Annotated in this window: 50 protein-coding genes and 1 pseudogene (1 of these 51 cut by a window edge); 22 read left to right on the top strand and 29 right to left on the bottom strand. The window is 71.6% G+C overall.

Going from position 1 to position 56,551, the window contains the following annotated elements; translation table 11 throughout:
- Positions 1-98 precede the first annotated feature (98 nt).
- Positions 99-464: a hypothetical protein gene (locus tag OIE67_RS08720; RefSeq protein ID WP_326638395.1), complete on the bottom strand. Its 366-nt coding sequence runs from the start codon at positions 462-464 to the stop codon at positions 99-101.
- 33 nt (positions 465-497) lie between these two features.
- Between OIE67_RS08720 and OIE67_RS08715 the strand changes: the two genes are divergently transcribed.
- The 4 genes from OIE67_RS08715 to OIE67_RS08700 all read left to right on the top strand — a co-directional run bounded on the left by OIE67_RS08715 (position 498) and on the right by OIE67_RS08700 (position 3,988).
- Complete coding sequence (locus OIE67_RS08715; RefSeq protein ID WP_326638394.1) at positions 498-1,043, top strand: cupin domain-containing protein; 546 nt, start codon at positions 498-500, stop codon at positions 1,041-1,043.
- A gap of 95 nt (positions 1,044-1,138) precedes the next feature.
- Positions 1,139-1,495 (top strand): dsRBD fold-containing protein, encoded by a 357-nt coding sequence (locus OIE67_RS08710; protein WP_326638392.1) that lies wholly within the window; start codon positions 1,139-1,141, stop codon positions 1,493-1,495.
- Between the two features lie 51 nt (positions 1,496-1,546).
- Positions 1,547-2,416 (top strand): UTP--glucose-1-phosphate uridylyltransferase, encoded by an 870-nt coding sequence (locus OIE67_RS08705; protein ID WP_326638390.1) that lies wholly within the window; start codon positions 1,547-1,549, stop codon positions 2,414-2,416.
- 33 nt (positions 2,417-2,449) lie between these two features.
- A complete protein-coding gene (locus OIE67_RS08700; protein WP_326638388.1) occupies positions 2,450-3,988 on the top strand; it encodes an aldehyde dehydrogenase family protein in 1,539 nt (512 codons plus the stop codon).
- A gap of 43 nt (positions 3,989-4,031) precedes the next feature.
- Here the strand turns inward: OIE67_RS08700 and glnII are convergent, their stop codons facing one another.
- Both glnII and OIE67_RS08690 read right to left on the bottom strand, forming a co-directional pair.
- Positions 4,032-5,051, bottom strand: coding sequence for a glutamine synthetase (gene glnII, locus OIE67_RS08695; protein ID WP_326638386.1), 1,020 nt, complete (start codon positions 5,049-5,051; stop codon positions 4,032-4,034).
- Positions 5,052-5,139: 88 nt separating this feature from the next.
- Complete coding sequence (locus OIE67_RS08690; RefSeq protein WP_326638384.1) at positions 5,140-5,631, bottom strand: hypothetical protein; 492 nt, start codon at positions 5,629-5,631, stop codon at positions 5,140-5,142.
- A 170-nt stretch (positions 5,632-5,801) separates the two neighbouring features.
- Here OIE67_RS08690 and OIE67_RS08685 point away from each other — a divergent pair, with 170 nt between their 5' ends.
- Complete coding sequence (locus OIE67_RS08685) at positions 5,802-6,998, top strand: TerC family protein (RefSeq protein ID WP_326638382.1); 1,197 nt, start codon at positions 5,802-5,804, stop codon at positions 6,996-6,998.
- A gap of 73 nt (positions 6,999-7,071) precedes the next feature.
- Here OIE67_RS08685 and OIE67_RS08680 read toward each other — a convergent pair whose 3' ends face one another.
- Both OIE67_RS08680 and OIE67_RS08675 read right to left on the bottom strand, forming a co-directional pair.
- Positions 7,072-10,194 (bottom strand): AAA family ATPase, encoded by a 3,123-nt coding sequence (locus OIE67_RS08680; RefSeq protein WP_326638380.1) that lies wholly within the window; start codon positions 10,192-10,194, stop codon positions 7,072-7,074.
- Between the two features lie 10 nt (positions 10,195-10,204).
- Positions 10,205-10,852: a hypothetical protein gene (locus OIE67_RS08675; protein ID WP_326638378.1), complete on the bottom strand. Its 648-nt coding sequence runs from the start codon at positions 10,850-10,852 to the stop codon at positions 10,205-10,207.
- Between the two features lie 275 nt (positions 10,853-11,127).
- Between OIE67_RS08675 and OIE67_RS08670 the strand changes: the two genes are divergently transcribed.
- On the top strand, positions 11,128-11,463 hold the full coding sequence (locus OIE67_RS08670) for a carboxymuconolactone decarboxylase family protein (protein WP_326638375.1): 336 nt from the start codon (positions 11,128-11,130) through the stop codon (positions 11,461-11,463).
- Here the strand turns inward: OIE67_RS08670 and OIE67_RS08665 are convergent.
- A complete protein-coding gene (locus OIE67_RS08665) occupies positions 11,423-12,613 on the bottom strand; it encodes a PQQ-dependent sugar dehydrogenase (RefSeq protein WP_326638373.1) in 1,191 nt (396 codons plus the stop codon). The genes OIE67_RS08670 and OIE67_RS08665 overlap by 41 nt on opposite strands.
- A gap of 46 nt (positions 12,614-12,659) precedes the next feature.
- Between OIE67_RS08665 and OIE67_RS08660 the strand changes: the two genes are divergently transcribed.
- Positions 12,660-13,409 carry an SDR family NAD(P)-dependent oxidoreductase gene (locus OIE67_RS08660; RefSeq protein ID WP_326638371.1) on the top strand — a complete coding sequence of 250 codons (750 nt, stop codon included), beginning with the start codon at positions 12,660-12,662 and terminating at the stop codon, positions 13,407-13,409.
- A gap of 122 nt (positions 13,410-13,531) precedes the next feature.
- On the opposite strand, the gene OIE67_RS08655 is transcribed toward OIE67_RS08660, so the two are convergent.
- A complete protein-coding gene (locus OIE67_RS08655) occupies positions 13,532-14,746 on the bottom strand; it encodes an ABC transporter ATP-binding protein (RefSeq protein WP_106234404.1) in 1,215 nt (404 codons plus the stop codon).
- A 179-nt stretch (positions 14,747-14,925) separates the two neighbouring features.
- On the opposite strand from OIE67_RS08655, the gene OIE67_RS08650 reads away from it, so the two are divergent.
- On the top strand, positions 14,926-15,996 hold the full coding sequence (locus OIE67_RS08650) for a LacI family DNA-binding transcriptional regulator (RefSeq protein WP_326638368.1): 1,071 nt from the start codon (positions 14,926-14,928) through the stop codon (positions 15,994-15,996).
- A 4-nt stretch (positions 15,997-16,000) separates the two neighbouring features.
- Here the strand turns inward: OIE67_RS08650 and OIE67_RS08645 are convergent, their stop codons facing one another.
- Entirely contained in the window at positions 16,001-17,128 is a 1,128-nt protein-coding gene (locus tag OIE67_RS08645) for a hypothetical protein (protein WP_326638366.1), read from the bottom strand.
- Positions 17,129-17,268: 140 nt separating this feature from the next.
- On the opposite strand from OIE67_RS08645, the gene OIE67_RS08640 reads away from it, so the two are divergent.
- Both OIE67_RS08640 and OIE67_RS08635 read left to right on the top strand, forming a co-directional pair.
- Entirely contained in the window at positions 17,269-20,025 is a 2,757-nt protein-coding gene (locus tag OIE67_RS08640; protein ID WP_326638364.1) for an AAA family ATPase, read from the top strand.
- Positions 20,026-20,027: 2 nt separating this feature from the next.
- Positions 20,028-20,903, top strand: a complete 876-nt coding sequence (locus OIE67_RS08635; protein WP_326638362.1) for an alpha/beta fold hydrolase — start codon at positions 20,028-20,030, stop codon at positions 20,901-20,903.
- Positions 20,904-20,931: 28 nt separating this feature from the next.
- Here OIE67_RS08635 and OIE67_RS08630 read toward each other — a convergent pair whose 3' ends face one another.
- Complete coding sequence (locus tag OIE67_RS08630) at positions 20,932-21,417, bottom strand: glutathione peroxidase (protein WP_326638360.1); 486 nt, start codon at positions 21,415-21,417, stop codon at positions 20,932-20,934.
- A gap of 188 nt (positions 21,418-21,605) precedes the next feature.
- Between OIE67_RS08630 and OIE67_RS55740 the strand changes: the two genes are divergently transcribed.
- Together OIE67_RS55740 and OIE67_RS08620 are read left to right on the top strand one after the other, a co-directional pair.
- Entirely contained in the window at positions 21,606-22,004 is a 399-nt protein-coding gene (locus OIE67_RS55740) for an aggregation-promoting factor C-terminal-like domain-containing protein (protein WP_326638359.1), read from the top strand.
- Positions 22,005-22,339: 335 nt separating this feature from the next.
- Complete coding sequence (locus OIE67_RS08620) at positions 22,340-22,795, top strand: aggregation-promoting factor C-terminal-like domain-containing protein (RefSeq protein WP_181306904.1); 456 nt, start codon at positions 22,340-22,342, stop codon at positions 22,793-22,795.
- 27 nt (positions 22,796-22,822) lie between these two features.
- Here the strand turns inward: OIE67_RS08620 and OIE67_RS08615 are convergent, their stop codons facing one another.
- Positions 22,823-23,470, bottom strand: coding sequence for a TetR/AcrR family transcriptional regulator C-terminal domain-containing protein (locus tag OIE67_RS08615; RefSeq protein ID WP_106234394.1), 648 nt, complete (start codon positions 23,468-23,470; stop codon positions 22,823-22,825).
- Positions 23,471-23,633: 163 nt separating this feature from the next.
- On the opposite strand from OIE67_RS08615, the pseudogene OIE67_RS55390 reads away from it, so the two are divergent.
- Positions 23,634-24,230: pseudogene (locus tag OIE67_RS55390) on the top strand (NACHT N-terminal helical domain 7-containing protein); the annotation flags it as partial.
- A 2,382-nt stretch (positions 24,231-26,612) separates the two neighbouring features.
- Here OIE67_RS55390 and OIE67_RS08610 read toward each other — a convergent pair.
- Both OIE67_RS08610 and OIE67_RS08605 read right to left on the bottom strand, forming a co-directional pair.
- The gene (locus OIE67_RS08610) at positions 26,613-27,896 is read right to left on the bottom strand and encodes a sensor histidine kinase (protein ID WP_326638355.1); all 1,284 of its coding nucleotides are present in this window, start codon (positions 27,894-27,896) and stop codon (positions 26,613-26,615) included.
- Positions 27,897-27,980: 84 nt separating this feature from the next.
- Complete coding sequence (locus OIE67_RS08605) at positions 27,981-28,454, bottom strand: nucleoside deaminase (RefSeq protein WP_326638352.1); 474 nt, start codon at positions 28,452-28,454, stop codon at positions 27,981-27,983.
- A 213-nt stretch (positions 28,455-28,667) separates the two neighbouring features.
- Here OIE67_RS08605 and OIE67_RS08600 point away from each other — a divergent pair, with 213 nt between their 5' ends.
- Together OIE67_RS08600 and OIE67_RS08595 are read left to right on the top strand one after the other, a co-directional pair.
- Positions 28,668-30,392: an ABC transporter ATP-binding protein gene (locus OIE67_RS08600; protein WP_326638351.1), complete on the top strand. Its 1,725-nt coding sequence runs from the start codon at positions 28,668-28,670 to the stop codon at positions 30,390-30,392.
- Positions 30,389-32,245, top strand: a complete 1,857-nt coding sequence (locus OIE67_RS08595; RefSeq protein WP_326638349.1) for an ABC transporter ATP-binding protein — start codon at positions 30,389-30,391, stop codon at positions 32,243-32,245. The genes OIE67_RS08600 and OIE67_RS08595 overlap by 4 nt, the downstream gene beginning before the upstream one ends.
- Positions 32,246-32,349: 104 nt before the next feature.
- Here the strand turns inward: OIE67_RS08595 and OIE67_RS08590 are convergent, their stop codons facing one another.
- The 5 genes from OIE67_RS08590 to OIE67_RS08570 form a co-directional block, all read right to left on the bottom strand.
- Complete coding sequence (locus OIE67_RS08590; RefSeq protein WP_326638346.1) at positions 32,350-32,652, bottom strand: hypothetical protein; 303 nt, start codon at positions 32,650-32,652, stop codon at positions 32,350-32,352.
- 55 nt (positions 32,653-32,707) lie between these two features.
- Entirely contained in the window at positions 32,708-33,043 is a 336-nt protein-coding gene (locus tag OIE67_RS08585) for a DUF202 domain-containing protein (RefSeq protein ID WP_326638345.1), read from the bottom strand.
- A 3-nt stretch (positions 33,044-33,046) separates the two neighbouring features.
- A complete protein-coding gene (locus tag OIE67_RS08580; protein ID WP_106234383.1) occupies positions 33,047-33,373 on the bottom strand; it encodes a YidH family protein in 327 nt (108 codons plus the stop codon).
- A 66-nt stretch (positions 33,374-33,439) separates the two neighbouring features.
- The gene (locus OIE67_RS08575; protein ID WP_326638343.1) at positions 33,440-33,826 is read right to left on the bottom strand and encodes a hypothetical protein; all 387 of its coding nucleotides are present in this window, start codon (positions 33,824-33,826) and stop codon (positions 33,440-33,442) included.
- Between the two features lie 58 nt (positions 33,827-33,884).
- Positions 33,885-34,838: an alpha/beta fold hydrolase gene (locus OIE67_RS08570; protein WP_326638341.1), complete on the bottom strand. Its 954-nt coding sequence runs from the start codon at positions 34,836-34,838 to the stop codon at positions 33,885-33,887.
- A gap of 236 nt (positions 34,839-35,074) precedes the next feature.
- On the opposite strand from OIE67_RS08570, the gene bla reads away from it, so the two are divergent.
- From bla to OIE67_RS08545, 5 genes are all read left to right on the top strand, one after another.
- Positions 35,075-36,016, top strand: coding sequence for a class A beta-lactamase (gene bla, locus OIE67_RS08565; RefSeq protein WP_326638339.1), 942 nt, complete (start codon positions 35,075-35,077; stop codon positions 36,014-36,016).
- Entirely contained in the window at positions 36,016-38,220 is a 2,205-nt protein-coding gene (locus tag OIE67_RS08560; RefSeq protein WP_326638337.1) for a transglycosylase domain-containing protein, read from the top strand. The genes bla and OIE67_RS08560 overlap by 1 nt, the downstream gene beginning before the upstream one ends.
- A gap of 163 nt (positions 38,221-38,383) precedes the next feature.
- The gene (cseB, locus tag OIE67_RS08555) at positions 38,384-39,055 is read left to right on the top strand and encodes a two-component system response regulator CseB (protein ID WP_326638335.1); all 672 of its coding nucleotides are present in this window, start codon (positions 38,384-38,386) and stop codon (positions 39,053-39,055) included.
- Positions 39,052-40,551 (top strand): sensor histidine kinase, encoded by a 1,500-nt coding sequence (locus OIE67_RS08550; protein WP_326638333.1) that lies wholly within the window; start codon positions 39,052-39,054, stop codon positions 40,549-40,551. Before cseB ends, OIE67_RS08550 begins: the two co-directional genes overlap by 4 nt.
- A gap of 70 nt (positions 40,552-40,621) precedes the next feature.
- A complete protein-coding gene (locus OIE67_RS08545; RefSeq protein WP_326638331.1) occupies positions 40,622-41,572 on the top strand; it encodes a D-alanyl-D-alanine carboxypeptidase family protein in 951 nt (316 codons plus the stop codon).
- A gap of 32 nt (positions 41,573-41,604) precedes the next feature.
- Here the strand turns inward: OIE67_RS08545 and OIE67_RS08540 are convergent, their stop codons facing one another.
- From OIE67_RS08540 to OIE67_RS08515, 6 genes are read right to left on the bottom strand one after another with little or no spacing between them, the layout of a single operon-like run.
- The gene (locus OIE67_RS08540; protein WP_106234375.1) at positions 41,605-42,894 is read right to left on the bottom strand and encodes an ABC transporter substrate-binding protein; all 1,290 of its coding nucleotides are present in this window, start codon (positions 42,892-42,894) and stop codon (positions 41,605-41,607) included.
- 16 nt (positions 42,895-42,910) lie between these two features.
- On the bottom strand, positions 42,911-44,077 hold the full coding sequence (locus tag OIE67_RS08535) for a branched-chain amino acid ABC transporter permease (RefSeq protein ID WP_326638327.1): 1,167 nt from the start codon (positions 44,075-44,077) through the stop codon (positions 42,911-42,913).
- Positions 44,074-44,961, bottom strand: a complete 888-nt coding sequence (locus OIE67_RS08530; protein ID WP_326638325.1) for a branched-chain amino acid ABC transporter permease — start codon at positions 44,959-44,961, stop codon at positions 44,074-44,076. The genes OIE67_RS08535 and OIE67_RS08530 overlap by 4 nt, the downstream gene beginning before the upstream one ends.
- Positions 44,958-46,808 carry an AMP-dependent synthetase/ligase gene (locus OIE67_RS08525; RefSeq protein WP_326638323.1) on the bottom strand — a complete coding sequence of 617 codons (1,851 nt, stop codon included), beginning with the start codon at positions 46,806-46,808 and terminating at the stop codon, positions 44,958-44,960. The genes OIE67_RS08530 and OIE67_RS08525 overlap by 4 nt, the downstream gene beginning before the upstream one ends.
- Entirely contained in the window at positions 46,805-47,569 is a 765-nt protein-coding gene (locus OIE67_RS08520) for an ABC transporter ATP-binding protein (RefSeq protein ID WP_326638321.1), read from the bottom strand. Before OIE67_RS08520 ends, OIE67_RS08525 begins: the two co-directional genes overlap by 4 nt.
- Positions 47,557-48,318, bottom strand: a complete 762-nt coding sequence (locus OIE67_RS08515) for an ABC transporter ATP-binding protein (protein ID WP_326638319.1) — start codon at positions 48,316-48,318, stop codon at positions 47,557-47,559. The genes OIE67_RS08520 and OIE67_RS08515 overlap by 13 nt, the downstream gene beginning before the upstream one ends.
- A 127-nt stretch (positions 48,319-48,445) precedes the next feature.
- On the opposite strand from OIE67_RS08515, the gene OIE67_RS08510 reads away from it, so the two are divergent.
- On the top strand, positions 48,446-48,703 hold the full coding sequence (locus OIE67_RS08510) for a UBP-type zinc finger domain-containing protein (RefSeq protein WP_326638317.1): 258 nt from the start codon (positions 48,446-48,448) through the stop codon (positions 48,701-48,703).
- 62 nt (positions 48,704-48,765) lie between these two features.
- Here OIE67_RS08510 and OIE67_RS08505 read toward each other — a convergent pair whose 3' ends face one another.
- Together OIE67_RS08505 and OIE67_RS08500 are read right to left on the bottom strand one after the other, a co-directional pair.
- On the bottom strand, positions 48,766-50,340 hold the full coding sequence (locus OIE67_RS08505) for a Na+/H+ antiporter (protein ID WP_326638315.1): 1,575 nt from the start codon (positions 50,338-50,340) through the stop codon (positions 48,766-48,768).
- A gap of 158 nt (positions 50,341-50,498) precedes the next feature.
- Complete coding sequence (locus OIE67_RS08500; RefSeq protein WP_326638313.1) at positions 50,499-51,782, bottom strand: hypothetical protein; 1,284 nt, start codon at positions 51,780-51,782, stop codon at positions 50,499-50,501.
- A gap of 251 nt (positions 51,783-52,033) precedes the next feature.
- On the opposite strand from OIE67_RS08500, the gene OIE67_RS08495 reads away from it, so the two are divergent.
- Positions 52,034-54,010 carry an ATP-dependent DNA helicase gene (locus OIE67_RS08495; protein WP_326638312.1) on the top strand — a complete coding sequence of 659 codons (1,977 nt, stop codon included), beginning with the start codon at positions 52,034-52,036 and terminating at the stop codon, positions 54,008-54,010.
- Between the two features lie 88 nt (positions 54,011-54,098).
- Here OIE67_RS08495 and OIE67_RS08490 read toward each other — a convergent pair whose 3' ends face one another.
- The 4 genes from OIE67_RS08490 to OIE67_RS08475 form a co-directional block, all read right to left on the bottom strand.
- Entirely contained in the window at positions 54,099-54,854 is a 756-nt protein-coding gene (locus OIE67_RS08490) for an SGNH/GDSL hydrolase family protein (protein ID WP_106234358.1), read from the bottom strand.
- Positions 54,851-55,285, bottom strand: a complete 435-nt coding sequence (gene aroQ / locus OIE67_RS08485) for a type II 3-dehydroquinate dehydratase (RefSeq protein ID WP_326638309.1) — start codon at positions 55,283-55,285, stop codon at positions 54,851-54,853. The genes OIE67_RS08490 and aroQ overlap by 4 nt, the downstream gene beginning before the upstream one ends.
- Positions 55,282-56,352 (bottom strand): 3-dehydroquinate synthase, encoded by a 1,071-nt coding sequence (gene aroB / locus OIE67_RS08480; RefSeq protein ID WP_326638307.1) that lies wholly within the window; start codon positions 56,350-56,352, stop codon positions 55,282-55,284. The genes aroQ and aroB overlap by 4 nt, the downstream gene beginning before the upstream one ends.
- A gap of 70 nt (positions 56,353-56,422) precedes the next feature.
- Positions 56,423-56,551, bottom strand: partial view of a shikimate kinase gene (locus OIE67_RS08475; RefSeq protein WP_106234353.1) — the 3' portion only. The gene runs 372 nt beyond the window's last position; 129 of the gene's 501 nt are visible here — the last part of the coding sequence; the start codon falls outside the window, past its right edge; it ends in the stop codon at positions 56,423-56,425.

The raw sequence follows: 56,551 nt of genomic DNA, 5'->3' as shown, positions 1-56,551 counted from the left end.
GGCTCGACCGTGGCTCGGTCCTGGCTCGGCCCGTGGTCAGCCCGAGGTCACGCCGGGGCCGTTATCCACCCGCGCTCGGCCCGTGGGTCAGCCCGTGGTCAGCCCGTGCTCACGTCCGCCGCCGACAGGTACGAGCCGCCGCTCTCCCGCGTTTCTTCCAGCCGGACGTAACGAGCCTCCACGGCCGCGAACCCCGCCGTCTTCAGCCGGGCGTCCAGCTCCGTGCACGTCTCCGTGACCGTGACCGGCACCTCGATGGGCTCGTCCCCGACCGTCACCGTGACGCGGTGCTCGCCGGGCGGCGTGTCCCTGGGCGCGATGATCCGGACGGCCGCGGTGACGCCCTGATGGGCGGGGACGTCCAGGCACGAGGTGGCGGGGGTGGCGGTGAGCGGCGCGTCCGCGGTCACCGTGAGCGGCCGGGTGAGCGGGTCGCCGGTGTTGTCGACGACCCGCGCGACCACGTCCGCTGTCCGGAACGTCCCTAGACTCGTCCCGTGGAGTTGCGGATCTATCCCGACGGCCCAGCCGTCCAGGTGGCCGACGAGGCCGAAGCCCTGACCAGCCCGCTCGACGGACAGCTCGTCCTCGACGGCGACCGGTTCCTGCGCAGGGACGTCACGGGCGCCCCCGTCGCGTTCGTGCCGCGCCCGCCCGTCGCCGCGGCCCTCGACCTGCTGCCCCATCCTGAGGGCGGCTGGTTCCGCGAGACGTGGCGCTCGCCGGTGACATTCGAGCCGGAGGGCTATCAGGGGGCGCGGGCCAGCGCCACCGCCATCTACTTCCTGCTGCATCCGGGCGAGGAGTCGGTGCCGCACGTGGTGAGGTCGGCCGAGATCTGGCTGTGGCACCGCGGCGGCCCGCTCAGCCTGACGATCGGGGACGTGGACGTGCTGCTGGGGCCCGACGTGGAGCACGGGCAGGTGCCGCAGGCGGTCGTGCCCGGCGGGGTGTGGCAGTCGGCGCGGCCGGCCGGCGCGGAGGCGGTGCTGGTGAGCTGCCTGGTCTCCCCCGGCTTCGACTTCGCCGACTTCACCGCCTGACGTCACGCCCGGCTCGGCGGGCATCGTACGGGAGGATCCCTTGGTTGAGTGCCTTCCGCGCGGGCAGCAGCCCGCTGGAAGAGGGAGGTGTGGTCATGAGGACCAAGGAATGGGCCGTGCGGATCGAGCTCGCCGAGGACGGCGACGACACCACGGCACGCGCGACGCTCACCGCGCCCGCCGGGCACGACACCACGGAGACCGGCCACGACACCGCAGTGGCCGGACGCGACGGGACAGACGCCGGACCCGCCACGACGGAGGCGGGGCGGGCCCTGACGGGGGTCGGGCGGGCGCGGCGCAATCCCGCGGACGCGCGCGTGGCCGGGATCGGCGACGAGCTGGCCGCCTCCCGCGCGCTGGCCGACCTGGCCGAGCAGCTCGCCGTCATCACGAACCGCGACATCGCCGAGTCGTCCGCCGAGTCCCCCGCCCCGAGCCGATCGTGGTGAACGACTCACCGCACGTGACCTGTAGCAGCCGCACCACACAAGGAGTGACGTATGGTCCGTAAAGCCGTGATCCCGGTGGCCGGTCTGGGCACCCGGCTGCTGCCCCTCACCAAGGCGCTGCCGAAGGAGATGCTGCCGATCGGCGACAAGCCCGTCATCGAGCACACCATCCGCGAGCTCGTCGACTCCGGCATCGACGAGATCACCATCGTCACCTCGGCCCGCAAGGACCTGGTGCAGCGGCACTTCGCCCCGGACGCCGACCTGGAGCGGCAGCTGCGCGAGGCGGGCAAGGACGACCTGGCCGCCGCGGTGGCCGAGCTGTCGTCGCTGGCGCACATCACGTACCTGTACCAGAACGGCCCGTACGGCAACGGCACCCCCGTGCTGAACGCCGCCCGCGTCATCGGCGACGAGCCGTTCATGGTGCTGTGGGCCGACGACGTGTTCGTGGCGGAGGTGCCGCGCGCCCGGCAGCTCAAGGCGGCCTACGAGGCGACGGGGGCGCCGGTGCTGGCGCTGATGCCGATGGAGGTCGAGGACGCCTCCCGCTACGGCGTGCCGATCGTCGAGGAGGATCTCGGCGGCGGCCGGCTGCGCGTCTCCGGCCTGGTGGAGAAGCCGCGCCCGGAGGAGGCTCCGTCCCGGTACGCGGCCATCGGCGGTTACGTCGTCACCCCCGGCGTCGTCGCCGAGCTGGAGGCGGCCACGCGCCGCTGGCACGAGGACCCGCAGGGCGAGATCTACCTCACCGACGCGCTGCACCGCCACGCCGCCGCGCACCCGGTGTACGGGCAGGTCATCGACGGCACCTGGTACGACACCGGCTCACCGCTCAACTATCTGCGGGCGCAGTTCGCCGCCGCGCTGGCCGATCCGGCGCACGGGCCGGAGCTGCGCAAACTGGCCCTGGAGAGCTAGCGTCTACCGGAGAACTTACGGAGGAGGGCCCCGGTGAGCCGAAACATCGTTTCCATCGTGGGCGGCAAGGACGCCGCCGCAGCGACCACGTACGACTCGACCAACCCCGCCCGCACGAGCGAGGTCGTGGCTCGGGTCGGGCTGGCCGACGCGGACACGTTCGCCGCCGCCTGCCGCACCGCCAAGGAGGCGCAGCGCGAGTGGGCCAGGGTGCCCGCGCCGGTGCGCGGCAGGGTGATCGCCTCGATCGGGCGGCTGGTGGAGGAGAACGCCGAGGCGCTGGCGCGGCTGGTGACCGAGGAGATCGGCAAGCCGTACGCGGAGGCTCTGGGCGAGGTCAGGGAGATCGTCGACACGTGTGACTTCTTCCTGGGCGAGGGCCGCAGGTTGTACGGGCAGACGGTGCCGTCCGAGATGCCGGACAAGAACCTGTTCACCTTCCGCAACCCGATCGGCGTGGCGGCGGTCGTCACGGCGGGCAACTTCCCGGTGGCGGTCCCGTCGTGGTACCTGGTGCCGGCCCTGCTGTGCGGCAACGCCGTCGTCTGGAAGCCCGCCGAGTACGCCGCCGCCTCCGCGCACGCGATGTTCCGGCTGTTCACGGCGGCGGGCCTGCCCGACGGAGTGCTGAACATCGTCTTCGCCGACGGCGCCGACACCTTCCGCGGCCTGGAGCTGGCCCTGGAGGAGGGCAGCGTGCAGAAGGTGGGCTTCACCGGCTCCAGCGAGGTGGGCAGGAAGGTCGGCGAGCTGACCGGGCGGCACCTGCAGTCCGCCTGCCTGGAACTGGGCGGCAAGAACCCCATGGTGATCATGCCGGACGCCGACCTCGACCTGGCCGTGGAGGGCGCGCTGTTCTCCGGCTTCGGCACCGCGGGCCAGCGGTGCACGAGTCTCGGCACGGTCATCGTGCACGAGAGCGTGCACGACGCGTTCGTCGAACGGTTCGCGCGGGCCGTAGGCGAGGCCGAGATCGGCGACCCGGCCGGCGACGTGCTGGCGGGGCCGCTGCTCGACCAGAAGTTCGCCGACCGCTACGAGGAGTACCTGACCTGGATCCAGCCCCACCACCAGGTCGTCACGGGTCCCACGGGCCGCGTCACCGGCGGCAACCCGCGCGGCGGCTTCGACGGCGCCGGCGGCCTCTACTACCACCCGGTCGTGGTGGACGGCGTACGGCCGGGCGACCGGCTGTTCATGGAGGAGACGTTCGGCCCGATCGTGGGCGTCACCACGTTCGCCACCCTGGACGAGGCGGTCGAGCTGGCCAACCTGCCCGGCTACGGGCTGTCGAGCTCCATCTACACCACCGACCCGAAGCACGCCTTCCGCTTCCGCGAGGGCATCTCGGCCGGCATGGTCAGCGTCAACAACTCCACCTCGGGGGCCGAGGCGCACCTGCCGTTCGGCGGCAACGGCAAGTCGGGCAACGGCAGCCGCCAGTCCGGCATGTGGGTGCTCGACCAGTTCACCCGCTGGCAGGCGATGAACTGGGACCACTCAGGGCGCCTGCAGAAGGCCCAGATGGACGTGGCCGAGATCGTCCCCGATCTGGGCTTCCGCCTGGCATGAGAAACGGGGGCCCCGATCGGGGCCCCCGTCACTCGTCGGTCGGTCAGACCTGGCCGGCCTTCTCCAGGGCCGAGCAGCAGGTGTTCACCAGCAGGCGGGTGACCACGTACGGGTCGATGTTGGCGTTGGGGCGGCGGTCCTCGATGTAGCCCTTCTTGTCCACCTCGACCTGCCACGGGATGCGCACCGAGGCGCCGCGGTTGGAGACGCCGTAGGTGTACTTGTTCCACGGGGCGGTCTCGTGGTGGCCGGTGAGGCGGGACTCGATGTCGGCGCCGTACTGGCTGACGTGCTCCATCGGCTTGTCGCCCTCGCCGAGCGACTCGCAGGCGGTGATGATGGCCTCGTAGCCCTCACGCATGGCCTTGGTGGAGAAGTTGGTGTGCGCGCCGGCGCCGTTCCAGTCGCCGCGGGCGGGCTTGGCGTCGAGGGTGGCCTCCACGCCGTGCTCCTCGGCGGTCCGGTAGAGCAGGTAACGGGCGATCCACAGGTGGTCGGCGACCTCGATCGGACCGGCCGGGCCGACCTGGAACTCCCACTGGCCCGGCATGACCTCGGCGTTGATGCCGGAGATCTTCAGGCCGGCGGCGAGGCAGCGGTCGAGGTGGAGCTCGACGATCTCGCGGCCGAACACGGCCTCGGCGCCCACGCCGCAGTAGTAGTGGCCCTGCGGGGCGGGGAAGCCGCCCTCGGGGAAGCCGAGCGGGCGGCTGCCCTTGAAGAACGTGTACTCCTGCTCGATGCCGAACCAGGACTCCTGCGCCGCGAACTGCTCGGCGACCGGGCGCAGCAGCGCACGCGTGTTGCTGGCGTGCGGCTCGCCGTCGATCTCCTCGACCTCGCACAGGACGAGCTTGTGCTCGCCGCCGCGGATCGGGTCGGGGCAGGTGAACACCGGGCGGAGCACGCGGTCCGACGAGTGACCCTCGGCCTGGTTGGTGCTGGAGCCGTCGAAGCCCCAGACCGGAGGCTCGGCTCCGTCGGCCAGGATCTTCGTCTTCGAGCGCAGCAGAGCCGTGGGCTCGGTGCCGTCGATCCAGATGTACTCAGCCTTGTAGCTCACGGCGGTCCTTTCGGGGTTTCTCTCAGCCACGCCGAGTCTTACGGATGGCCGTTTCCCGCTTTTTGCCCGAATGTGAACGGCGTGTTAATCAGGGACCGCTCCGCACCGTGCCGTCACCCGCGACGGTGAGCACCGCCTGCGGGCCCGCCTTGCCGCAGTCGGGGCCGTTGGGGTACAGGCCGCGCGGCGTGGCCTCGATCGTACGCTCCAGCACCGGCTCGGATCCGCCGCCCCGCAGCGTCAGGCGCACCCGCACCGGCCGTTCCGGCAGCCCCTGGACGTCGCCGAACCCGTTCTTGTCCCCTGTGGGCACGGCCTGCACGGCGCAGGTGTCGCCCGAGCAGGTCTCCCGGCCGGGCCGCGAGGACGGGTGCAGCGGGGCCCGCGCCTGCCGGCAGGAGCCGTCCCAGCACACGTCCAGCTCCACTGACTCGGTCCTGGCGGCGAGCGGTTCCCGTACGTGCACCGACACTCCGGCGGCGGCGCCGATCAGCGTGCAGGGGACGTCGTCCGAGCAGCCCGCGGTGAGCAGGAGGGCGCAGGCGAGCAGGACGGAGGCGGGGGAGGCGAGTCGCGGCACACCCCTAAGACGCGGGCTGGTCGCGTCCGGTTCGACGGGCTTTCGCGTGATACGAGCGGGACGAGGGCCGGCGGGGCGGGCATGAGGGCGGGTGATCGGGGTAACACCTGCCACGACAACCCCGCAAAGGCCGCCTTTCCCCACGGCGGCCCGCACCTCTGGAGCCTTGAGTGGACGTTTCCGCCGGCGTGTGGTGGCTCACGATCGTGGGGATCGCCGGGCTGCTGCTGTTCGACTTCGTCTTCCACGTCCGCAAGGCTCACGTCCCCACCCTGCGCGAGGCCTCGATCTGGTCGTCCCTGTACGTGGGCGTCGCGCTGCTGTTCGGCGCCGGCGTCTGGCTCTTCGGCGGCGCCGATCCCGGTGCCGAGTACTTCGCCGGCTACGTGACGGAGAAGGCGCTGTCGGTCGACAACCTCTTCGTCTTCCTCGTCATCATGGGCAGCTTCAAGGTGCCCCGCGCCGACCAGCAGAAGGCGCTGCTGTTCGGCATCGTCTTCTCGCTCGTCGCGCGCACCGGTTTCATCCTGCTGGGCGCGGCGCTGATCAACACGTTCGCCTGGGTGTTCTACCTGTTCGGCCTGATCCTGCTGCTCACGGCGGGCAACCTGCTCAAGCCGGAGGGCGGTGACGGCCGCTCCCCCGACAACCTCATGGTCCGGGTCGCGCGCCGGCTGCTGCACACGAGCGACACCTACGACGGCGACCGGCTCTTCACCGTCCAGGACGGCAAGCGGGTCATGACGCCGATGTTGCTGGTCATGATCGCCATCGGCGGGACCGACGTGCTGTTCGCCCTCGACTCGATCCCGGCCATCTTCGGCCTCACCCAGAACGTCTACCTCGTCTTCACCGCGACCGCGTTCTCCCTGCTGGGGCTGCGCCAGCTGTACTTCCTCATCGACGGACTGCTCGACCGGCTCATCTACCTGGCCTACGGGCTGGCCGCGATCCTGGCCTTCATCGGGGTCAAGCTGGTCCTGCACGCGCTGCACGAGAACAACGTGCCGTTCATCAACGAGGGCGAGCCGGTGCCGGTCGTGGAGATCAGCACGGGGCTGTCCCTGTCGGTGATCGTCGGGGTGCTGCTGGTCACGGTGGTGGCCTCGCTGGCCAGCCCGAAGGGCCGGGCCCAGAACACGGTGTCGGGGGTACGCCGGTACGCGGAGGCGTACCTGGACGTCGAGCACGACCCGGTGGTGCGCGAGGAGTTCTTCGACCGGCTGCTCGTGAAGGAGGAGCAGCTGCGGCAGCTGCCGGAGCGATACCGCCGGGAGATCCGCGACGAGGACCGCCTGCCGGCCCTGCTGCGCCGCGCCCACGAGGAACACGACCGGGCCGGACCATCCGCCGGGCGGCCGGTGTGACCGCAGGCCGGGCTTGTCCGGACAGCAGGCCGGGCGGCCGGTGGTGCCGACCGCCCGGGACGCGCGGGCGCGGTCAGCCGCCGCGCCGGTCGGTGCCGTTGCCGTTGCCGTCGTAGCCGAGCAACCGCATGGCCGTGTCCGGGTCCATCGCCGCGGCCAGCAGCTGCGCTCTGGCGTGGGCCTGGTCGCGTTCCTGCTCGGCCTTCACCTGCGCCGCGCGGACGCCCTTGATCGCCACGAACGCCAGCCCGGCGCCCACGATGACCGCGACGACCACGACGAACAGCAGGAGCAGCAGCCCTGGCGAGGCCACCGAGGGAGCGGCGGCCGAGCCGGCGGCGTTCCCGCCGCCGAGCACGCCCGTCACGGCGAGCGCGGCGATGACGGAGATGACCACGAGGGCGAGCAGGCTGGCGACGACGAGCCAGATGCGGCCGGCCCGGCGGCGCCGCTGCGGCGACGGCGTGCTCGCCGCGGGCGTGCCCACGACGACCGGCACCGGCGCCGAGGCCGCTGAGACCCCCGAGGCAGGGCCGTTGGCGGGACCGGCGCCCGGCTGGGTGCCGGCCCAGGGCACGAACTCGGGCCGGTCGGCCGGCTCGCGCTGCGGATCCTGACCGACCTGAACGGGCGGCCCCGTGGGAGGCGGCGCCTGGATCCCCGGCGGGCGCCCAGCAGGAGACCCAGCAGGAGACCCGGCAGGAGGTGCTGCCGTGGCCGGTCCGGGTGGGGGCAGCACCTGGATCCCGGTGGGCGGGGCCGCGAAGGGCGGCGCGGGCACGCCCGTCCCCGGCGCGGCGGAGCCGACCGTCACGACCGGAGCCTCCTCCACGTGCCCGGGCAGCGCGCGGTCGATGTGACTGTGCTCCTTGTGCGCCCTGGCCGCGTCGTGGTGGTACTCCTCCAGTTCCTGGTAGAGCTCGTCGGAGGCGTAGATGGTGCCGTCGACGAGCGGCCCCGGCTCCCTGCGGATGACGGCGACCACGTCGTCGCCGTTGAGGGTCTTGTGCGTCTCCAGCGCGTGCGCCAGGCACAGCACGTCCCTGCGGTGCTCCTCCAGCAGTCGCTCGGTCCGCTCCAGCAGCCGCACCAGGTTGAACTCGATGCGCTCGCCGAGCACGTCGGGCGCGAGGTCGGGCTGGCGCCTGGCCGGCTCCCGCTCGGTGATGCCGATGCCGGCGCCGGGCCCGCGCTTGCGCATGGCCTTGCCACCCATGATCTCCAGCTCCTGGAGCGCGGGCAGCGAGGTGACGCCGGAGCCCATCCCCCAGTACGACTCCATCATCGCGGTCAGGTAGGTGGCCGAGTAGAGGTCGCCGGAGACGCCGGAGGAGTTGTCCTCGCCGAAGAACATGCGCTCGCCGGCCAGCGAGGCCAGGGAGACCATGATGTCGGCCTCGTGCTCCGACTTCCACCGGGTGAACTGGTCCTCGGGCTTGATCGAGGCGACCATGCCCAGGTAGTCGGCGCCCTTCTCGATGGTGGCGATGTCGATCTCGAGGTGGAAGCGGGTCACGTACGCGACGACGGCGTGGCAGGCCTCGTGCACGGCCACGGCGTGCCGTTCGCGCTCGATGTACTCGACGTCCTCGGGCGGCCCGAGCTGCTTGAGCCGCTTGGCGCGCAGCACGTCCGACCAGGTGATGACCTCGCGGCCGTCCCTGATGGCCGTGATGAGCGACTCGTTGACCAGGTCCTTGATGGTGGCGCCGGTCGCGTACGGGGTGATCGTGGCGAGCTTGTCGATCTGCTCGGGCGTGAGCTCGTGCCACACCTTGTCGAAATAGCCCTGGTACGTGCGCACCCGCCCCGCCTTGGACGGATAGCCGACCTTGTAGATGCGGTCGATGCGGCCGGGCCGCAGCAGCGCCTCGTCCAGCGCGTCGGGCCGGTTGGTGGCCATCATGACGAGGATGCGGTATTTGGGCGGGGGCTTGGGCCGCATGCCGAGCAGCCGGCGGACGAGCCGGTTGAAGAAGCCGCGCGGCTTCTTCAACCCGGACAGCTCGGTGAGCAGCGCCTGCAGCGTGCCGGTGTCGCCGCCGCCGCCGTTCATGCCGCCGCCCATGAAGAAGCGGTTGCGCCGGCCCGGCTCCTCCTCCCCCCGGCCACCGCCACTGAAGGCGAGCAGCTGGCGGGTGGCCTCGGACATGTAGTTCGCGCCGTGGCAGCCGGCGACGCCCGACAGGCCGGAGAAGCCGCCGCCCTGTCCCGGCGGGCCCTGCTGGGCCAGGCGGCCGCGCTTGCCGAGGGAGTCGGCCTCGTCGAAGAAGACGATGACTCCGCCGTACCGGAGGGCCAGTTTGCGCAGTTTCCTGAACAGCGACTTGACCTTGAGGATGCCGATGCCCATGAACATGTTCGTGAACGCGCCCGGATCCACGAACACGTACGGCTTGCCGGTCTCTCCGGCCACGGCCTCGGCCATGAGGGTCTTGCCGGTGCCCGGCGGCCCCCACAGCAGCAGGCCGCTGGGGACGTATCCGCCGCGCCGCTCGATCTCGTCCGGCCGCTCCAGGAAGACGATGTTCTCCCTGACGCGCTCGACCACGTGATCCTGCCCCCACACGTCGTGGAAGCGGGTCTTGATGTCGTCGGGGAAGTACGTCTCGACGCCGCCCCTGGACAGGAACCAGAACAGGCCGACGAACTGGATGATGACGAAGAAGAACAGGAAGACGATCTGCAGGAAGAACGGCAGCGCCTGCCAGATCAGCGCCGGGGCCTGGAGCAGCGCGGCGAACGGGCTGATGTCCAACACCGCCCCCAGCACCAGGGCGATCAGGGTGATGAAGAAGGCGATCTTGAGCGCCCTGGCGAGGCGGAAGCGGGTCCAGTCGTCGAAGCGGCGGTGGGTCCAGCGTTCGAAGCCGCCGAAGACCTTCTGGCTCCAGAAGCGGTGGTAGGCAGACCAGTGCTCGCTGACGAAGAAGTGCAGCTGCCTGATCGCCTCGGCGCCGAGCAGCCAGAAGATCCACTGGTATTCGACGGCGATCTTCTGCGCGGCCTCGGGGAAGGTCATGATGCCTTCGAAGTCGGCCATCACCTTCCACGTGAGGATCAGATAGGCCAGCACCAGGACGATGAGGAATTTGCTCCGGTCCCAGAACTGCATTTTCTTCCTGGTCACGGATTCGGGGTCGGAAGGCCCGCTGCCGGGGGCGCGCAGCCCTTCGTGGTGAATGGTCGTGGTCAATGGTGCTCCCTCATCCGGGCAGCCGGAGCAGCTTGAACGAATTCGCGATCTTGTCGAACTCGGCGCCGCGCTTCTGGAAGCAGACCGACTGGCAGCCGATGAGCATGACGGAGACCGTGGCGCCCTTCTCGTCGAGGATCGCCGTGTGGTCGAAGGTCTGGACGTCGGCGCCGATCTGGTAGTTGAAGCGCACGTGGACGCCTCTCGCGCCGCCGTCCAGGCTGAGCACCTCGTCGCTGATGGGTTCGAAGCGGTTGAACATCGGCGGCTGGTTCGCGGTCACGGCCTGCTGCTGGTAGAGCAGGCGCACCTGCTCGGTCACCGGCAGGATGAAGTCGCGCAGTCTGTTGAGGGAGATCGTGTCGCGCTGCTCTTCGGTGAGCTGGTGCACGGCGGCGTAGACGAACGGGTCCGCCGAGCCGAGCAGGTGGTTGACCGAAGGCTTGGCCGACTGGTCGAAGGCCGTCGACCAGACCCGCTGCGCCCGCAGCGCCGCGGCCTGCGAGCTCGGGTGGTCACCGGACAGGTACAGTTCGATGGGATAGGCGTCGAGCTGCGTGAACGAGGCGGGCACCTTGAAGTACGTCGTTCCGGCCTTGTCACGGACGTAGGTGAACTCCGGCTGCCCGCACGCGGACAGCGTCAGGACCGCGACCATGAGCGCGATCAAACCCCGTGCTTTTTTCACCAGGGCTTACCTCCGCTTTACGGACCAACGGAGTTGTTGTGCCCGCTTTCAGCAGTGATGAGCCCAGATGACGCTGGAAAATCTTGACCAAATCTTGCCCGTCTATTGGCTTTACTTGTTACAGATCAAAACGCCCTCCGTGCTGGGGCTGCGGCGCTCCGCTACGTTCATGCAACCCCCCATTGGTTCCCCTCGGGAAGTAGCGAAAGATATGAGGATCCCTTCCGACACCTCCGGAGCGAACAATGACTGAACCCACCACGGAGACCGTGGACTCCTTCGGCATGAACGCCGAGCGCCAGTTCGCCGACGTGTGGTCGCGTTCGGTCCTGTCGGACAGGGAACGCCGCCTGCTCCTGCTCGGGCTGCTCGTCGGCGAGGGAATGCCCGAGATGACCGGCGCGCATCTCGACGTGGCCCTGCGCGCGGGAGAGCTGAGCGAGGTCGAACTGCGCGAGGTGGTGGTCGTCCTGACGCACTACGCGGGCTGGATCAGGGGGGCGAAGCTGAACGACCAGGTGGAGGAGCTGATCGAGCGGGTCAGGCGGGAACGATCCGGTAGATCGGGCCCCGCAGACTGAGTGCGTACAGCTCCCCGTCGGGGCCCTGGCCGAACGACGACAGCTGCTCGACCTCGCCGACCTCGGCGGCCTCTCCCAGCTCGTCCATCGGCGCGGCCTTGATCCAGCCGGCGCAGAAGTCGCCGTACAGGAACTGTCCCTGCAGCCAGGGGTTCTTCTCGCCCCGGTAGACGTAGCCCGCGATGACGGAGCAGTTGCCGCCTTCGCCCAGTGGGTAGACGATCACCGGCTCGACCAGGTCACGGGGGTTGGCCCGGCCGCGGAAGGGCCGGTCGCCCTCGCGCAGGTTCCAGCCGTAGTTCTCGCCGCCCTCGGAGCCGGCCGGCTGGTAGTTGACCTCCTCCAGCTCGTTCTGGCCGACGTCGCCGATCCACAGGTCGCCGGTGTCGCGGTCGAAGGTGAAGCGCCAGGGGTTGCGCAGGCCGTAGGCCCAGATCTCGGGCCGCGCGCCCTCCTTGCCGACGAACGGGTTGTCGCGCGGGATCGTGTACGGCTTGCCGCGCGGGTCGATGCGCAGGATCTTGCCGAGCAGCGTGCCGAGGTTCTGGCCGTTGCCCTGCGGGTCGCCCGCGCTGCCCCCGTCGCCGAAGGCGATGTAGAGCAGGCCGTCGGGGCCGAAGGCGAGCTGGCCGCCGTTGTGGTTGGCGAACGGCTGCTTCTGGGTGAGCACGTCGCGCCTGGCCGTGGCCCTGGTGCCGTCGTAGGCCCACTCGGTGATGTGGGTGGTGCCCCGCGCGTCGGTCCAGTCGAGGTAGACCCAGCGGCCGGTGGGGTGGAAGGCCACGCCGAGCAGCCCCTGCTCGTTGCCCGTGCTCACCTCGCGGGACAGGTCGATGACGGTCTCACCGGCGGTGGTGCGCAGCCGGCCGGTCTGCTCGGCGACGTAGAGCCGGTCGTCGCCGGTGCGCACAGCGAAGGCCACCGGCTGCTCCAGGGTGGCGATCTTGTCGAAGCGCAGCTTGCCCCGCGCGGGCGGCGGCGTGGTCTCGGGAGGCGTCGTCTCGGGCGTCGGCGTCGGGACGGCCGAGGTCACCGGGGCGGAGCTCGCCTGCCCCGAATCCGTGGACGGCCCGGAAGCCGGCACAGACGACGGGCCGGAGGTACACGCGGTGAGGGCCACGAGCAGGAGCACGGCCACGACGAGGCGCACGTGTTCATCCTGCCATGCCGGAGAGCGGGGACGTTAAGGTTCAGGCATGCCTACCGCATTGATCACCGGCGCGACCGCCGGCATCGGCGCCGCCTTCGCGCGGCGCCTGGCCGCCGACGCCTATTCGCTCGTCCTCGTGGCCAGGGACGAGCTCCGCCTGACCCAGGCCGCCGACCAGCTCAAGCTCAGGTACGGCGTGAACGTCGAGGTGCTGCCCGCCGACCTGGGCACCGACGAGGGTTTGGCCAAGGTCGAGTCGCGGCTGCGCGGCGGGGTCGACCTGCTGGTCAACAACGCCGGGTTCGGCAACGCGGGCCACTTCCCGCACGTGCCGGTCGAGGACGAGGTGCGCATGCTCAAGGTGCACTGCGAGGCCGTCCTGAGATTGACGCTGGCGGCGCTGCCCGGCATGACGGAGCGTGACCGGGGCGCGATCGTGAACGTGGCGTCCGTGGCGGCGTTCTTCACCCGCGGCACCTACAGCGCGTCGAAGGCGTGGGTGGTGAACTTCAGCGAGTCGGCCGCCAACGAGGTGGCCAACCCGCGCATCCGCATCATGGCGTTGTGCCCCGGTTTCGTGCGCACCGAGTTCCACCGGCGCGCCTCCATGGACGACTCGTCCATTCCGGGCTTCCTGTGGCTGAAGGCCGACGACGTGGTCCGCGAGGCGATGCGCGACCTGGCCTTGGGGCGGCGGGTGTCGGTCCCCGACCTGCGTTACAAGGCCATCGTGGCGGTCGGCCGGCTGGTGCCGCGCCGCCTGCAGGCCATGGTGTCGCAGCGGATCGGCCGCTGACCCCGTACCCGATCGTTCGTGCGGGTAAGAAAAGGGCCCCCGCCGCGGGAGGGGGTCGCGGTGGGGGCCCGGGCGACCGCGGGCGAGCCCGCGGCCGGGAACCAGGTGTCAGCGGCGAGGACTCAGCGGTTGGCCTCGTGACCGATGGACAGACCCGAGGTCGGGTCGAAGAAGTGCAGGTTGTGCGTGTCGACGACCAGGTCGATGTTCTGGCCGGGGCGCACGTGGCTGCGGGCGTTGACGCGGGCGGTCCACAGGGACTTGTCGCCCGTCAGCGGCAGCGCGGCCTCCTCGTCGTCACCGGTGTCGGCGGCGGCGACGGTGTCCTTGTGCTCGACCGGCGGGGCGTCGATGAGGAACAGCACGTTGATCTCGGAGCCCAGCTCCTCGGTGACCTCCGCCTTGACCGGCAGCGTGGCCCAGCCGTTGGCGTGGTTGCCGGCGGAGGCGGCGTCCTCGAAGTCCGACGGGCGGATGCCGAGGATGATCTTCTTGCCGATGTACTGGTCGAGGCCCGGCTTGTCGGAGAAGGTCGACTCGGGGATCGTCAGCTTGATGTCGGCGAACGTCACGGCGGGGCCGCCGTCGCCGCGGACCAGCTCGGCGGTGACGAAGTTCATCGAGGGCGAGCCCATGAAGCCGGCGACGAACAGGTTGACCGGCTTGTCGAACAGGTTCTGCGGGGTGTCGACCTGCTGGAGCAGGCCGTCGCGCAGGACGCAGACGCGGTCGCCGAGGGTCATGGCCTCGACCTGGTCGTGGGTGACGTAGACGGTGGTGACGCCGAGGCGCTCGTGCATCTGGTTGAGCGAGGCGCGCATGGAGACGCGGAGCTTGGCGTCCAGGTTGGACAGCGGCTCGTCCATGAGGAAGGCCTGCGGCTCACGGACGATGGCGCGGCCCATGGCGACTCGCTGGCGCTGACCACCGGAGAGCGCGGCCGGCTTGCGCTTGAGGTAGGTCTCGAGGCCGAGCATCTTGGCGGCGTCGTTGACCCGCTTCTGGATCTCCGGCTTGGGCATCTTGCGCAGCTTGAGACCGAAGGCGAGGTTCTCCTCGACCGTCATGTGGGGGTAGAGCGCGTAGTTCTGGAAGACCATCGCGATGTCGCGGTCCTTCGGCGGCAGGTGGTTGACCACCTTCTCGCCGATGGCGATCTCGCCGCCGCTGATGTCCTCCAGGCCGGCGATCATCCGCAGCGCGGTCGACTTACCGCAACCGGAGGGACCGACCAGCACCATGAACTCGCCATCCTTGATCTCAAGGTTGAGCCCGTTCACGGCCTTTACGCCACCGGCGTAGATCTTGTCGACGTTCGTCAGAACGATGGATGCCATGACATTCCTTCGCGCTCCAGGGCGGTAGCCCGGATGTTGTTACCGTGTCCCCACCAACGTGGATACGTTTTCAAGCATCTCACCCGAAACGGACATCGGTGTCAAGGGTTACAGCGTGACCAGCCTTTGTCGGCCCTGGCGGCTTCCCGTTTCCGTGGAAGCATGATGGAATCGTTTCCATGGACAAGCGCGCGACGATCAAAGATGTGGCCGAGGCGGCCGGTGTGGGCGTCGCGACCGTGTCCCGCGTGCTGTCGGGCGGCTCGGCCAGCCCGCGCACGCGAGAGCGCGTCCTGGCCGTCGCCGCCCAGCTCGACTACCGCCCCAGCGCACTCGGCCGCAACCTGCGCCAGCGCCGTACCGGAGGCATGGGCCTGCTCGTCCCCGACCTCACCGACACCTTCCACGCCCAGCTCGCCGAGGGCGTGCTGGCCTGCGCCCGCGCGGCCGGCGAGCCGGTCGTGCTCGGCTCCACGGCCGGCGACCCCGAGCAGGAGTCCGAGCTGATCGGGATGCTGCTGGAGCAGAGCGTCGACCGGCTCATCGCCGTGCCGTCGGGTGACGAGGACACCTGGGCGCCCGCGATCCGCGCGGGCATGACGGTGGTCTTCGCCGACCGCCTGCCCGCCCGCCCCTCCTCCGACGAGGACGACGACCCCGCCACCACGGCCGTCAACGACCTCATGCTGCTCGACGGCGTGTCCTCCGGCTCCCGGCCGCGCCCGCTCGACGCGCCGTCCGTGGTGGCCGACGACCGGGCGGGCATCCGTACGGCGGTCCGCTACCTGCGCGGCCTCGGCCACCGGCGCATCGCCTTCCTCGGCGGCCCAGGGCACGACCGGCGGGCGGCGGCGTTCGGGGCCGCCGTGGGCGCGCCCGTGGACGAGGAACTGGTCGTCTTCGCCACCGGCAGCCGCGACTCCGCCTACGCCGCCGCCTCCGGCCTGTTCCAGAGCCGCCCCGACCTGTCGGCGGTCGTCGCCGGGGGCAACGTCCTCGGGGAGGCGGCGGTGCTGGCCGCCAGGGAGCTCGACCTCCGGGTGCCGCGCGACATCTCACTCGTCATGTACGACGACGTGCCCTGGGCCGAGCTGTGCTCCCCGCCCCTGACGGTGATCGCCCAGCCGGGCCGCGACATGGGCTACCGGGCCGCCGAGCTGGTACTGCGCTCAGGGGGGCGCAGGCCGCGCGGGGTGATGCTGCCCACGGAGCTCATCATCAGGGGCAGCTGCGGCCCGCACCGCCAGTGAGCCCTCATCGCGCGCCGGAGTAGCGGCGCGGCAGGATCATCACGGGGTTGTCGTCGAGGATCACCTCCGGCGGGCCGAACCGCGCCGCCACCTCCCTGATCTCCGGCTCGTCCAGCATCAGCAGCCGCCCCTCCTCGACGAACACCTCACCGTCCACCACCACGGTCGGCCGGTCCACCTGGCAGTCGCAGTGGGCGAAACCGGGCCCCGTGGTGACCGGCACCCCGTCGGTCAGGCCGTCGAGGCCGCAGTAGAAGGCCCCCGCGTGCTTCTCCCGCTCGAACTGCGTGCCGCCGGCCAGCCGGACCTTCGGGTTCAGCCCGAACAGGCCGTGCCGCATGTAGAAGCCGCCCGGCGCGTACCTGCGCAGCTGCTCGGCGGCGGCACCGCCTTCGATCTTGCGGACCAGGTTGCCCTCCAGCGTGACGCGCAGCGGCTCCTCGGGCACGCCGGTGACGGTGGAGTCCTCGACGACCAGCACGCCCTCGGTCTCGGTCGGCCAGAAGTTGGCGCCGCCGTACGGGAAGGGCCGCCAGTCGCCCGGCCGCAGCGCGCCGGGGTCGGGGTCGAAGGTCAGCCCGGAGAACGTCACGTCCGTCCCGCGCGGCGACGTCACCCGGATCGAGGAGGCGCGGGACAACTGGCGCAGGGCCCGCCGCAACAGCGCGTAGAAGACCTCGGCGGGCAGCCGGCCGCCGGTCATCAGCGCGCCGGCCGTGGCGGTCATGTGCAGGGACAGGAAGCGGGCGGAGCGGGACTTGATCTGGTCGAAGAACAGCGGCGCCGTGTGCACCTCGCCCCACCAGGTGCCGCTGATCACGACGTCGGCCTCGCGGAAGGCGGCCGTCTCGATGCCCAGCCACGCCTCCCTGTCCCATCCGCCCGGGGTGAACGGCGGCACCGACAGGATGCGCACGTCGGCGTCGCGCAGGGCCGCCGCGGCGGCGATGGCCTGCACGACGACGGGGTCGACGGTGTGCTCCATCATCAGCAGCACGCGCTCGCCCGGCTCCAGCCGGACGTATTCGCACAAGTTGCGCACGCCGGGCATCAGCTCCACGATCGCGTACGGCGACACGGGGGGTTCCGCGACGTAGCTGAAGGGCGATCCGGCGTAAGGATTGGTCGTCATAGCGCGCTCCCTGCGGGACGTGAGTCTCGATGCGGTGCCATCCGCAACCTCGTTTCGATACCCAGCCGATAAGGTGGCGTACCGCGTTCGTACCACTACTGTGCGGAGTAGATGTCTAGACAGGGATACAGTCGGCCATTGTGCTTTTCGGCAGATCGGCGGAGATCGCCGCCATCGACGACCTGCTCGGCCGGGCTCGCGGGGGTGCGGGCGGGGCTCTGGTGCTGCGCGGCGACGCGGGCGTAGGCAAAACGGCCCTGCTCGACCTGGCGGCCACGCGGACCGGCTCGATGCGCGTGCTCCGGGCAACCGGCGCCGAACCCGAATCCGACCTCGCCTTCGCCACCCTGCACCAACTCCTGCGCCCGGTGACGATCCCGGCGGGCGGGCTGCTGGACGCGCTGCCGGAGCCGCAGCGGGAGGCGGTGCGCGGGGCGCTCGGACTGGCCGGGGCCGCTTCTGGTGACCGGTTCCTGCTGGCGGCCGGAGTGCTGTCGCTGCTGGCGGAGGCGTCCGTACCGGACGGGCTGGTCTGCGTGGTGGACGACTTCCAGTGGGTGGACCGAGCCTCCGCCGACGCACTGCTCTTCGCCGCCAGACGCCTGAGCACGGAACGCATCGCGATGCTGCTGTCCGTACGAGGCGCCCTGCCGGTCAAGGGCCTGCCATCCCTGACTCTCGGCGGCCTCCCACCCGACGCAGCCACCGCCCTCATGAACGCCGACATCACATCCGCGACAACGCGCTCGGGCGCCAGTGCGGGTGCCGGCGTTGGGGTCGAAGCTGGGGTCGTGCGGGAACTGGTGAGGCTGACCGGTGGGAACCCGCTGGCCTTGCGTGAGATCGTGCGGCTGCTGAGCCCCGCCCAGCTGGCCGGCCGCGAACCACTGCCGGATCCGCTGCCCGGCGGTGCCCAGCTCTTCGGCGAGCAGGTGGCCGCACTGTCCCCCCAGGCTCGTCAGGTCGCCCTGCTGGCGGCCGTCGAAGGCGATCTGGATCTGGTACTCCGCGCCGCCGCCACGCTGACCCCCTCGCCGGGCGTGACGGCGTCCCCTCGGACAGACGCGGGCCGGGCTGCCTTGCATGAGCTGGAGGCGGCTGGGCTGGTGTCGGTGTCCGGTGCGGGCGTGCGGTTTCGGCATCCGTTGATCCGGTCGGCTGTGCACGAGGCGGCGGCACCCGCTGACCGGCGTGCGGTGCACGCGGTGCTGGGCGGGCTGTGCGAGGGTGATCGGCGTGCCTGGCATCTGGCGGCGGCTGCGCTCGGACAGGACGAGGAGGTGGCCGCGGCGCTGGCTGCGACTGCTGCTCGGGCTCGCGAGCGGGGCGGCTACGGTGATGCGGCCACGGCACTGGTGCGGGCTGCCGAGCTGACCCCCGACCCGGTGAGCAGGGCGGCCAGGCTGAAGGACGCCGCCGTGGCGGCCTGGCTCGGTGGTCGTCCTGGGCAGGCCGAGTCGCTGCTGGCCGAGGCTCGGGAACGGGCCGGCTCCGATCCCGTGACGGCGGCCGAGATCGACCAGTTGCGCGGCAGGTTCGAGCTGAACTCCGGCAGCGCCGCCGAGGCCGTGCGAATTCTGTCCGCGGGTGAAAGCCTGAGCATGCTGGCCGACGCGATGGAGGCCGCCTCGTACGTCGGCGACACCGAGGCCATGATCCGGTTCGGCGGCCGGGCGGCGGCCCATCCGGAGGGTTTCCTGCGTGACGTCCTCGTGGGCATCGGCCTGATGTTGTCCGGCGAGGGGGCTGACGGCGGTGGGCACGGGCTGCTTGTCCGGGCGTTGGGGCGGGTCGGGGAGTTGACGGAGGCGGCTGAGTTTCTGTGGGCTACGGCGGCGGCCAGTCAGTTGGGTGAGGCGGACCTGTCGGCCGAGCTGGCCGGGCGGGCCGGGCGGGTGGCCAGGGTGTCGGGGATGGCCGGGCAACTGCCGGTGGTGCTGGAGTTCGTGGCCACCGGCGAGCGGATCTCCGGGCGGCTGGCGGAGAGTCAGGCCATTTCGGAGGAGGGGCTGGAGCTGGCCCGCGAGGCCGGTTACGGCAACACGGTGGCCGCGCACCTGGCCAACCTGGCGGTGCTGGCGGCGCTGCGCGGTGAGGAGGAGACCTGCGGGCGGCTGGCGCGGGAGGCGCTGGCCATCGCCGTGCCGCACCGGGTGGGGCTGCGCGTCGGGGTGGCCGCGTACGCGCTGGCCATGCTGGAGCTGGGGCTGGGCCGGTTCGCCGCGGCGCACGACCGGTTCACCGCGATGGCGCAGGCGGGTCCGGGCGCCGGGCACCCGGCGGTGGTGTGGCGGTCGGCGCCGGACCGGATCGAGGCCGCCGTGGGCGCGGGCGACACGCGGGCCGCGCGGGCGGCGCTGGAGGTGTACGGGCGACGGTCGGCGCACGCCCGCACCGACGAGTCGCGCGCGCTGCTGGCCCGCTGTCACGCCCTGGTCGAGGACGACGCCGGCGGGTTCGAGGAGGCGCTGCGGCTGCACGCCAACCCGTTCGAGGCGGCCAGGACCGGGTTGCTGCTGGGCGAGCGGCTGCGCCGGGCGTACCGTCCAGGCGAGGCGCGGCCCCGGCTGAGGGCGGCGATGGAGACGTTCGAGGCGGCGGGGGCGCGACCGTGGGCGCGGCGCGCGCAGGGTGAGCTGCGCGCGGCGGGCGAGAGCGCCGAACCCGCGCCGGGGCCGCTGCTCGACGCGCTGACGCCGCAGGAGCTGCGCATCGCCGGGCTGGTCGCCGACGGCCTGTCCAGCAAGGAGATCGCCGCGCGGCTGTTCCTCAGCCCGCGCACGGTCGAGTACCACCTGTACAAGATCTATCCGAAGCTGGGCATCACCACCCGTACGGAACTGGCGCGGCTGGTAGTTCTACGGAAGGCGGGCACGGCCCGGCAGGACATGCTTTGAGCATGCATGTCGATATCTGGAGTGAAGAGTTCGGCGCCGCCACCGACGCGCCGATCCTGCTGATCATGGGGTCGATGTCGCAGGGGATCCTGTGGCCGGACGAGTTCGTCGGCAGGCTGACCGCGGGCGGGCGCCGGGTGATCCGGTACGACCACCGCGACACCGGCCGGTCCGGCACCGTCGACTTCACCGCGCACCCGTACACGTGGGAGGACATCAAGGACGACGTGCTGCGAGTGATGGACGCGCACGGGCTGGAGAGCGCGCACCTGGTCTGTCACTCGGCGGGCGGGCTGCTCGGCCAGCTGATCGCGGTGGAGCGGCCGCAACGGGTGCGGACGCTCACCGTCATCGGCTCCTCACCGCTCGGCGGCGGCGAGGGCATGGTGATCATGCGCGCGCTGATGGGGCAGCCGCAGCCGGAGGGCAGCCTGCCCGAGCCCGCGCCGGAGTTCACCGCCTTCTTCCGCGAACTGATCGCCGCGCCGCCGCCTCAGGACCGCAGGGAGCGGATCGAGGTCATGATCGCCGAGCAGCGGGTGCTGCACGGCACGGCGCTGCCGTTCGACGAGGACGCCGCCCGCCGGCTCCAGGAACGGATCTACGACCGGGCCCGCGACCTGGACGCCGTGGCCAACCATCGCCTGGCGGCGGCGGCCAGGCCGGACTTCGAGCCGGTGGGCGTGCTGGGCCGGATCAAGGCGCCCACGCTGGTCGTCGAGGGCACCCACGAGCCGGCCAAGCCGGGCCACGGCGCGCTCATCGCGAAGGAGATCCCGGGGGCGCGGCTGCTGATGATCGACGGCATGGGGCACACGCTGCCCCCGGAGGTGCACGAGGAACTGGCCACGGCCGTCCTCGCGCACACCGCCGGGTAGCGGCGCCGGCCGGCGCGTCCGACGCGCGTCAGAGGAGCTTTTCGATGGCTCCGGTGACCGCGGGGTCCTCGGGGGTGGTGCGGGGGCGGAAGCGGGCCACGACCCGGCCGTCGCCGTCCACCAGGAACTTCTCGAAGTTCCACTGGATGTCGCCGGCCTCGCCCTGCTCGTCGGCGGCCTGGGTCAGCTCGGCGTAGAGCGCGTGCCGGCCGGGCCCGTTGACCTCGGCCTTCTCCAGGAGCGGGAAGTCCACGCCGTACGTGGTGGCGCAGAACTGCTCGATCTCCTCGGCCGAGCCCGGCTCCTGGCCGGCGAACTGGTTGCACGGCATGCCGATGACGGTGAAGCCGCGGGGGCCGTACTGCCGCTGGAGCTGCACCAGCCCGCCGTACTGGGGCGTGAGGCCGCATTTCGAGGCCACGTTGACGATCAGGGCGGGCTTGCCGCCCGTCAGTTCCGCCAACGTCGTTGGGGCGTCCGCGAGGGTGCGGAGCGGGATGTCGCTGAGGCTCATGATGTGACCCTACAGAACGAGTCAGGACGATAAATGTGACGCAGTCCTCAATCTCGCCACCAACCCCCAGTAAAAGGTATATATCGAGATCTTTACTGACGATCCGCCTTTTCATCGTCAATTCGCTGTAAAGGGAACCAGTCGGGCACTGTGCTGCGGTCCATGAACCCCCTCGAAAGGGAACCCGCATGCCCATGCTCCGCCGTACCGGCGTCCTGGTCCTGACCGCCACCCTGGTGGCGGCGGGCGGCGCCTCGGCCGCACAGGCGCAGAGCTCCCAGACCAGCGGCAAGAACAAGTCCATCGCCCGGCCCCTGGTGGCCGCGCGCGGCTGGAACCTGGCCCAGTTCGGATGCCTGGTGAGCCTCTGGCACAGAGAGAGCGGATGGAACCACCGCGCCGGCAACCGCTCGTCGGGCGCCTACGGCATCCCGCAGGCGCTCCCCGGGCACAAGATGGCCTCGGCCGGCAGCGACTGGCGGACCAACCCCCGCACCCAGATCAAGTGGGGCCTGTCCTACATCAAGCAGCGTTACTCCTCGCCGTGTCGCGCCTGGGGGCACTTCCAATCCCACGGTTGGTACTGACCCAAACCCCAGGTTTGATCGCGTTTTCCGGCAAGGCCCGCCCAGGCAGGCGGCGAACCGGGCAATCCCGCTCCAGCGAGAGGACCTTTTATCCGCAACGATCACACAAACACCTGTCCTTCGCGTGTCCCCATCCGTGAACCGCGGTGACAGCGCGTAATAGGAATCGTGCTAGAGGACACGTCGCGGTGCCCTCCGGGCCGCCCAGCGAGATCGGGCGGTAACGGAAATCCCGGAGGGCCACGCGGACCCTCCGCGCCCGAGCCACGGGCGCGGACCGGCAGGGCGCCGGCTGACGGCGCCCGTCCGCACGCGACCCGACAGTGAGGATTCCCGTGGACAAGCGAGCCCTGAGCGGCACACTCATCTCCGTCACCGCGATCACCGCGTTCGGCACCGCCCTACCGGCCCTGGCCGAGTCCCGGCCACCGGTCAGGACCGGTGTCTGGACCACGTCGGCGCAACCGAAGATGGCGGCCGTGCGGCCGTCGACCCGGAACAAGAAGATCGCCCTCGACCACGTCGTCCAGCGCTCCTGGAACGCCCGGGAGTTCCACTGCCTGGACAACCTGTGGACCCGCGAGAGCGGATGGAACCACAAGGCGCTCAACCGCTCGTCGGGCGCGTACGGCATCCCGCAGGCCCTTCCCGCCGGCAAGATGAGCGGTGCCGGCCGCGACTGGAAGTCGAACCCGGAGACGCAGATCCGGTGGGGCCTGGCCTACATCAAGGGGAGGTACGGCAGGCCTTGCGGCGCCTGGGGGCACTGGAGATCACACAACTGGTACTAGCCCGTTCCGGAGGGCATCCGGAGCAGCTCACCGGGTGCCCTCCCGACGGCCCGCGTGCGCCTCGATCGCCTTGATCAGCAGTTCGAGCCCGAACTCGAACTCGGCCTCGTGGTCGCACTCGGCCAGCAGCTCCGCCAGCGAGCTCACCTCGGGGAACAGCGCGGGATCGACGCCGTCCGCCGTGATCGTCCTGGTCTGCTCGGGCGCGAACGCGGGCGTCACCCCGACCTCGCGCAGCAGCGAGCCGACGATGTAGGCGATGAACATGCGCAGCATCCGCACCGCGTCCGCCCCGTCGAACCCGGCGCCGCGCAGCGTGGCCAGCGCCCGCTCGACGGGCAGCAGCCCGGCGGCCGAGTGGAGCTGGCGGCTGACGACCAGCATGGTCGAGCGCGGATGGTGGTGGGCGATCTGCCGGAAGGCCCGCGCCTGCGCGCGCACCCGGTCGGTCCAGTGGGCGTCGGGGTCGTCGGTGAACTCGATCCGGCTCAGCACCGCCTCGGCCACCCCGTTGAGCAGGGCGTCCTTGTTGGGCACGTGGTTGTAGAGCGACATCACCCCCACACCGAGCTCGGCCGCGATGCGCCGCATGGAGACCGCGTCGGCGCCCTCGCGCTCGATGAGGTCGATGGCCGCGGCGACGATGCGTCCCCGGGAGAGGCGCTCGATGCTCATAGCTCATTCTACGGACCGCGACGATCTACGGACCCCGATGATCCGATCGCGGTGATCCACCGGCCGCAGCGATCCACCGACCGTGGCTATCCACCGACCGCGGCGATCCACCGACCGCGGCGATCGCGCCCGGCGCGGGCGAAGATCCGGCAGACTGGGCCTGATGCGGCGGATAGTGACCTATCGCGACGCCGTGGCGCTGCTCGGCGGCCCGAGCGCGATCACGGACGTCCTCGACAAGGCCTCGTCCATGGCCCTGTTCGGGCTGGGCGCGATCGACCTGTTCGACGCGCGGGCCGAGGCCGTACGGCTCGGCGACGCGTTCCTCCGCCGGCTGCGCGACCAGGTCAAGGGCCTGAGCCGGTACGACACCACCCAGCGGCTGGCCGCGGCGCACTCGGTCATCGTGGTCACCGCCTACCTCGACGCGCTCGCCGAGGTGGACGTGCTGCGCGAGCTCACGCCGGACGACCAGCGCAGGATCACCGGCGCGGAGGAGGTCGGGCGGTCGCTGATCTCGTGCCGGGCGCCGCTGCCCTCCCCCGCCGTCCCGTTCGAGAAGGTGCTGAGGAGCGTCGAGGAGACCTACGCGGACTACACCGTCTCGCTGACCGGTTTCCTGTCCGGGCTGGCATGCTGGGACCGCTGGGACGAGACCACCAGGGCCGGGCTCGCCGGCGACCTGCCGCCGCGCGCGAGACGCCGTTACGAGGAGCTGTTCCACCGGCTCGCGGCCGACTTCCCCGAGGTGGCGTGCTGGGCCGACCGCGTCGACCACCAGGCCACCCGGGTGGAGGTCAGAGACCTGGCGCGCGGCCTCGACGGCATCAGGGAGCAGCTCGCCGCGATCCCGGTGACGCGCACCCCGTCCGACCGGCTGGCGGCGCTGATCAGGTCGAACCGGGCCGTGCTCGCCCGCCCGTCCGTGTCCTCCGCCCAGACGCCGCCGGGGATGCGGATCCCCTCGCTGGAGCAGGGGTACGTCGATCCCGGCTACCGGCTGCTCCCCCCGCCGACGGCGAGACGTCCGGTCACCGCGGAGGAGGAGTGGGCGCCGCTGCCCCGCCGGCACGACCTGGCCTCTTTCCTGGCCGGCCATCTCACGCTGCCCGAGGCCACGCACGCGCCCCTCCTCGTGCTCGGCCAGCCGGGCGCGGGCAAGTCGGTGCTGACCCGGGTGCTGGCCGCCCGGCTGCCCGACAGCGAGTTCCTGCCGCTCCGCGTCGAGCTGCGCGACCTCCCCGCCGACAGCGACGTGCTGGCGCAGATCGAGCACGGCATCAGGTCCGCGCTGGACGAGACGATGTCGTGGCCGGAGTTCGTGCACGCGGGCGGCGGGGCGCTGCCCGTCGTCCTGCTGGACGGCTTCGACGAGCTGCTCCAGGCGACCGGCGTGAACCAGAGCGACTACCTGGAGCGGGTGGCCCGCTTCCAGCAGGCCCAGGCCGAGCGGGGCCGGGCGCTGGCGGTCGTCGTCACCTCCAGGACGGCGGTGGCCGACCGGGCGCGGATCCCGCCGGAGACGTCCGTCATCCGGCTGGAGCCGTTCGACGACGACCAGATCCGCCGGTGGGTCACCACCTGGAACGACGGCAACGACGGCTACTTCCGCGAGCGCGGCCTCCAGCCCCTGCCCGTGGAGCGGGTGCTGGCCGTGCGCAACCTCGCCGAGCAGCCCCTGCTGCTGCTCATGCTCGCCCTGTACGACGCCGACGCGAACGCGCTGCGCCTCATGCGCGAGGACCTGCACGAGGCCGAGTTGTACGAACGCCTGCTGCAGGGCTTCGCCGCCCGCGAGATCGGCAAGGCGCAGGCGGACCTCACGGACGAGGAGCTGGCACGGGCCGTGGAGGACGCGCTGCTGCGCCTGTCGATCACCGCGTTCGCGATGTTCAACCGGGGCCGGCAGTGGGTCGCCGAGCCCGACCTGGACGCCGACCTGCGGGCGCTGCTGCCGGAGGAGACCTCCCCCGCCCAGAGCCAGGGCCTGCGCCGTTCGCTGACCCCGGCCGAGAGCGTCATCGGCGGCTTCTTCTTCGTGCACACCACCCAGGCGCTCCGCGACGACCAGCGGCTCAAGACCTACGAGTTCCTGCACGCCACGTTCGGCGAGTACCTGGTCGCCCGGCTGGTCGTCAGGGAGCTGGCCGACCTGGCGGAGGAGCTCGCGTTCGCCACGTCCCGCCGCCGCCCCGCCCGTCCGGACGACGCCTTCATGCACGCGCTGCTGTCGTTCGCGGCCCTCACCGTCCGCGCCCCCACCGTGGACTTCCTCGGGTACGGCCTGGCGGCCGTCCCGCCCGACCGGCGCGCGCTGCTGACCCGGCACCTGTGCGAGCTGTTCGCCGGTTCGCTGATGGAGCGGCCCGGCTCCCCGTACGACGCCTACCAGCCGGTACGGGCGGAGGCCACCGTCCGGTACGCCGCCTACAGCGCCAACCTGCTGCTGCTCGCCGTGCTGTCGGCGGACGAGCCGATCGCGAGCACGGACCTGCTCGGCACCGACCAGCCCGAGCCGGCGAACGAGCTGTGGCGCCGGATCTCCCGGCTGTGGCACGCGCAGCTCAGCAGGGCGGAGTGGGACTCGCTCACCCGCACCGTCAGGATCCGCCACTCCGTGAGCGGCAGGAGCAGGATGATGACGGCCGGGTTCGAGCGGGACCCGGTCATCGATCTCCGTGAACTGGCCTTCTTCACCTGGCCGGGCGAGGGTGAAGGGACTCAGAGTCCGTACCGGATGCGGTCGAGGCGCGTGCCCTGGATGCGCGAGATCGCCTTCCGCGACGACACCACGCTCGCCCACCTCTTCGTCGACCTGCTCCCCTACCTGACGGAGATCGACGAAACCCTCGACGCCCACCCCCACAGCCCCGTCGCCGATCTGCTCGCCGTCCTGCTGAGCCGCACCCCCGACATCCGCGCCTACGCGCGGGCGCTGGACCGGCCGCCGACGTGGGAGTACGTGGATCGGGTGCTGAAGCAGTTGGAGGTGGACGCCCGCCATCTGCCCGACGCCGACGTGCTGCACATCGTCACCGTCGCCTGCCTCTGGTGGCGGGGCCCCGACCGGCTGGAGAACGTCCTGCGTGTCCTGCGCGACCGACCGGACACCAGCCCTGACGTGCTGGCGGCGGTGGAGCGGCTAGTCCGCGGGAAGGCACAGGACGAGCCGGGTTTCCGGTCCTTCCCCGATCCTGAGGTCTCCCCCGTGGGCCCTGGCGATGTCGCGGGCGATGGGCAGGCCGAGCCCGCTCCCCCCGGTGTCGCGTGACCTGGTCGTGTCCAGCCGGGTGAAGCGCTCGAACACGGTCTCCCGCAAGGGCTCGGGAATGCCCGGCCCGTCGTCCGACACCTCCAGCAGCGCCTCCTCGCCCCGCCGGCACACCGAGACCCGCACCCGCGTGTCGCCGTACCGGTCGGCGTTGGACAGCAGATTGGTGAACAGCCGGGCCAGCCGCAGCCGGTTCCCCCTGACGAACACGCACGGTTCGAGGCTCAGGGTGACCGGCAGCCGGCCGAGACGGCGCCCGGCCTCCTCCTCGACCAGCCGTCCCAGGTCGACGCGCTCCTGCCGGATGTCGGCGCCGGCGTCGAGGCGCGCCATCAGCAGCAGGTCCTGCACGATGTCGGACAATCGCCGGACGTCGTTCAGCGCGGCCCGCCAGTCCTCCCCGGTACGCTCCTCCAGTCCGGCCTCCAGCCGTACCATCAGCGCCGTGATCGGGGTGCGCAGCTCGTGCGAGGCGTCGGAGACGAACCGCCGGTGCCTGGCCACGGCGTCCTCCAGCCGGGCCAGCGTGTCGTTGACGGTCGTGGCCAGCTCGGCCACCTCGTCCTGGGTACCGGGCACCTCGATGCGCCGGCTGAGGTCCTCGGCGCTGATCCGCTCCAGCCCGCGCCTGATGCGCTCGACGGGGGCCAGCACGTGGCCGACGCCGTACCAGGCGCCCCAGCCCATCAGTGCCAGGAGCACGCCGGAGGCGCCGAAGAGGATGGCGGCGACGTAGGACGCTTCGAGCTGGAACGGCTCACGGATCGCGGCGTAGGCCACGACCGACCCGTAGGCGGTGGAGCGGTTGCTGGTGCCCACGACCACCAGGCAGCCCTCGGGCAGGCACACCCGGGAGCTGACCCGCGAGTCGCCGCCCGCGGGCCGCTCCAGGGTGAGCGGCGGCCGGCCTTGGAGCCCCGCGCTGGCCGCCACGACCTCGCCGTCCAGGTTGACGACCTGCAGCAGGCCCACACCGGCCTGCGGCGGGATCGGGCCGGGGAACTTACGGTCGTCGATGAGCGTGGTGATGCGCCGGCTGGCCTCGTCGGCCTGATCGACGATCCTGTCCCTGACCCGCGACGGGTACAGGAGTGAGATCACCGACGCCCCGCTCAGCAGCAGGATGCCGAACACGACCACCGTCGCGATCGTCATCCTGCACCTGATGGACCGACAGTGCGCCATGCGTCACACTGTGCCACTTACATGACAAAACGCAGGTCAAACGCACACCCACCGTCATTCGTGGTAGCGGCGGTGCAGCTCGTGGACCTCCTCCGCCAGCTCGGGCACCGGCCCCTCGACGACGACCCCGGGGGCGACCTCGTTGACCGGCAGCGGGCGGACGGGCGCGGCGGGCACGCCCAGCTCGCTCAGCCAGCCGTCGAGCTGGACCGAGGAGGAGGCGTAGACGATGCGGCCCAGCCCGACCCAGGCGTGCGCGGCGGCGCACATCGGGCAGTGCTCGCCCGAGGTGTAGACGGTGGCCGCGGCCCGCTGCTCGGGTGTCAGGTGCTCGGCCGCCCAGCGGGCGAGCGCGAACTCCGGATGCCGGGTGCGGTCTCCCGACGCCACCCGGTTGTGGTCCTCGGCCAGGGCGGCGCCGTCGCCCGAAACCAGCACCGAGCCGAACGGTTCGTCGCCCAGCTCCAGGGCCCGGGTGGCCAGCTCGACGCAGCGGCGCAGATGCGGCAGCTCGGATTGCTCGATCATGATTCACCATCTCAGACGTGAGTGCGACCGCCGCGCGAGCGGGTAACGGTCCGCCGGAAGTGCACGATCTTTCACGTTTGCGCACGTCACATACGGAAACCCCACCGTGAGGCCACAGAAAATCGGTTGATCCCACGTATTAGCCTAGAAGGGATGCCTCCCGATACGCACAAACCTCGCCGTCCCCTGCTCTCCTCCAACTCACTGTGGCGGATGAAGTCCTACCTCCGCCCCTACGTCACCAGACTGATCATCATCTGGCTGACGGCGATCGCCGGAATCGCCACCGTCATCGCGTTCCCTCTCATCATCGAGAGAGTCATCGACGGGCCCGTGCACCACGGTGACGCCGGCGGGCTGCTACCCCTCGGGCTGCTGGCGATCGGCGTCGGCGCCCTGGAGGCGCTGCTGATCCTGTTCCGGCGCTACATGCAGGTCCGGCCGGTGCTCGGCCTGGAGACCGCACTCCGCGACGACCTCTACGAGCACCTGCAGCGCCTGCCCATGGGGTTCCACGGAGACTGGCAGTCCGGGCAGCTGTTATCACGGGCGACCACCGACCTGTCGACGATCCGCCGCTTCCTCGGCTTCGGCATGCTCTTCCTGGTCATGAACGTGCTCCAGGTCGGCGCGGTCACCGTGCTGCTGCTGAACAAGTACTGGCCGCTCGGGCTGCTGGTGCTGGCCTCGGTCGTGCCGATCGTGTGGACGTCGCTGCGCTTCGAGAAGCGCTACATCAGGATCTCCCGCCAGGTCCAGGACGAGCAGGGCGACCTCGCCACGCTCGTCGAGGAGTCCGCGATCGGCATCCGCACGATCAAGGCGTTCGGCCGCCGCCACCACGTCTACGACCGGTACGACGACGCCGCCCGCAAGGTGTACGGCTCGTCGATGGACAAGGTACGCCTGTCGGCCAAATTCTTCTCCTTCCTGGAGATCATCCCCAACATCACGCTGGCCCTGGTGGTGCTGCTCGGCGCGCTGGCGGTCGGCGAGGGCGCGCTGACGCTGGGCGCGCTGGTCGCCTTCACCACGCTGATGCTGCAGCTCGTCTGGCCCGTGGCCAGCCTGGGCTACCTGCTGGCGATGGCCCAGGAGGCGATGACCTCGGCCGACCGGCTCATGGAGGTGATGGACACCGTCCCGGCCATCGAGGGCGGCACCGGCACCATCGAGGAGCCGCGCGGCCACCTGCGCTTCGAGGGCGTCGGCTTCCGCTTCGCCGACTCCGAGGAGCCGGTGCTGCGTGACGTCTGGCTGGAGGTGCGGCCGGGCGAGACCGTGGCCATCGTGGGCGCGACCGGGGCGGGCAAGACCACCCTGACCGCGCTGGTGCCGCGCCTGATCGACCCCACCTCCGGCCGGGTCACGATCGACGGTCACGACGTACGCGACCTCGACCTGAAGACGCTGCGCTCGGTGGTGGCGACGGCGTTCGAGGAGCCCACGCTGTTCTCGATGAGCGTGCGCGAGAACCTCATGCTCGGCCGGCTCGACGCGACCGAGGATGAGCTGGCGCAGGCCATCCAGACCGCGCAGGCCATGTTCGTCTACGACCTGCCGTGGGGGCTCGACACCCGGATCGGCGAGCAGGGGCTGTCGCTGTCCGGCGGCCAGCGGCAGCGGCTCGCCCTGGCCAGGGCGGTGCTGAGCAAGCCGCGCGTCCTCGTGCTCGACGACACGCTGTCGGCGCTCGACGCCGAGACCGAGGCCCTGGTGGAGGAGGCGCTGCGGCACGTGCTGCGCGAGGCGACCGGCATCGTGGTCGCCCACCGGGCCTCCACCGTGCTGCTGGCCGACAAGGTCGCGCTGCTGCGCGACGGCACCATCACCCACGTCGGGCAGCACCGCGAACTGCTGGCCCAGGTGCCCGAATACCGGGAGCTGCTGGCCCAGGACGCCGACTTCGACGACGCCTCGGAAGGAGCGCTGCGATGACCACCCCCGCCACCATGACGACGGCTCCCGAGAAGAGCGGCGACTGGCGCGGCGTCGCCTCGGAGGATCAGGACGAGCTGCCGGACAAGGTGTCCGTGCTGCTGCGCTCGCGCTCGCGGCGGCTGCTCGGTGACCTGCTGCGGCCGTACCGGAAGAAGATCGCGCTGCTCGTCCTGATCATCGTGACCTCCAACGCGGCCGGGCTGTCCATCCCGTTCCTGGTCTCGGTGGGGATCGACGAGGGCATCCCGCCGATCGTGTCCGGGTCGGGCGCCACGGTCCTGGTCACGGTGGTCGGGGTGATCCTGGCCGCCGCGATCATCCAGGCGTTCACCCGGCAGGCGTTCCTGGGGCTGATGGGCTCGATCGGCCAGAACATCCTGCTGGAACTGCGCAGAAGGGTGTTCGACCACTTCCAGCGGCTGTCGCTGAGCTTCCACGAGGGCTACACCTCCGGCCGGGTCATCTCCCGGCTGACCTCCGACATCGAGGCCATCGCCGAGCTGGTGCAGTCGGGGTTCGACGCGCTGGTCAAGGCGGTGCTGACGCTGGTCGGCACGGCGGTGCTGCTGCTCATCCTGGACGTGCACCTGGGCCTGGTGGCGCTGGTCCCGCTGCCGCTGCTGCTGCTGTTCACCAAGTGGTTCCAGCGGCAGTCGGCCATCGTCTACCGGCGCACCCGCGAGGCGGTCGCCCTGGTGATCGTGCACTTCGTGGAGTCGATGATCGGCATCCGCGCGGTGCAGGCGTTCCGCAGGGAGCCGCGCAACCAGGAGATCTTCAAGCAGCTCAACGACGACTACCGGGCCGCGAACGCGCGCAGCATGTACCTCGGCGCGACGTTCATGACCGGCGTCAGGCTGATCGGCAACATGACGATCGGCGCCGTGCTGCTCTACGGCGGCTACCTGGCCCTGCACGGCGAGGTCAACATCGGCGTGCTGGCCGCGTTCCTGCTGTACCTGCGCCAGTTCTACGAGCCGATGCAGGAGATCAGCCAGTTCTACAACACGCTGCAGTCGGCCGGCGCGGCGCTGGAGAAGCTGTCGGGCGTGCTGGAGGAGGAGCCCTCGGTGCCCGAGCCGCGCGAGCCGGCGTCGCTGCCGCAGGGCAGGGCGCGCGGCAAGGTGCGCTTCGACGGGGTCGAGTTCGCCTACGTCAAGGAGATGCCGATCCTGCCCCGCCTCGATCTGACGATCCCGGCGGGTCAGAGCGTGGCGCTGGTCGGCGCGACGGGCGCGGGCAAGACCACGCTGGCCAAGCTGATCTCCCGCTTCTACGACCCGACCGAGGGCGCCGTGCTGCTCGACGGCGCCGATCTGCGCACGCTCGACGAGCCGACGCTGCGTCAGGCCGTGGTCATGGTGACGCAGGAGAACTTCCTGTTCAGCGGTACGGTCGCGGACAACATCAGGTTCGGCCGCCCCGACGCCGGCGACCACCAGATCCGTGAGGCGGCCAAGGCCATCGGCGCCCACGAGTTCATCGCGGGCCTGCCCGACGGCTACGACACCGAGGTGGGCAAGCGCGGCGGCCGCATGTCGGCCGGGCAGCGGCAGCTCGTCGCGTTCGCCAGGGCGTTCCTGGCCGATCCGGCGGTGCTCATCCTCGACGAGGCGACCTCCAGCCTCGACGTGCCGAGCGAGCGGCTGGTGCAGCGGGCGCTGCGGACGATCCTGGCCGACCGGACGGCGCTGATCATCGCGCACCGGCTGTCGACGGTGGAGATAGCCGACCGGGTGCTGGTGATGGAGCACGGCCGGATCGTCGAGGACGGCCCGCCCGACCAGCTCATCGCCGCCTCCGGGCGCTTCGCCGGGCTGCACCGGGCCTGGCTGGAGAGCCTGAGCTAGCGTCCTGCGTCGCGGCGGCCGGACTCGGTCGGAGAGCCTGAGCCCGCGTCGCCGTGAGCGGCCGCGCGGGCGTGCCCGTCAGGAGCGGGCACGCCCGGCGGCTGTCAGTACAGCGGTTTGCGCACCGGGGTGAGCAGCGGCGTCGGGTCGGGCGCGGCCGGCTCGGCCGGTGGGATCAGCTCCGGATGGCGCGACAGGTAGCCGTCCGGGAACATCGTGGCGTCCTGACAGCCGCACGACGGGCAGCTGACGCCCGCCGACGGCGGCGCGGCGGGAAGGCCGGCCCGCAGCCAGATCTCCCCGGCGTTTCCGTGGTCGTCCTCGAAGTGCCTGACGACGTAGTCCTCATGCCAGACGTGCCAGCAGTGGCGGCACTCGAAAGGCACGTTCCTGTGTACTTCTTCCACGAGGTCACCCCCTGCTTCGAGTGTCCGCCCCCTTCCCGGCTTCCCGCAAGCGGCCTTACCGAACGCTGACGACGAAGGCGACGGCGCCCGCCACCACGCTCAGCGTGCCGAGCCAGGCGAAGACCGCGTCGAGTCCCGCGTCCAGCGGCGTTCCCGCGTGCAAAGCCGCCTGCACCCGGCGGAAGCGCACCCGCGTCCTGATCAGCAGCACGCCGCCGCAGAGCGCGGCCAGCGCGAAGCCCGCGATCACGTACGCGGGCAGGGCGTGCCGCAGGGCCAGCCCGGTCGCCGCCAGGCCGCCGGTGGACAGGGCCACGGCCGTACGCACCCAGGCCAGCCGGGTGCGCTCGCTCTGCAGGCCCTCGTCCCAGATCTCCTCACTTCCCGGCATCGGTCAGATGGAGGCGATGATGAGGACCAGGGCGACCACGGCCACGGCCGCGACGCCGTAGCCGAAGACGGCCGCGAGCGCGGGCGGAGGCAGCGGCGCCTGCTGGCGCAGCGCGCGCTGGATGTTGCGCCAGCGGGGGTAGGCCATGCCCGCCGCCAGCGCGGAGAGGGTGACCAGCACGACGGCCAGCGCCGTGCGGATCCACGGGACGAACACGTCGGGAGGCAGCGCCGCCATGGCCACCCCGCCCGCGCTGAGCGCCAGCGCCGTGCTCAGCCAGGTGAGGAAGGTGCGTTCGTTGGCCAAGGTGAAACGCGGGTCGGGTTCCATAGGAAAAACGGTAATTCGTCACCATTTCCCCTAGAGAAGGCGGGATTCTCCCCAGCGGCGGCCGGGTCAGCTGCAGGCTTGGGCGATCTTCTCCACGTACGCGGCCCCGTCGGTGCCGACCTTCTGCACCGCCTCGACGGCGTCGTTGGCGTCCTTGACGGTGATGCCGGTCAGCGTGGTGGCCAGATTGTCGGAGGCTTCCTTGATCGTGGTGTTGGCGGCCTCGTCGGCGACGCCGTTGAGCTTGGTCGCCGCGTCGTCCAGGGCCTTGTCCAGGGCCTGCGGGTCGTTGGTCAGCTTGGAGACCTCCGCGATGAGATCGGTGACGATCTTGGGAGCCTCCAGGCAGGCCTGGGCCTTGTCGATGGTGCTGTTGACCTCGCTGCAACCGGCGGCGAGAACACACGAGGCGAAGAGGGCCAGGGGCACGAACCGGCGTCCGAAGTGAGGCATGACTCGACCCTACCCAAGAGTACGGCCCCGTGCTGTGCACGCACCGTGCACGATCGGCTCACGACAGCGACCGTAGCCATCCGGTGAGGAGCCGGTTGACCTCGTCCGGGCGTTCCTGCTGCACCCAGTGGCCGCAGCCGTCGAGGAGGTGCGCGCCGGCCAGGCCCGGCAGCGTCCTGGGCAGGGCCTCGACGGCGCGGCCCATCCAGGACGTGGTGGGGTCGAGCTCCCCGCCGACGAACAGCGCGGGCTGGGTGATGGCCGCGCCGTCCCACGCGGCCAGGTCCTCCCAGTCGCGGTCCATGTTGCGGTAGCGGTTGAGCGCCCCGGTCAGGCCCGTACGCTCGAACTCCCCCGCGTAGACGTCGAGGTCGGCCTCGGTGAGCCAGGCCGGCCTGACACCCTCGGGGAAACGGTCGCGCAGCCGCCCGCCGGGCCGGACCAGCCAGGCGCTCTCCCCCATCGTGTCGCCCGACAGGCTGGCGTAACAGCCGGCCAGCCAGCCGCGCACGTCGGGCTCGATCTCGGCCTCGGCCCGCCCGGGTGTCTGGAAGTAGCTGACGTAGAACTCCTCCTCGCCGCCCATCCTGGCGAACCCGTCGGTGGGACGGTGCGGGCCGCGCGGCGCGTACGGGACGCTCAGCAGGCCGACCGCGCGGAAGAGGTCGGGCCGCAGCAGCGCGGAGTTCGCCGCGATCGGCGAGCCCCAGTCGTGCCCGACGATCACCGCGGAGCGCTCGCCCAGCGCCCGGACGACAGCGGCGTTGTCGGCGACGCAGGCCAGCATCCGGTAGTCGGCGACGCCGGCCGGCTTCGACGAGCGGCCGTAGCCGCGCACGTCGACGGCCGCCGCCCGGAACCCGGCCGCGGCGAGCGCGGGGAGCTGGTGACGCCAGGAGTACCACGACTCGGGGAAGCCGTGCACCAGCAGCACCAGCGGGCCGCTGCCCTGCTCGGCCACGTGGATCCGGCCTCCCGGCACCTCGACGAGCCGATGCGTGATCTCGGACATCTCACCTCTCCTTGCCTCTCCCCGCCGCACCGCGGCACCAGGCACTATGGCGCGATCCCGGCGGACGGAGCGAATCCCGTTGCCGTTACGGCAAAGAAGTCCGCTGATCCAGGTTGACCTGCGGTCATTCCGGATCCGATATGAGTTCTTTCGCGATATCGCTATTAGACATCGGCCGAGCGCATCTGCTTTGCTCCTGCCCTCCGGACCCCGATCGACGAAAGCAAGGACTACGCATGCGCAACCTCCGCTGCCCCGCCGCCCTGCGGGCGACCGCGCTGACGGTCTCCCTCCTGGCGGGCGCCGCCCTCACCGCCGCCCCGGCCACGGCCGCGACGGCGCCCGCCGCGCGGGTGGCCCTGTCGGGCGAAGCTCAGGTCAAGAAGGAGTTGCGGGCGCTCGAAGCGTCGTTCAAGGGCCGCATCGGCGCGTACGCCATCGACACCGCCGGCGGCAGGACCCTGGCCTACCGGTCGGGCGAGCGTTTCCCGCTGCTGTCCACGTTCAAGGCGATGGCCTGCGCGGCGGCGCTGCACCGGGCCCGCACCAGCGAGCCCGGCCTGATGGACAAGGTGGTCAAGTGGACCGCCGCGGACCTCAAGCCCAACTCGCCGACCACGGAGAAGCACGTCAAGGACGGCCTGACGGTCGCCAAGCTGTGCCGGGCGGCGATCACCCTGAGCGACAACACCGCGGGCAACATGGTGCTCAAGCAGATCGGCGGGCCCGCCGGGCTGACGCGGTACTTCCGTACGCTCAAGGACCCGGTCTCCCGCCTCGACCGCTGGGAGACCGAGCTCAACGACTGGGCGCCCAAGGACAGGCGCGACACCACCACGCCCGCCGCCATCGCCCGCGACCTGCGCGCGGTCACGACCGGCGGCGCGCTGAGCGCCAAGGACCGCGAGCGGCTCAACGGCTGGCTGATCGCGACCGAGACCGGCGGCGCCCGCATCCGCGCCGGCCTGCCGAAGAGCTGGACGGTCGGCGACAAGACCGGCACGAACACCGAGATCGGCGCGGGCAACGACATCGCCGTCGCCTGGCCGGCCGGCCGCAAGGCCGCTCCGATCATCCTGGCCGTCTACACCAACCGCGAGGGCTCCGGCGCCGTCACGAACGACGCGGCCATCGCGCGTGCCGCCACCATCCTCGCCCGCGGGCTCGGCAGGCTCTGATGTGGCGACGGGGGACGAAGATCGCCCGCCTGGCCGCGGCGGGGGCCGCGGCCGGCGTGCTGGTGGCCGCCATCGCGATCCCGGCCGTCGGGGGCGCGGGCGCCGGGTTCGTGGCCGCGGCCGAGGAGGTGAACCTCGCGCCCGCCGACCTGACCGAGCCGCCGCCGGCCGAGGTGACGATCGTGCGGGACGCCATGGGCGGTGAGATCGCCCGGTTCTACGAGGAGTACCGCGAGGTCGTCGGCTTCGACGAGATCTCGCCGGAGATGAAGACGGCGATCGTGTCGATCGAGGACTTCCGCTTCTACCAGCACGGGGCGATCGACATCGAGGGCACGCTGCGCGCGCTCGCCACGAACCTGCGCTCCGGCGGGGTGAGCCAGGGCGGGTCCAGCATCACCCAGCAGTACGTCAAGCAGGTGCTGTTCAACGCGGCCACCACGGACGAGGATCGCCACGCGGCCCTGGAGGCGAGTTACGCGCGCAAGCTGAACGAGCTGCGGTACGCGATGGGCATCGAGGAGAAGTACACCAAGGACCAGATTCTTGAGAAATATCTGAACATCGCGTACTTCGGTGCCAGCGCGTACGGGGTGGAGGCGGCGGCCAAGCGTTTCTTCGGCACGCACGCGGCCGACCTGACCCTGCCGCAGGCGGCGACGCTGGCCGGCGCCGTCCAGGACCCGAACGCCACGGACCCCAACCTGGGCCGGGCGCAGCGCGACCGCCTGCTCAAGCGCCGCAACGTCGTCCTGGACCGGATGGCCGAGCTGGGCGAGATCACCGCGGATCAGGCGGACCGGGCCAAGGCCGCCAAGCTGGGGTACAAGGGCACCCGCCTACCCGGCGGCTGCGAATCCAGCAAATATCCCTATTTCTGCCTCTATGTACGCCAGGAGGTCCTCAACAATCCCGACTTCGGCCCCACCGCGAAGGCCCGGCTGGCCAGGCTCAACCGCGGCGGCCTGACCATCACGACCACGCTCGACCCCGGCATGCAGGCCGCCGCCGAGCGGGCCGTCGCCCGCTACGTGCACCCCTCGGACGCGCCCGTGGCGGCCCAGGCCCTGGTCCAGCCCGGTACGGGGGCGATCAGGGCGATGGCCGCCAGCCGGCGGTACGGGACGAAGGCGGCCAGGAACGAGATCTCGTACAACGTGGTCGCCGACACCGCGCACGGCGGCGGCATCGGGTTCCAGCCGGGCTCGACGATGAAGACGTTCACCCTGATCACCGCGCTGAAGCAGGGCATGAAGCTGGACGACGGGCTGGCCGCGGGGGCGGGCTACCGGGCGCCGTCGTACGCGACGTTCAAGAACTGCGCCGGCCAGAGCATCGGCGACCCCGGCCACACCGTCACCAACGACGAGGGCTCCCCCGGCTGGAAGACGCTGCGCAGCGGCACCTGGAACTCGGTGAACACGTTCTTCATGGAACTGGAGGAGCGGGTCGGCCTCTGCGACACGGTCAAGACGGCCAAGTCCCTCGGCGTGCGGCGGGCCGACGGGAAGAAGCTGCAGGAGTACGAGACGTTCACGCTCGGCATCAACGAGAGCGACCCGGTCACCATCGCGACCGCGTACGCGGCCATCGCGGCCAGGGGCGAGTACTGCGCGCCCATGGCCGTCACCCGGATCACCGGCCGCGACGGCGAGAACACCCGCTACCGGCCCAAGTGCCGCCAGGCCCTCGACCCGGCCGTCGCGGACGCCACCGCCGAGGTCCTGTCGGGCGTGTTCACCAAGGGCACCATGCGCGGGGTCGGCGGCCTGGGCCGGGACGCGGCCGGCAAGACGGGCACCACGGACGACTACGCCTCGGCCTGGTTCGCCGGCTTCACCCCCGACCTGGCCGGCGCGGTCAGCCTCGGCGATCCCCGGGGCTCGCAGCGCTACAAGCTGACCGGGGTGACGATCGGCGGCCGGTACTACGGGTCGGTGCAGGGGGCGAGCATCCCCGGCCCGATCTGGCGGGACACGATGCTGTCGGCGCTGCGCGGGGTGCCTCCCACGGCGTTCACCCCGGTGGACACGGCCCGCTTCGGCGGCTGCGCCGAGAACTGCCGCCCGGAGGAGAAGGACCCGGAACCGACCGCCACCGGGATCCCCGAGACGCCCGCCACGGGCAGCCCCGTCACGGAGACGACGGCCCCCGCGGCGGAGACCCCGGAGGTGACCCTCGACCCGGGCGACCTCCTCGACTGACCGGGACCGCCGTGCCGGGACGGGGCGGCCGACCCGGCCGGGCCGCTCGCGTCAGGGCCTGCGATCGACGCGGCCAGCGGGCCACTCGTGCCGGGGCGGGCGATCGGTCCGCTCCGGACCGGTGCTCCTGAGCGGGTGTCGTGCGGGGCGCGTATCGTACAGCGTGACCTTCATCCTGCTCGTCGAGGACGACGACGTCATCCGCAAGACCGTCTCCCTGGCACTCGGACGCTACGGCTACCGGCTCGACACCGCCGCCGACGGGCTGAGCGGGCTGGAGGCGTTCCGGCACGGCGGGCACGATCTGCTCGTGCTCGACGTGATGCTGCCCGAGCTGGACGGCATCAGCCTGTGCCGCCGGGTCAGGGAGTCCAGCCAGGTGCCGATCCTGATGATGTCGGCGCGGGGCGACTCCCTCGACGTGGTGTCCGGGCTGGAGGCGGGGGCCGACGACTATGTGGTCAAACCGGTCGACATCCCGGTGCTGGTGGCCCGGATCAGGTCGGTGCTGCGCCGCGTCGGCGCCCCGGCGGAGCCGTCCCCGTCCGGTGTGCTGAGGTTCGGCGAGCTGAGCGTGGATCCGGCCGCGCTGGAGGTGCGGCTCGGCGGGCGGCCGGTCGAGCTGGCCCCGACCGAGATGCGGCTGCTGCTGGAGTTCGCCGCGCATCCGGGCATCGTGCTGGAGCGGGCCACGCTGCTGCGCGAGGTGTGGGACTACGGCTGGGACGGTGACAGCCGCGTCGTGGACCTGTGCGTCCAGCGGCTGCGCAAGAAGATCGGCGCCGACCTGATCGAGACCGTGCGCGGATTCGGCTACAAGCTGCGCAAGCCATGAGACGGCGAGCCGTGCGGGCCGTGAGACCGGGGTCGTTGCCGGGGTCGTTGCGGTGGAAGGTGGCGGCGCTGATCACGCTGGCCTGCTGCGCCGTCGCCGCCGTGGTCGGGGTGCTGGTGCACCGGACGACGCTGGAACGCACGATGCGGCTGGGCGAAGCGCGGGCGTTGACGGAGGCGGCCACGGTCGCGGACCGGTACCGGGCGGGCACCGCTCCCGAACCGCCCACCCCGTGGACCGACTGGATCAAGGATCCGGCCGACCTGCCCACGGCCCTGCGCGCACGGCTGCCCACCGAGTCGCCCACCAAATCACCCGCTGAATTGCCCGCCGAATCGCGCACCGCGTCGTCCATCGCGTCGCCCGCCGCGTCACCCACGGAACGGCCCGCTGCGTCGTCCGCCGAATCGCCCCTCGGGTCCCCCGCCGGATCGCCGGCCGGATCGCCGGCCGGATCGCCCGACGGGTCGCCCGACGGGTCGCCCGACGGGTCCGCCGTCACCTGGTACGACGACCAGAAGCCGGACCAGCCGTGGATGTGGGCGGCGCAGCGGATGCGCGGCGGGTTCGTGGCCACGTCCAAGATCGACATGAGCTCGGACCTCGCGAGCCTGCGCGCGCTCGACCGCGCCATGGTGCTGGCCGCACTCACCGCACTAGCCGTGGTGGTACCGCTCTCGGCGCTCCTGGCCGAACCGGCCAACCGGCGGCTCCGCCGGGTCGCCGACACCGCCCGCCGCATCGCGGACCCCGGTCACCAGGGCGGGACCGCGGCGAAGAAGGGGCGCGGCCGGCGGGACGAGATCGCCGACATCGCCGTCGCCGTGGACTCGATGGCGGCGAGCCTGCAGCACCGGTTGCTGGTCGAGCAGCGGTTCACCGCCGACGTCGCGCACGACCTGCGCACCCCGCTCATGGGCCTGGTCGCCGCCGTCGAGCTGCTGGAGGAGGGCGAGGCGACCGAGCTGGTACGCGACCGCGTCCGGCTGCTGCGTTCCCTGGTCGAGGACCTGCTGGAAGTGTCCAGGCTGGACGCGGGCGCCGAGGTGGCCGACCGCGTACGGGTGCCGCTGGCCGAGCTGGCCCGGCAGTCCGCGGCCCGGGTGGGCGTCGAGGCACGGGTGCGGACGCCGGACGCCGGCGAGCCGGTCGCCGAGACCGATCCGCGCCGCCTGGACCGGATCGTGGCCAACCTCGTGCTGAACGCCCGGCGCCACGGCGAGCCCCCGGTGCTGATCACCGTAAGGGACCACCTGGTCGAGATCCGCGACCACGGCCCGGGTTACCCGCCGGAGCTGCTGGCCGAGGGCCCGCGCCGCTTCCGCACCGGCGCCGCGGAACGCGGCCGGGGCCACGGTCTCGGGCTCACGATCGCGCTGGGCCAGGCCGGCGTCATCGGCGCGGAGCTGACCCTGGCCAACGCCGAGGAAGGCGGCGCGCTCGCCACCCTCCGCCTTCCCCGCCGCCGGGATCAGGACGTGCTGATACAGGGTTGATACACGATCAAGCCACCGCGGAGACACGGTCACGACGGGACGAACACATCGGCGGCGCAGCATGGCCGCCATGTCACGTTCCTCCAGGTTCCTTCTGCCGGTCCTGACCGTCGTCCTGCTCGCGGTGAGCGGCCTGTCCGGCTGCGCGGCCGCGCCGAGCGTCGCCGGGGCCACCGTCACCGGCGTGCCCCTGCCGTGGCCGGGCGAGGGGCAGGTGGCGGTCGAGGTGGAGGGGCTGGGCAGCCTGGGCGTCAGCGGCGAGGCGGAGCCGGTGCCGATCGCCAGCGTGACGAAGGTCATGACCGCGTACGTGATCCTGCGCCGGCACCCGCTGCGGCCCGGCGAGGACGGTCCGCTGATCGAGGTGGACCGGACCGCCGCCGACGAGTCGTACTCGGGGCTGGAGTCCACCGTGCCGCTCCTGGAGGGCCGGCGGATCCGGCTGCGCCGCCTGCTGGAGCTGATGCTGGTGCCGTCGGGCAACAACGTGGCCCGCCTGCTGGCCCGCTGGGACGCCGGTTCGGAGGAGCGTTTCGCCACGCGGATGAACGCCGCCGCCCGCCGCCTGGGCATGGCCGCCACCACGTACACGGGGGCCAGCGGCAACGAGGACAGCACCGTCAGCACCGCCGCCGACCAGCTCGTGCTGGCGAAGGCGGCGATGCGCGACCCGGTGTTCCGCGCGATGGTGGCGCGGGGCGACACCGCCGTGCCGGGCGACGTCAGGAGGTTGTCCAACACGAACACGCTGCTGAACCGGCACGGCGTCGTCGGCATCAAGACCGGCTCCGGCACGGCCGCGGGCGGCAACCTGATGTGGGCGTCCCGGGTGCGCGGCCGCCTGGTGCTGGGCGTGATCCTGGGCCAGGCGGCCGGCAGCGACCCGGTCACCGGCAAGGCGGCCGCGCTGGAGGCGGGGGCGAGGATGAGCGCGGCGGTCGAGCACTGGCTGCTCAGCACGACGGCGACCCGCCCCGACGCGGGGGCGGGCGCGGCGACGGCCCACCCGCCTCGCGGGTGAGCGCGCCGCCGGTATAGCCGGCCGCCGGTCGGCTACAGCTTGGTGTAGCAGGGACCGTCGAACGTGTACGCCTGCGCCGTCGGCCCGACGAAGAAGTCCTTGGCGATCGTCACCCCGGTCGTCGCCTTGTCGTCCACCTTGTTGATCAGCGTCTGCCGGAACACGGAGGCGCCGCTGGCGTCGGCGTAGTTCCCCGCCTCCGGCGGCAGCATGCCCTCGTAGTCCACGCTGGTCAGCGTCTTCACCGCGGCGAGCAGCCCCTTCCTGCTGACGTCCCCGCCGCTCACCATCTTGTCCAGGGCGGCCTTCATCGGGTACGCCCACGCCCACCCCGAGGTGTAGCCGTCGTTCGGGGTCACGCCCGGCAGGGCCTCGCGCATCGCCTTGTGGCCGGGGGTGTCGGCGTCCCAGGGCTTGCCGGGGGCCGACTGCTCGTACAGGGCCTTCAGCGCGGGGGCGGCCGGCGACTGGAGGAGCGCGGGGTTCCAGGTGGGGCCGGTGCCGATGAAGCGGCCCTTGTAGCCGGCCGCCGCCGTCTGGCCGACGATCGTGGCGGCGTCCGCCGGGCCGGTGGTCAGGATGACCAGGTCGGGCTTGTTCTTGGTGATCTCCGTGATGGCCCGGCCCTGCTCGGTCGCGCCCGACGGCGTCTCGACGTTGGTGAACGTCAGCTTGTTGCGCTCGGCGGCCACCTTGGCGCCGGCCGCGGCGTCCGCGCCGTAGTCGCCGGCCAGGTGCACGGCCATGACCGACTTCGGTTTGTAGGTCTCCACCGCGTAGTCCACCGAGTTCATCGCCTCCACGCAGTAGTTGGAGCCGGTCTCGATGATGACGTCCTCGAACTCCCAGGCCGAGGTCCATGAGGCGGGGGCGGCCACGATGGAGTTCGCCTTGAGGTCGCCGATGATGGCGGCCGTGGTGGGCGAGCCGAGCGTCTGGGCCAGGCCCAGCACCTGGTCCTTGATCTCGTTGTAGACCTGCCGGTGCACCTCCGGGTTGTACTTGTTGTCCTTGACGTACTTGGTGACGTCCACCTCGTACCGGCCGCCGATGCCGCCCGCCTTGTTGACCCGGGCCCAGAACGCCTTCTGGGCGTCGGTGATCGGCACGGCCAGCGCGGCGAAGGGGCCGGAGGTGAGGTCGGAGACCGTGCCGAGGTAGATGCAGCCCTTCTTGGTGTCGACCGCGGACGGGCACGGTTCGGTGGTGACGCCCGGAGCCTGGGCGCCGCCCTTGCTGCCCTCGTCGTCCCCCCGGATGACGCCGCACGCGGACAGAAGGGCCACTATGGCGATGCTCACCAGCGCATAGCGACTCTTCATCGGGAATCCCTTCTGATCAGTACGAGAAAGGCCAGGACTTCCAGTAGTTGCGGACCCGGATCCACAGGCCGAACAGGCCCCGGGGCTCGAAGATGAGGAACAGCACGATCAGCAGCCCGTACAGGACGGTCTCGACCTGGAACACGTTCGGCGTCTGCGTGGTGTCGCCGCTGATGAACGGGACCAGCGCGGGCAGCGACCTGGTGACCGGCTGCAGCAGCGAGATGAACAGGGCGCCCGCGATGGCTCCCGACACCGTCGCCACGCCGCCGATCAGCACCATCGCGATGAACTGCACCGACAGCAGCAGGTTGAACGACCCCGGCTCGACGTAGCCGGAGATCGTGTAGAGCAGGCCGCCCGCGCAGCCCGCGTAGAAGGAGGAGATGCCGAAGGCGAGCACCTTGTACCGGGTCAGCGGCACCCCGATCACCGCGGCCGCGATGTCGCGGTCGCGGATGGCGGCGAAGGCGCGGCCGACGCGCGAGCGGGCCAGGTTGCGGGCGGCCACGGCGAAGACGATCAGCAGCGCCAGCATGAGCGTGTAGAGGACCTGCTCCTTGGTGCCGAAGGGCCCGTCCTGGTCGAGGCGGACGCCGAACAGCTCGGGCACCGCCGCCTCCCGGCCGACGCCGGGACCGCCGGTCAGCTCCTTCCACTCCTTGAAGACGTGCTCGCCGAGGAAGACCAGCCCGAGCGTGACGACGGCCAGGTAGAGCCCGCGCAGCCGGCCGGCCAGCGGCGCCACCAGCACCCCGGCCGCGGCGGCGACCAGGCCGGCGGCGGGCAGCCAGAGCCACACCTCCGCGATGCCGAAGCCGATGTTCTCGCCGTCCACGGGGCCGGAGAGCGCGGCGGCGGTGTAGGCGCCGATGGCCACGAAGAAGGCGTGCCCGAGCGAGACCTGACCGGCGTACCCGGTGACGATGTTGAGCCCGATCGCGCCGATGGCCAGCACGTACGCCCCGGCCAGCACCTCCAGCGACCGGTCCTGCAGCAGCACCGACAGCCCGAACGCCAGCGCCACCAGCAGCAGCGTCCACAGCCGCTTGGCGGGGGTGTCGAGCAGCGCCATGTCCTGGGCGTAGGAGGTGTAGAGCAGCGGCCGGCCGCGCACCCGCCGAGACCGGCCGGTCGGTATGTCGGGCGCGACGGGTGCGGCCTCTTCACGCGTCTCGGTCATACCCGCTCGACCTCCCGGGTCCCGAACAGCCCGTACGGTTTCACCAGCAGGACGATCAGCATCACCACGTACGGCGACACGATCGCGAAGTTCTGCCCCAGCCAGGGCGCGAACTCCCCCTGGTAGGACTGGAACAGCGACTCCACCACCCCGACGACCAGCCCGCCGGCCACCGCGCCGCCGAGCGAGTCGAGCCCGCCCACGATGATCGCCGGCAGCGCCTTCAGCGCGATCACCCAGGTCATCTGCTCGATCCCCTGGCCGGTGCCGACGAACATGCCGGCGATCGCGGCCAGGAAGCCGGCGAGGCCCCACGACAGCGCGAAGACCGCGCCCACGGAGACGCCCTGCGCCAGCGCGGTCTCCTGGTCGAAGGCCGCCGCCCGCATCGCCAGCCCGTACCGGGTGTGGCGGAAGAAGGCGAACAGCAGCGTCACCAGCACGGCGGTGACCAGCAGCATGGCCAGCCAGCGCGACTGCACGACCAGCGGCCCGAGCGACACCTGGGTGAACCCCCACGGGTCGCCGACCTGGCGCACGTCCCTGCCGATGAAGCCGTTCACCACCACCCGCACGACCACGTCGATGCCGAGCGTGATGATCGCCACGACGAAGACCGGCCGGCCCACCATCGGCCTGATCGCCACCCGTTCGATCGCCAGCGCGACGCCGGCGATGAGCAGCGCCGACAGCAGCACGGCCAGGTAGAAGCCGGTCACTCCGGCCAGGTAGCTGACGGCGACGGCGCCGGCCAGCATGAGGGCGGGCTGGGCGAAGCTGATCACCCGGGTGGCCTTGTAGATGATCACGAAGCCGAGCGCGAGCAGCGCGTACACCGACCCGTTCCCGAGGCCCCTGATCACCGTCTCCAGCAGGCCCTTCACCGGGCGTACATCCCTTCGACCAGGTCCTCGAAGAGCTTGGCCACGGCCGAGCGCTTGACCTTCTGGGTGGCGGTCAGCTCACCGTCCTCGTGGTCGAGCTCCTTCGGCAGGAACGCGAACCGCTTGATCTGCTCGACGTGGGCGAAGCGGGTGTTCACCTCGGTGACGAGCCCCTGGACGAGCTCGCGCACCTCCGGCTTCTCCGACAGATCCCGATACGTCGTGTACGGCAGCCCGCGCCGCCGTGCCCACTCCCCCACCGTGTCGGCCTCGATCCCGATCAGCGCCACCAGGTACGGCCGCTGGTCCCCCACGACCACGGCCTCCTTCAGGTACGGCGACGCCTTCAGCGCGTTCTCGATCTCGCTCGGCGCGATGTTCTTGCCGCCGGCCGTGATGATGATGTCCTTCATCCGGTCGGTGATCCTGACGTGCGTGCCCTCGGTCCATTCGCCCACGTCGCCGGTGTGCAGCCAGCCGTCCTCGTCCAGCACGTCGGCCGTGGCGCGCGGGTTGCGCCAGTAGCCGGCGAAGTTGCCCGGATGCCTGGTCAGGATCTCGCCGGTGGCCTCGTCGATCTTCAGCTCGGCGCCGGGGTGCGGCTCGCCGACCGTGCCCAGGCGGACCCGCCCGGGGCGGTTGGCGGTGGCGATGGCGGTGTTCTCGCTCATGCCGTACACCTCGTGCATGGGCAGGCCGATCCCCATGTAGAACTTGAGCACGGCGGGCGCGATCGGCGCGGCGCCGGAGGCGGCGTAGCGCACGCGCCGCATGCCGAGCCGCTCGCGCAGCGCGCGGTAGCAGAGCAGCCAGCCCGCCCCGTACGCGGCCCGCGTCCAGAACGTGTGCCGGCCGCCCGTGCGGACCAGCGTGTCGCCTATGCGGTCGGCCACCCGCAGCCAGAACCGGGTCAGCGCCCGCTTGACCGGCGAGGCCGACTCCAGCCTGATGTCCACCTGGGCCAGCACCTTCTCCCAGATGCGCGGCACCCCGAACAGGATCGTCGGCTGCACCTCGCGCAGGTTGGACTGGACGGTGTCGATGGACTCGGCGAAGTTCACCTGCACGCCGGCCGCCGCGTTGAACCAGACCGTGAACGCGCGCTCGGCCACGTGGCACAGCGGCAGGTACGACAGGATGAGGTCGCGTTCCGACGGCGGCGGCGAGGCGAAACCCCCGCCCTCGACCAGGACCCGCACGGCGAACTCGACGTTCGCGACGGTCAGCATCACGCCCTTGGGCGGCCCGGTGGTGCCGGAGGTGTAGATGAGCGTCATCACGTCCGGCCGCCTGGCCTCCTCCATCCGGCGGGCGACGGCTCCGGGATGCGCGGCCCGGTGCCCGGCCCCGAGGGCGAGCAGTTCGGGCCAGGACATCAGCACGTCGTCGTCGTAGCGCCCGCGGATGCCGCGCGGCTCCAGGTAGACGACGCGGCGCAGCTCGGGGCACTCGTCGAGGACGGACAGCGCCTTGTCCACCTGCTCCTGGTCCTCGGCGATGAGGATCTTCGCGCCGGAGTCGGCCAGCAGGTAGGCGACCTCGGCGGGCGGGTTGGTCGGGTAGAGGCCGACCGTGACGGCCCGCACGGCGACCGTGCCGAGATCGGCGTACAACCATTCGGGGCGGTTCTCCGCGTGCACGGCCACCCGGTCGCCCGGCTCGACGCCGAGCGCGAGCAGGGCGTGCGCGACCAGCTCCACCTGCGTCCAGTACGCGCCCCAGCTGACCTCCTGCCAGATGCCGAGGTCCTTGTGCCGCATGGCGACGGCCCCGGGATCGCGCGTGGCGCGCTCGCGGACCCTCGTGACGATGGTCGCCGTGGCCGGGGCCTCGGTCCGCACGCTCATGCCGTTCCTCCCAGGTACGCCTCGATGACCGCCGGGTCCCGCTGCACCTCCGCCGGGGCGCCGAGCGCGACCTGGCGGCCGAAGTCGAGCACGAGCACCCGGTCGGCCAGGTCCATGACGAGCGCCATGTCGTGGTCCACGAGCACGACGGGGATGCCCAGCTCGTCGCGGATGTCCATGACGAACCTGGCCATGTCCTCGGTCTCCTCCAGGTTCATGCCGGCCACCGGCTCGTCCAGCAGGAGCAGCTTCGGCTCCATCGCCAGCGCGCGGCCCAGTTCCACCCGCTTCTGCACCCCGTACGGGAGCAGCCGCACGGGATGGCGGCGCCACGGCTCCAGTTCGAGGAAGTCGATGATGTCCTCGACCTTCGCGCGGGCGGCCAGCTCGGCCCGGCGGGCGCGGCCGTACCAGAGCAGGGCCGGCAGCGCGCCGTAGCGGAAGTGGTGGTGGCGGCCGAGCATCAGGTTGTCCAGGACGGTCAGGTTGTGGAACAGCTCCACGTTCTGAAACGTCCTGGCCATCCCCATGGCGGCGATCTCGTGCGGGCGGCGGGCCAGCAGGTCCTCGCCCAGGAACGTGACCCGGCCGCGCTGCGGCCGGTAGACGCCGGACAGCACGTTGAAGATCGAGGTCTTGCCGGCGCCGTTCGGCCCGATGATCGCCAGCAGCTCCGCCTGGCGCACCTCGAAGGAGACCCCGTCGACGGCCTTGACGCCGGCGAAGCTCAGGTGCACGTCCTCGAACGTCAGGAGAGCCATCGCTTCCTCCGCCTGTAGTGCTTGACCTCGCGGAAGGACCGGACGGCCCCCAGGTAGAACTCCTTGATGTCCTCGTCGGCGAGCAGTTCCCCGGCCGGCTTGTCCATGACGATCTTTCCGGTCTCCATGACGTAGCCGTGGGAGGCGATGGACAGGGCCATGGTGGCGTTCTGCTCGACCAGCAGGACCGTGGTGCCCTGGCGGTTGATCTCCACGATGAGGTCACGGACCTGGCCGACCAGCGACGGCGCCAGGCCGAGACTGGGCTCGTCCAGCAGCAGGTACTTGGGGCCCGCCATGAGCGCGCGGCCGACGGCCAGCATCTGCTGCTCGCCGCCCGACAGGTAGCCCGACACGCTCCTGCGCCGCTCGCGCAGCAGCGGGAAGAGGCCGTAGACGCGGTCCAGGTAGGACTCCGCGGCGGTGTGGCCGCCGACCCTGAGGTTCTCCTCGACGGTCAGCTCGGCCAGGATGCGGCGGCCCTCCATCACCTGGCTCACCCCGCGGCGGACGATCTGCGCCGGCCGCAGGTGGTGGACGGGCTCGCCCTCCAGCGTGACGGCGCCCTTGGTGATCTCGCCGTCGTGCACGCCGAGCAGGCCCGACAGGGCTCGCAGCAGGGTGGTCTTGCCCGCGCCGTTCGCGCCGAGCAGGGCCACGATGGAGCCCGGGGGGACGCGGATGCTCACGCCCCGCAGCACGAGCATCACGTCGTCGTAGACGACCTCGAGGTTGCGTACCTCAAGCACGCGCGGCTCCTCGGAGTTGTGTGGCCTGTGTCACTCCCCCCGTTGAGCTCAATGTCCACGTTCGCCCGCCGAGCGACAAGGGCCCCGGCCGAAATTCGAACGGCACTCTCGTCCTAGGATTTCGGGTATGGCAATTTGTGAGCATCTTTCCCAGGCCGCCGACCCCGCCGCCAGGACGCCCGACGGGTGCGAGGAGTGCCTGGCCCATGACGGCCGGTGGGTCCACCTGCGCCGGTGCCTGGAGTGCGGTCACATCGGGTGCTGCGACTCCTCGCCGGCCAAGCACGCCACGGCCCACTTCCACGAGAGCGGCCATCCGGTCGTGCAGTCCTACGAGCGCGGCGAGAACTGGCGGTGGTGCTTCGTCGACAGCCAGATGGGCTGACGCGCCCGGCCGGCTGAGCCCGCGCCCCTGGCCGGGGCGGCCGGGTCCTCAGGTCGCGTGCGTCAGCGTTCGAGGATGGCCTCTTCGAAGTCGAGCTGGGCCATCACCTCTCTGAGCACCTCGTCGTCGAGGCGGCGTTCGTCGCGCAGCCGGACGAAGACCTGGCGCTCGGCCTGCAGCATGTCGCGGCGCAGGCGGCGGTAGAGCGCGCTCGGCGTCTCCGCGCCGCCGGGGCCGGTGCCGCCGCCGAGGCGTTCCCACGCCGTCAGGGAGCGCCGCCACGACTTCTCCCTGAGCTGGTCGATGACCTGTTTCTGGATCTGGTCGGGCTCGCCCTCCTGCTCGCCGACCAGCCGGTCGAGCTCCGCCAGCCCCGCTTCGAGCGCCGCCTGCTGGGCCGCGGCCTCTGCCAGGCGGTCCTCGTAGCGCTCCTGCTCGCTGGACACACGCAGCCGCCTGATCAGCGCGGGGAACGTGGTGCCCTGGATGAGCAGCGTGCCGATCACCGTGGTGAACGTCAGGAACAGCAGCAGCGCCCGGTCCCGCGCCGGCACCTCGGGCGGGATGGCGAACGCCGCCGCCAGCGACACCACGCCGCGCATGCCCGCCCAGCCGAGGATCACCGTCTCCGCCGCCGTCGGCCGGGTGCGGCCGAGGACCTTGAGCACAAAGGTGCGGCCGAACATCCAGGCGAACCTGGCCGCGATCGAGACCGCCAGCACCGCCGCGGCGTAACCCGCCACCTCCCAGGGGCCGTAGCCGGCGATGCCCTTGACCACGGTCACGAGCTGCAGCCCGATGAGTGCGAAGACGACCGCTTCGAGGAAGAAGTCGGTGACCTTCCACACCGCGTCGGACACCAGCCGGGTGCCGAACCCGCGCAGATGCATGCGGTTGCCCAGGTAGAGGCCGACGACCACGACCGCGATCACGCCCGAGGCGTGCACGGACTCCGCCGCCAGGTAGGCGGCGAACGGGATCAGCAGCATCAGCGTGTTCTCCACCAGCGAGTCGCGGGTGCGCTGGAACAGCCACGCCAGCGCGACCGCCAGCACCAGCCCGATCACCACCCCGCCGGCGGCGGCGAACACGAACTCGCCCAGCCCCTCCCACACGCTGACCGCGCCGCCCAGCGCCGCCCCGATGGCCACCCGGTAGAGGGTGAGCGCGGTGGCGTCGTTGAACAGGCTCTCGCCGATGAGGATCGTCAGCGCCCGGCGCGGCAGCCCCAGCCGCCGGCCGACCGCGACGGCGGCCACCGCGTCGGGCGGGGCGATGACGGCGCCGAGCGCGAACGCCAGCGCCAGCGGCAGGTCCGGCAGCATCAGGTGGACCAGCAGCCCGACCACGGCCGTGGTGAACAGCACCAGCCCGACCGACAGCAGCCCCACGGCCTGCCTGACGTCACGCAGGCGCAGGTAGGAGCTGTCGAGCGCGGCGGAGTAGAGCAGCGGCGGCAGGAACACGTAGAGCACCAGCTCCGGCTCCAGCGGCACCTCCGGCACCATGGGCGAGACCAGCAGCCCCGCGGCCACCAGCAGCAGCGGGGCCGGCCAGCCCCTGCGCCTGGCGACGGCCGCCACGGCGATGGCGCCGGCGGCCACCAGCAGCAGTTGCAGGCCCATGATCGGTGTCACCGCCGCGCCCCTCCCCCGCCCAGCCCGATGGGGTCGGGACCGCCCGCCGGAGCCTCGGCCGCGCGGGCTCGCTCCTCGATGACGCGCGATCGGCCGCCGGGACTAGCCGTGGCTCGATCGTCTCGCGGTGAGCGTACCCGGTGGGACGGAGTGGGCCGTCACCACTCCCTGCGGTCGCTTCTCTCGTGGTAGTCGGGCTGGTCGGGACGCAGGCGCTCGCCCGTGGAGAACATGGGGTCCCCGACGTAGGGGCGGGACAGGTCCTCCTGGCCGGGATGCTGCCCGGACGCGGGCGGGTACTGCTGGTCGGGCCGGCCGAGGGTCATCAGCGGGTCCACCGGGTTGGGCTGCTGCGGGTTCTGGTAGGAGCCGTAGTCGTCGTGGACGGGGGCCGGCTGCGGCGGCTGCGGGGCGCCGCGGCGGCGGCCCGCTCCGGGGATGCCGTGCATGGGCGTGCCAAGGCCCGCCGTGCTCGGCTGCGCCGGTGCCTGGGGCTGGGCGACCTGCGGGGGCTGCTGCTGGTAGGCGTCGGGGCGGCGGCCGCCGTACGGGTCGGAGGGATAGTCGCCGGCCGCCTGGTAGCGGTCGGCCGCCTGCGAGGGGAAGCCGAGCGGGTCGGTGCTCAGCGGCGCCTGGCGGCGCTGGTCGGAGCCGGGCATCTGGTAGACGGGCTCGTTGTCGACGTACTGAGGGCCGGTGAACGGCTCCGGCTGGACCTGCTGGGCGTAGGAGTGGGGGCCGCTGAGCGGGTCCTGGCCGTACTGGTGGGGTCCGCTGAGCGGGTCGGAGGCGTACTGCGGGCCGCTGTAGGGGTCGCCGGTGTACTTCTGCTGGGGGCCGGTGGAGTCGACGTACTGGGGGCCGGTGAAGAGGTTGCGCGGCTCGCCGTACGCGGGGGTGCTGTCCCTGGCGGGGTCGGCGTAGTCGCCGCGGCCGGCGGCGGGCTCGGCGTAACCGGGGTCGCGGGGAGCCGTCGTCTCGCCGTAGGAGGCCACCAGCTTGTCCTGGTGCGCGGCCGGAGTGCCCCTCGCCACGAGGACGTCGCTGGGCGACAGCGCCGCCGTGGGCCGCTCGTCGAGCTGCGGCCGGCCCGGCAGCTGGGGCTGCTGCGCGCCGGTCTGCGGCGCGTGCTGCCGGCCCGGTTGCTGGCCGTGCTGGCCCGGGCGGTGATAGGTTCCGGTGCCCGGCATCACCTCGGTGCCGGGCTCGGGCGCGGGCACGGCGGGCTGCTCGCCCGTGGCCTCCGCGAAGCCCTCGTCGAGAGTGTCGAGCAGCCGCCCGACGTCCTCCATCGGCATGCGGAAGCTCGCGGTGCACATCTCGCCGCGCCACAGGCTGAGGACCAGCGTGCCCTCATGCCACGTGACCCGGAGGCACCGCTCCTGACCTCGTGCATCGAAGAAGACTTCGCCGAACGACGGCAACGGGACAACTTCCGACATGGCAGACATACTGCTTTAACCAGCCTTTATTCGTCCACTCAACCCCGGAAAACCCTGTGGAACCGGCTCTCCCATCTACACCCGGAACCCCTGTGGTCACAACCCGTGAGCACCTATCGTCACCGGTTGGAGTTCCGATCGCCCAGTGTGCCACGCAACCCGGCGGGAGTATTCGCGAACGCCAGGATGCGTCTGGCCGATCACACGGCGTTCGGCGCGGCGGCCCCGGATTGCGGGTAGCGTTTACTGCCGTGCCGGACTCCCATCTCCCGTCAGTGGACGAACTGCTCAGCATCGCGGTCAACGCTCTCGGAGGGAGCGAACGTCAGGGCCAGATCACCATGGTCCAGGCGGTGCAGAAGGCCATCGACAGCGAGGAGCATCTGGCCGTCCAGGCTGGCACGGGCACCGGCAAGTCGCTGGCCTACCTGGTGCCCTCCATCCGCCACGCGATGGACAGCGACACCCCCGTGGTCATCTCCACGGCCACCATCGCCCTGCAGCGCCAGCTCGTCGACCGCGACCTGCCCCGGCTGTCGGAGGCGCTGGCCAAGGAGCTGCCGCACGAGCCGACGTTCGCCATCCTCAAGGGCCGCCGCAACTACCTGTGCCGCTACAAGGCCACGGCGGGCTGGCCCGAGGAGGACGAGCAGGACCAGCTGTTCGATCCGCGCGAGGTGAGCGCGACCGGCCGCATGGTGCAGCGCATCCAGGAGTGGGCCGAGGAGACCGAGACCGGCGACCGCGACGAGCTGGTGCCCGGTGTGAGCGAGCAGGCGTGGCGGCAGTTCTCCGTGAGCGCGCAGGAGTGCCTCGGCGCGAGCCGCTGCCCCTCGGGGCCCGAGTGCTTCGCCGAGCTGGCCAGGGCGCGGGCCGGCGAGGTCGACGTGGTGGTGACCAACCACGCGCTGATGGCCATCGACGCCATGGGCGAGCTGCCGGTGCTGCCCGAGCACGAGGTCGTGGTGGTCGACGAGGCTCACGAGCTGGTCGACCGGGTGACCTCCGTGGTGACCGGCGAGCTGTCGGAGTCGTCGGTGATGCTGGCGGTGCGCCGGGTCGGCCGGCTGATCGACCAGCCCCTCGCCGACCAGCTCATGGAGGCCGGCGAAGACCTCAAGGCGCTGCTGGCCGCCGCTCCGCCCGGCCGCATCGACGAGCTGCCCCAGGTGCTCGGGCTGACCCTGCAGCTCATCCGCGACACGTCCTGGCGCTGCGTCACCGCCATGGGCCCGCGCAACGCCGACAAGGACGACCCCGACAAGGCGGGGCAGCGCAAGGCGGCCTTCACCGCCCTGGACGAGGTGCACGACACGGCGGTGCGGATGCTGGAGGCGTACGGTCACGACTCCGAGTCCGACCGCGCCGAGGTGGTCTGGCTCGACGCCGGCACCGACCGGCGCCCGCCGGCGCTGCGCGTCGCGCCGCTGAGCGTGAGCGGCATGTTGCGCGACAAGCTGTTCGGCGAGCGGACGGTCGTGCTCACCTCGGCCACGCTGGCGCTCGGCGGCACGTTCGACGCGCTGGCCGCTCAGTGGGGGCTCGGCGACGGCAAGGGCTGGCAGGGCATCGACGTCGGCTCACCGTTCGACCACCCGCGCGCGGGCATCCTCTACGTCGCCAAGCACCTGCCCCAGCCCGGCCGCGACGGGCTGCCGCAGCAGTACCTCGACGAGATCACCGAACTGATCGAGGCGGCGGGAGGGCGCACTCTGGGCCTGTTCTCCTCGATGCGCGCGGCCAAGGCGGCCACCGAGGCGCTGCGCGACCGGCTGGACGTCCCGCTGCTGTGCCAGGGCGACGACTCGACCATGCTGCTGGTCAAGCAGTTCGCGGAGGACGAGCCGACCTGCCTGTTCGGCACCCTGTCGCTGTGGCAGGGCGTCGACGTTCCCGGGCCCTCGCTGCGGCTGGTCATCATCGACCGGGTGCCGTTCCCGCGCCCCGACGACCCGCTCACCTCGGCCAGGCAACGGCACGTCGCGGCCAGGGGCGGCAACGGGTTCATGGCGGTGGCGGCCAACCACGCGGCGCTGCTGCTGGCCCAGGGGGTCGGGCGGCTGCTGCGCTCGCAGGACGACAAGGGCGTGATCGCGGTGCTGGATCCCCGGCTGGCGACCGCCCGCTACAGCGGTTTCCTGCTGGGCTCGCTGCCGCCGTTCTGGCGGACGACCGACCCGGCGATCCCCCGGGCCGCCCTCAAGCGCCTGGCCACCGAGACCGCCTGACCACGGAGACCGCCTGACCGGCCCCGCCACGGACCCCGGTGACCTGAGCGAACTCGGCCGGCCGGGGCCGGGAGGAAGGGCCGGAAGGTCAGGACCAGGGGGCGAGGTCGGGACGCTTGGGCAGGATGCCGTCACCGGACGACACGCCGCGCAGGCGGCGCGACATCCACGGCACCAGGTGCTCGCGCATCCACTGCGCGTCCTCGCGGCGCCGGGCCCGCGGGTCGACGGAGCGCTCGGGCCAGTCCTTGCGCCAGTCCTCGAACGGCACGCCGAGCACGTCGAGCACCCGGGCCGCGACCAGGCGGTGACCGTCCTCGTTCATGTGCAGCCGGTCGGCGCTCCAGGCCCGCCAGTCGCGCAGCCCCTGCATGGACCACTGGTCGACGAGGCGGCACCCGTACAGGTCGGCGATCGAGCGCAGGTGCAGGTAGTAGATGGCGAAGCGGCCGCGCAGGCGCCGCATCAGCGGCGTGTCGCGCGGGTCCACGCCGGTGAACAGCAGCACGTCGGCCCCGCCCGCGCGCAGGTCGCGCACGGCCCGGGCGAGCGTCTTGGCCATCACGTCGGGGTCGCTGCCCGGCCTGAGCAGGTCGTTGCCCCCGGCGCAGAAGCTGACCAGGTCGGCCCCCATCTCCACGGCGACCGGCACCTGCTCGGCCGCGACCTGGTCGAGGAGCTTGCCCCTGACGGCCAGGTTGGCGTAGCGGAAGGAGGGGTCGTCGGCGGCGAGCCGCTCTGCCACCCGGTCGGCCCAGCCTCGGTAGTGGCCGTCGGGACCGGGATCGTTCAGCCCTTCCGTGAAGCTGTCGCCGAGGGCGACGAAGGACTTGTAGTGCCTCATGAGGTGGTGTTCATCTCCGCGATAGCGTGCAGCGCAAGGACGTACGACTGTAGACCGAAGCCCGCGATGGTGCCCGTCGCCACCCCGGCCACGACGGAGGTATGACGAAACTCTTCCCTGGAGGCGGGATTGGAGATGTGCACCTCGATGAGCGGGGCGGTGCGCTGGGCGACGGCGTCGCGCACGGCGTAGGAGTAGTGGGTGAAGGCGGCCGGGTTGAGCACCACCGGGATGCGCCCGTCGCAGGCCTCGTGGATCCAGCCGATGAGCTCGGCCTCGGAGTCGGTCTGGCGCACGTCGACGTCGTGGCCGAGCTTGCCCGCGGTCTCGCGGCAGAGCTGGACGAGGTCCTCGTAGGTGGAGGCGCCGTAGACGCCGGGCTCACGCTTGCCGAGCCGGCCGAGGTTGGGCCCGTTGAGGACGAGGATCATTCGGCGATCTCCTTGTAGGCGGCTTCGAGCAGCTCTTCGGCGGGGCCTTCGAGGCGGCCGGGCGCGGCCAGGCCGTCGAGCACGACGAAGCGCTGCTTGGCGCCGCGGTTCTTCTTGTCCAGGCGCATGTGGTCGCGCAGGCGCGGCCAGGCGTCGGCGCGGTAGGAGACGGGCAGGCCGACGCCGGTCAGGACGGCGCGGGTGCGCTCGACCAGGTCGGCGCGGCCGGCCAGCCTGGACAGCTCGGCGGCGTAGACCATGCCGATGGCCACGGCCTCGCCGTGGCGGATGCCGTAGTGCTCGTCGCGCTCGATGGCGTGGCCGAGTGTGTGGCCGTAGTTGAGGATCTCGCGCAGCCCGGCCTCGCGCAGGTCGGCGCCCACGACGTCGGCCTTCACCCGGATCTTGCGCTCGATCAGCTCGCGGGTGTGCGGCCCGCCGGGGCGGGTGGCCGCCTCCGGGTCGGACTCGACCAGCCGCAGGATCTCCGGGTCGGCGATGAAGCCGCCCTTGATCACCTCGGCCAGGCCCGCCACGTAGTCACGCCTCGGCATGCTGTCGAGCGTGGACAGCTCGCACAGCACGCCCGCGGGCGGCAGGAACGTGCCCACGAGGTTTTTGCCCTCGGCCGTGTCGATGCCGTTCTTGCCGCCGACCGCCGCGTCGACCATGGCCAGCAGCGTCGTCGGCACCAGCACGACCTGCACGCCGCGCAGCCACGTGGCGGCCACGAATCCGGCCAGGTCGGTCGTCGCTCCGCCGCCCACGCCGACCACGGCGTCGGACCGGGTCACGCCGTGCCGGCCCAGCTCGGACCAGAGCCGCGCGGCCACCTCGACGCTCTTGGCCTGCTCGCCGTCGGGCACGGTCAGCTCGACCACGTGGTAGCCGGCCTCGGCCAGCGCCGCGCGGACCGGCCGGGAGATCTCCGGCAGGGTCTGCGGGCTGATCACGGCGACGGTGCGCACGCCGGGCTTGAGCAGCGTGGCCAGCTCGGCCAGCACGCCGGTGCCGACGACGACGTCGTACGGGCTGTCGCCGCGCACGTGGATCCGCGTCGCGCTCACCGGAGCACCACCTTCGCGGTCGCGCTCACGGAGGCACCGCCCTCGCCGCGGGGGCCCGCGCACGGTCTCGTCATGCGCTCAGCCCCTTGACGATCTCGTCGGCCAGCTCGTCCGGCTCGCGCTTGTCGGTGACCACCGTCATGACGGCCAGCCGCTCGTAGACCGGGCGCCGCTCCTCCATCAGCTTCTTCAGCTGACT

It is taken from the genome of Nonomuraea fuscirosea (assembly GCF_035917475.1).
Lineage (GTDB): Bacteria > Actinomycetota > Actinomycetes > Streptosporangiales > Streptosporangiaceae > Nonomuraea > Nonomuraea fuscirosea.
This window is presented reverse-complemented; position numbering and strand designations above follow the sequence as displayed.

Excerpts from the sequence above, each read along its gene's own strand:
- OIE67_RS08705 (WP_326638390.1), top strand. The coding sequence starts at position 1,547 with ATGGTCCGTAAAGCCGTGATCCCGGTGGCCGGTCTGGGCACCCGGCTG.
- OIE67_RS08580 (WP_106234383.1), bottom strand. The coding sequence starts at position 33,373 with ATGGAACCCGACCCGCGTTTCACCTTGGCCAACGAACGCACCTTCCTC.
- OIE67_RS08635 (WP_326638362.1), top strand. The coding sequence starts at position 20,028 with ATGCATGTCGATATCTGGAGTGAAGAGTTCGGCGCCGCCACCGACGCG.
- OIE67_RS08595 (WP_326638349.1), top strand. The coding sequence starts at position 30,389 with ATGACCACCCCCGCCACCATGACGACGGCTCCCGAGAAGAGCGGCGAC.
- OIE67_RS08660 (WP_326638371.1), top strand. The coding sequence starts at position 12,660 with ATGCCTACCGCATTGATCACCGGCGCGACCGCCGGCATCGGCGCCGCC.
- OIE67_RS08615 (WP_106234394.1), bottom strand. The coding sequence starts at position 23,470 with ATGAGCATCGAGCGCCTCTCCCGGGGACGCATCGTCGCCGCGGCCATC.
- OIE67_RS08535 (WP_326638327.1), bottom strand. The coding sequence starts at position 44,077 with ATGACCGAGACGCGTGAAGAGGCCGCACCCGTCGCGCCCGACATACCG.
- OIE67_RS08605 (WP_326638352.1), bottom strand. The coding sequence starts at position 28,454 with ATGATCGAGCAATCCGAGCTGCCGCATCTGCGCCGCTGCGTCGAGCTG.
- OIE67_RS08570 (WP_326638341.1), bottom strand. The coding sequence starts at position 34,838 with ATGTCCGAGATCACGCATCGGCTCGTCGAGGTGCCGGGAGGCCGGATC.
- OIE67_RS55740 (WP_326638359.1), top strand. The coding sequence starts at position 21,606 with ATGCCCATGCTCCGCCGTACCGGCGTCCTGGTCCTGACCGCCACCCTG.
- OIE67_RS08630 (WP_326638360.1), bottom strand. The coding sequence starts at position 21,417 with ATGAGCCTCAGCGACATCCCGCTCCGCACCCTCGCGGACGCCCCAACG.
- OIE67_RS08510 (WP_326638317.1), top strand. The coding sequence starts at position 48,446 with ATGGCAATTTGTGAGCATCTTTCCCAGGCCGCCGACCCCGCCGCCAGG.
- OIE67_RS08500 (WP_326638313.1), bottom strand. The coding sequence starts at position 51,782 with ATGTCGGAAGTTGTCCCGTTGCCGTCGTTCGGCGAAGTCTTCTTCGAT.
- OIE67_RS08525 (WP_326638323.1), bottom strand. The coding sequence starts at position 46,808 with ATGAGCGTGCGGACCGAGGCCCCGGCCACGGCGACCATCGTCACGAGG.
- OIE67_RS08655 (WP_106234404.1), bottom strand. The coding sequence starts at position 14,746 with ATGGCATCCATCGTTCTGACGAACGTCGACAAGATCTACGCCGGTGGC.
- aroQ (WP_326638309.1), bottom strand. The coding sequence starts at position 55,285 with ATGATCCTCGTCCTCAACGGGCCCAACCTCGGCCGGCTCGGCAAGCGT.
- OIE67_RS08520 (WP_326638321.1), bottom strand. The coding sequence starts at position 47,569 with ATGGCTCTCCTGACGTTCGAGGACGTGCACCTGAGCTTCGCCGGCGTC.
- OIE67_RS08550 (WP_326638333.1), top strand. The coding sequence starts at position 39,052 with ATGAGACGGCGAGCCGTGCGGGCCGTGAGACCGGGGTCGTTGCCGGGG.
- OIE67_RS08645 (WP_326638366.1), bottom strand. The coding sequence starts at position 17,128 with ATGACGACCAATCCTTACGCCGGATCGCCCTTCAGCTACGTCGCGGAA.
- OIE67_RS08540 (WP_106234375.1), bottom strand. The coding sequence starts at position 42,894 with ATGAAGAGTCGCTATGCGCTGGTGAGCATCGCCATAGTGGCCCTTCTG.
- OIE67_RS08585 (WP_326638345.1), bottom strand. The coding sequence starts at position 33,043 with ATGCCGGGAAGTGAGGAGATCTGGGACGAGGGCCTGCAGAGCGAGCGC.
- OIE67_RS08650 (WP_326638368.1), top strand. The coding sequence starts at position 14,926 with ATGGACAAGCGCGCGACGATCAAAGATGTGGCCGAGGCGGCCGGTGTG.
- OIE67_RS08490 (WP_106234358.1), bottom strand. The coding sequence starts at position 54,854 with ATGAGGCACTACAAGTCCTTCGTCGCCCTCGGCGACAGCTTCACGGAA.
- OIE67_RS08575 (WP_326638343.1), bottom strand. The coding sequence starts at position 33,826 with ATGCCTCACTTCGGACGCCGGTTCGTGCCCCTGGCCCTCTTCGCCTCG.
- OIE67_RS08545 (WP_326638331.1), top strand. The coding sequence starts at position 40,622 with ATGTCACGTTCCTCCAGGTTCCTTCTGCCGGTCCTGACCGTCGTCCTG.
- OIE67_RS08710 (WP_326638392.1), top strand. The coding sequence starts at position 1,139 with ATGAGGACCAAGGAATGGGCCGTGCGGATCGAGCTCGCCGAGGACGGC.
- OIE67_RS08675 (WP_326638378.1), bottom strand. The coding sequence starts at position 10,852 with ATGGTCGCGGTCCTGACGCTGTCCGCGTGCGGGCAGCCGGAGTTCACC.
- bla (WP_326638339.1), top strand. The coding sequence starts at position 35,075 with ATGCGCAACCTCCGCTGCCCCGCCGCCCTGCGGGCGACCGCGCTGACG.
- OIE67_RS08670 (WP_326638375.1), top strand. The coding sequence starts at position 11,128 with ATGACTGAACCCACCACGGAGACCGTGGACTCCTTCGGCATGAACGCC.
- OIE67_RS08600 (WP_326638351.1), top strand. The coding sequence starts at position 28,668 with ATGAAGTCCTACCTCCGCCCCTACGTCACCAGACTGATCATCATCTGG.
- OIE67_RS08560 (WP_326638337.1), top strand. The coding sequence starts at position 36,016 with ATGTGGCGACGGGGGACGAAGATCGCCCGCCTGGCCGCGGCGGGGGCC.
- OIE67_RS08610 (WP_326638355.1), bottom strand. The coding sequence starts at position 27,896 with ATGACGATCGCGACGGTGGTCGTGTTCGGCATCCTGCTGCTGAGCGGG.